This is a genomic window from Halanaerobium sp. ST460_2HS_T2, from assembly GCF_003337665.1.
Lineage (GTDB): Bacteria > Bacillota > Halanaerobiia > Halanaerobiales > Halanaerobiaceae > Halanaerobium > Halanaerobium kushneri.
Genome location: NZ_QPJF01000001.1, coordinates 78,431 through 136,101, shown reverse-complemented (window position 1 = coordinate 136,101; position 57,671 = coordinate 78,431). Strand labels below are relative to the sequence as shown.

The window sequence follows — 57,671 nt, the reverse complement described above, 5'->3', positions numbered from 1 at the left end:
TGCAAATGAAGAATTAGGAACTAATATTGAGTATGTAGAAAACGTTCAGGCAAGTGATTTTGAGTCAACAATGAGAAATTACGCACAGCGAGGTTATGACCTTATTTTAGCTGCCGGTACTCAATTTGATGAAGCTGCTCAGAGAATTTCTGAGAGCTATCCAGAGACAACTTTTACAGTTGTGAATGGAGTAATTGCTCAAGAACCCAATTTAAAGCCGGTAATGCCGAAAGAGTATGAAGCAAGTTTTCTGGCCGGTATAATAGCAGGTCATGTTACAGAAACTAATAAGCTAGGTTTAGTTGGTGGTTTTCCAAATAGACAGATGATCAAACTTTTAAATACCTATGTTTGGGGAGCAAGAACTGTTAATGAAGATGTAGAAAGTATTAGATCCTATGCTAATAGCTGGAGTGATGTTTCTTTAGGAAATCAGATGGCTAATTCAATGATAGATGATCAGGCAGATGTTTTATTCTTCTATGCCAACGAAGTGGGTCTGGGTGCAATTCAGGCTGCAGATGAAAGAGGAGCTAAGTTTATTGGTTTTGCTTCTAATCAGAACGATGTAGCCCCCGGTACGGTACAGGCCAGTGTCTATCTCAACTTTGAAGGCCTTTATGTCTGGATAGTTGAAAACTTTATGTCAGGAGAACTGGAGCCGATCGTAAACGAAGTTGGTGTTAATCAGGGAATTGTAGAAGTTGTTTATAGTGATCAGATTGGTGAAGAAGTTAAAGCAGATGTAGAGAAGGCAACTGAGGCAATAAGAAATGGTGATGTTTTAGATTACTTCTCACTATCACCAGAAGCGCTTGATAAATAATTTAAATTTCAATTAGAGATATTAATCTGGATCGGTTTAGGGGGTCTATTAGGCCTCCTAAATCTTGTTATAGTAAAAAATTCAAAAATGGAGGATTTTTTATGCAGAAAAGAAAAAAAGCATTTGTCGAAATGAAAAATATTAAAAAGGTCTTTCCAGGAGTAATTGCAAATGATAATATATCTCTAAAAATAAATAATGGTGAAGTTGTTTCTCTACTCGGCGAAAATGGGGCAGGAAAAACTACACTGATGAAAATTTTGTATGGAATGCATCAGGCGGATGCAGGTACTATCATTGTAGAAGATAGAGAAGTTAAAATAAATTCTCCTCACAGGGCAAGAGAATTGGGCATTGGAATGATTCATCAGCATTTTACTTTAGTACCTGTTAATACGGTAGTAGAAAATATTATGCTTCCCCTAAAAGGGAAATATCAGCCTGAAAATATGAAGAAGCAGATTAATAATATAGGTAAAAAATATGGCTTGAATGTTGACCCTGAAGCTTTAATTAGTGATTTGCCTGTTGGTTTTCAGCAGCGGGTTGAAATTATTAAGGCTTTAATTGGGAATTCTAAGTTACTGATTATGGATGAACCAACAGCTGTTTTAACACCACAGGAAACAGAAAGACTATTTGATTTTATTAGGGAATATAAGTCCGAAGGTAATTCAGTTATCTTTATAACTCATAAATTAAATGAAGTAATGGAAATTTCGGATAGAATAGTTGTTTTACGAGATGGGAAAAAGATAGGAAGCATTTCTAAAAATGAGGCAGATAAAAAAAGATTAACTAAAATGATGATCGGAAGAGATTTTGATTTTGGTATTGAAAAAATAAAATCTCAAACGGGAGAGAAAATATTAGAAATAGAAAATATTTTCCTAAGCAGTGAAAAAAGAGGACAAATCTTAAATGGACTTTCTCTGACTATTAAAGCTGGTGAGATATTTGGTGTTGCTGGAGTAAGTGGTAATGGTCAGGAAGAACTGGCTGAAGCTGTAGCAGGGTTAAAAAAAATTGATCAGGGAGATATACTATTAGATGGAAAATCAATTAAAAATTGTTCGGTTCAGCAAATAATTAATAGGGGAGTTGGTTATATTCCTGCAGACCGGCATCGAGTTGGTCTTGTACTTGATATGGATCTGGAGGAAAACTTAATACTTAAAAGCACCTATAACAGAGATTATTATAAGTATTTACTTTTTAACAAAGAAAGATTGGCAGAAAATGCTGAAAGCAAAATAAAAGATTTCGATATAAAAACAGCTTCTACAAAATCTTCAGTTAGATCACTGTCTGGGGGTAATCAGCAGAAGGCAATCATTGCCCGGGAAGTTTCTGTTGGCAAAAAATTATTAATTGCCTCCCAACCAACCCGTGGTCTTGATTTTGGGGCAGCTGATTATGTAAAAAAAACACTAGAATCGGAAAAAAGAAATGGCAAAGCAATTCTGCTTTTTTCTAACGAATTATCCGAAATCATGGAACTTTCTGATCGAATTGGAGTAATTTACGAAGGGAAAATCATGGAAACTTTTGCCAGAGAAGATGCCCAAATTGATAAAATTGGGCTCTTGATGACTGGAGTAAGAGGTGAAAAAAGTGGAGACTAAATCACAAAATCTAAAAGATAAAATAATAATTAATTTAAATGAAAATGTATTTTTAATAATTAGTACTTTTTTTTCTATATTTTTAGGGCTTGTGGTCAGCGGTTTATTGATGTTACTAATGGATCATAATCCGATTACAGCCTATAAACAGATAATTGAGTTTGCTTTTATTGATTCTTATAATATCGCAAATATTTTCGCTAAGGCAACTCCTTTAATTCTAACCGCTCTTGCTTTTGGCTTTGCTTTTCAGGCAAAATTATTTAATATTGGTGCTCAGGGACAGTTTTATATTGGCAGTATTGCAGCAGTATTTATTTCTTTAAAGTTTGGGTGGTTGCCCTCCTTTTTTGTTATAAGCTTCAGTCTACTTTTAAGCCTGCTGGCAGGAGGATTATGGGCCTCAGTTATTGGATATTTTAAAGCGAAATTTAATGCGAATGAGTTTTTGGTCAGTATGATGTCAACATATGTTGCTATTGCAGTAATGGATTTTCTGGTTAGAGGTCCGCTGCAGGAGAGTAAAGGAGAATATCCTCAGACTAATGTGATAGCTGATTCTGCAAAAATTCCGGCAGTGATTTCCCGGACTCAATTTCATTATGGTTTTTTTATTTCTATTTTTGTGGTCTTCGTGATCTATATTTTATTATGGCATACCCGACTTGGTTTTCAAATTAGAGCGGTTGGTCAAAATAGAGATGCTGCCAAATATGCCGGTTTTAGTGAAAAGAAAATTTTTGTTATTGTATTTATGATTTGTGGCGCTTTAGCTGGATTAGCTGGATTTATGCAGGTAAATGGAATTAATCATATGGTAATTCAGGGTTTTGAACCCAATATTGGGGCTACAGGTATTGGAGTTGCTATTCTTGGTAATGCAAATCCCTTTGGTATTGTACTGGCAGCTCTGCTCTTTTCGACTATGGAAGTTGGCGGTTTAATGCTTACTCAAACCAGTACTCTACCCTCAAGTATAATAGGAATCACTCAGGGGCTGGTAGTAATTTTTGTTGTGATTTCTTATTTTATTAATCATAAGTTTAAAGTGTTTAGAGCAAAGAAAAAACTTATGAAAGGGGATGAGGATTAAGATGGCAATAATATTATTATTATCAAGAGCATTACAGATGAGTACTCCCCTGATTTTAGGATCTATAGCAGAGGTTTATTCTGAAAAAACCGGTGTTATGAATATTGCAATTGAAGGGGTGTTTTTGATCGGCGCCTGGGCTGGTTTTGTAGGAGCTTTTACTACAGAAAATATTGTGATAGGTTTTCTTACTGCTCTTCTGGCAGGAATGATAGTGGGTTTAGTCTATGGTTTTATTACAATTATTTTAAAGCAGCACCAGATTGTTACCGGTGTGGCCTTAAATATCCTGCTGGCAGCTCTGGCCGTTTATTTATATCGGGTAATTTTTGGAGTAAGAGTGACTCCTTTAAAAATTAAGCCTTTAAGCCGGCTGGCTCTGCCTTTACTTTCGGATATTCCGGTTGTAGGAGAGATTTTATTTAATCAAAATGTTATGACTTATATTGTTCTGCTCTTTGTCCCGCTTGCCTATTATGTTTTATATAAGACAAGAATAGGTCTAATTATTCGTTCCACAGGAGCAAATCCAGAAGCAGTAGATGCGGCCGGAATAAAAGTAGAAAAAGTTAGATATTTAACAATTATTGTAAGCAGTGGTTTCGCTGCTTTAGCCGGATCATTCTACACACTTGCTTTTTTAGGTATGTTTTCACAGGATATAATTGGCGGTAGAGGCTGGATTGCTTTTGCTATTTGTTTTTTAGGTAACTGGCATCCAGTAGGCGCACTTCTTGGGGCTTTAGCCTTTGGTCTGGCAGATGGTTTATCAGTATTTTTTCAGACAGCCAGTGTAAAAATAATTCCTAACGAGTTTATAATTGCTCTTCCATATATTTTAACTATTGCTGCAACAGTAGCCAGAAAGAGTTTTAGTGTTCCCGAATATTTAGGGGTTCCCTATGTTAAAGAAGAAAATTAATAAAATAAAAGATTAAGCTGTTTTGCCTGCAGATATTCTGCAGGTTCTTCTTTTAAAGCAGGAATTATTATAATTATCAAGAAAGATAATGATAGCACTAAATAAAATATTGGTTTATGAAAGGTGATTTTGAATGTCAGAATTAAAGAGATTTGGAGTTTCAATAGAAGAAAATTTGCTCCAGAAATTTGATCAGTTAAATGAAGGTATATATAATAATCGCTCTGAAGCAATTAGAGATTTAATTAGGAATAAAATAATTGCAGAGGAAAATACAAAAAAAGATGCAGATGTTGTAGGTACAATCACTCTGATTTATGATCATCATCAAACCGGTTTGACCGACAGGATGAATCAACTTCAGCATGATTATCACTGTCTTTTTAAGACAAATCTGCATCTGCATCTAGATAGAAATTACTGCCTGGAAGTTATAGTTGTTGAGGGTCTGCAAAGTAAGTTAAGGAAAATAAGTTCTAAGTTAATTGCCTTAAAGGGTGTTAAACACGGTAAATTAACTGTAACTAAAATTGAGGGAATGGAAAATTGATTTAGCTTTCTGTTTTTGTCCCGAAGGCATTAATCATTTTAAATAATATAATTATTATTGAAACTCCTGCAGTAATCACTACTGCCATATTGGAGTTCTCATAACCAAGCTGGGCTCCAATAATTCCAGTTAAGGCCCAGATAAAAACTAGAGCAAAAGGAATATTTTTATATTTATCTAGAATTTTGACTGCGATAAATAATCCGATCAGGATTCCTATAATTGCTGCAATGCTTAAAAAATTAGCTGGCCAGTTATCATTAAAATAGACTAATAAAGCCATAAAATTAGCTATGGAAGCAATAGTTACCCAGGCAGTATAGATACTGAAAGGCAGTTTTAAACCAAGATATTCAGCCCTTTGATATTGCTGATGCTGATGCAGTCTTTTAAATATTTTAAACAGAGAAAATGGAAGAAGTAAAATTATAATCATTGATAGTGGAATCTGTTTGTGATGCCAGAGATAAAGCCAGCTCATATTGGCCAGTGATGCGATAATAAAGTAAGGACCTGTTGAAAAATTTTTGTTTATTTCACTCTGGCCCAGAAATTGATAAATAATAAAAATAATTAGCAGAGTGTAAATTACCCCCCAGATAGAAAATGTAAATCCCGCTGGTGTAAATGGATTTTGATATAAGGCAGAAACTTCACCACTTGTAACCCCATTAATTGGCAAATAATTTGCCAGAAAGTTAACAAATATAGTCAGCAGTAAGAATACTAAATTAACTATTTTAAGACCGATCTTATTTTTCGCCATTAACTCACCCCTTTAAATTTTTGTTCAGATTTTTAATTTAGATTTTAATATTGGATGACAGTTGGGATTCTATATTCTGTTGCCAATAACATCTATATTTTATATTTCTTTTTAACTTTATTAAGTCCTGCAAAGTTATAATCATATCAGTACATTATCATGCTAAAGAACAAAAGAAAAAATATTGAAAAAATTTACACAAAGCCCTTGCAAAATAATTTTAAAGTAGTATAATGAACTTGAACCGACAGAGAGTGAGTAGCTGAGTTTACTATTAGGTCGGTGGTTTATATTACTTGGAACAAAGTAGATGTGCAGCGAGTATGTTCCCTCAACAAAATTATTAAGGGGGGCATTACTAATGAGAACTATTTTTAAGCACAAGCGCGCTCACAAGGATCACAAGGAACAAATCAATGTTAACACTAAGTCTGACACAGAGGCACATGTTAAACTAAAAGATAGCGCCTTGATGGATTACTACATGATGGGTGGCTATTAAAATCAAAAAGAAAGAATTAAGACCCGGGGCTTTTTGCCCCGGTTTTTATGTGTTTTAGTCAGAAAAAAATTTCATACAATTTTTGAAATAATTGAGTTAATTGTTTGACTTTTAAAAATACTCCTGTTATAATTATTTTGGAAGCGGTTCCAAATTTATTTTTTTATGGTTTTGGAAGTGGTTCCAATAAAACAAAATTTTAAGGGGGATTTATTAAATGAAATCTTTTCGTTCAATTGTTTCAGTTTGTTTAGCTTTATTTATGATTTTAGGTCTTAGTGCAGTTGGTTTTGCTCAGGAAGTGGAATTAGAGTTTTTTCAGAATAAGAGAGAAGCTGTTGAAACTTTTGACAAATTAATTGAAAAATTTGAAGCAGAGAATCCAAATATTGATATTAAACAAAATCATGTGCCAGAAGCAGAAACAGTTTTAAAATCAAGATTGGCTAAAAATAATATACCCGATATTATGGGCCTGGGAGGTAATTTTACTTATGGTCAAATCGCTGACGCCGGAATACTAAAGAATTTTGATCAGGCTTCATATTTAAGTAATACTCAAACAGCCTATCAGGAAATGCTTCAGGATTTACATGAAGGAAGCACTAACTACGGTGTTCCTTATACAGCAAATGCAAATACTGTTTTATATAATAAAGATAAGTTTGAAGAACTTGGTTTAGATATTCCACAGACATGGGACGAATTTATCCAGACAGCAGAAACTATTCAGGAAAATGGTGGAACTCCTTTTTATTTAACATTTAAAGATGCCTGGACTATTATGGTTCCCTGGAATTCTTTAGCTGCCAATTTACATGGAGAAAACTTTATTGAACAGCGCTTAGAAAATGAAACTACTTTTGAAGACAGGTATCAAAAGGTGGCTGAAAGAATTTATAAGCTTTTAGATTATGGTCAGAATGATATTTTTGGTTATGGTTACAGCCAGGGGAATCAGGCATTTGCCAATGGAGAATCATTTATGTATATCCAGGGTGTTTGGGCAATTAATCCGATATTGGAATCAAATCCTGATTTAAATCTGGGAGCATTTGCTTTACCAGCAGTTAATGAAGCAGATGAAAATATGCTGGTCTCTGGTGTAGATACAGTATTAACTATGAACAAAAACACTGACCATCCAGAAGCAGCAGAAAAGTTTATTAAATTCTTATTGGAAGAAGAAAATGCTCAATTCTATATTGATGAACAGATGACTTTCTCTGCAGTAGAAAATGTATTTCAGGAAGACCCCACAGTTGTTGATTTAAAGACATATTTTGAAAGTGGAAATATTGCGCCTTTCCCTGATCATTACTATCCATCTGGAATGCAGGTTCCTAACTTAATTCAAGGTTTCCTACACGAAGGTGATGTGGAAGAATTCTTAAATACTCTTGATTCAGAATGGAATAAGGTACAGTCCAGATAAGAAGTTAAAGTCTTTAATATAGGAGTTCTTCTCAAAATGAGGAGGACTCCTTAATTATAGAAGGAGGAGAAAGTAATGAAAAAAACTTCATCCGTATTTTACTGGATGACAATACCGGCATTTATCTTATTTTTTGTTTTTCATACTCTTCCGGCACTACAGGGGATATTTTATAGTTTTACAGATTACATAGGATTTGGAGACTATGCTTTTGTTGGATTTAGAAATTTTATTAATCTGTTGAATGATGGAAGAGCTTTTGATGCTTATATTTTCACATTTAAATTTGCTATTGTATCAACAATTATAGTAAATATACTGAGTTTATTAATTGCTTTAGGCTTAAATGCAAAAATTAAGTTTAAAGATACTTTTAGAGCAATTTATTTTGTTCCATATATGTTGAGTATATTAGTTGTTGGTTATATTTTTAATCATATTTTTACATTTATAGTTCCAGAAATTGGCCGCAACCTGGGGATAGATATTTTAAGCAAAAACATTTTAGGTAATATGGATTTAGCCTGGGTTGGAGTAGTTATTCTTGCTGTCTGGAATTCCAGTGGCTTTAATACTCTGTTATATCTATCTGGCTTACAAACAGTTCCAGATGAATTATATGAGGTAGCTAAAATAGATGGTGCAGGTAAATGGGATCAGTTTAAGCATATTACATTTCCGTTGATTGCTCCTTTTTTCACCATTAATATTGTTATTTCTATGCGCGGGTTTTTAATGGTTTTTGACCATATTATGGCTTTAACTCAGGGAGGACCTGGACGGGCAACAGAATCGATAACATTACTTATTTATAATGGTGGTTTTATGGGTGGAGAATTTGCCTATCAAACTGCAAATGCAGTTGTCTTTTTAATTGTAGTTTTATCTATTTCTTTATTCCAGATCAAAGTACTGCAGAAACGTGAGGTGGATTACTAATGAAAGAGAAAACAAATTGGTGGGCGACAGGTTTACTTCTTTTAGGATCATTTATTATAATAATTCCACTCTATATGGCTTTAATAGTTTCACTAAAAAACCCACAGCAGCTGGCAGAATCGATACTGGCCGTACCGGATACTTTTCAATTTCGTAATTATCTAGAAGCAATTAAACTGACTAATTATTTTCAGAGTTTAAAAAACAGTGCTTATGTTACTATTCCAACGGTGGCAATTGTATTGGTTGTTAATTCAATGGTTTCTTATGCTATAGCAAGAAATATGCATAAAAAATATTTTAAATTTCTATATTTCTATTTTATTAGTGCAATGTTTATACCATTTCCTTTAATTATGCTGCCTTTAGTTAAAGAAATGGCAATGATTAGCCTTGATAATCTTCATGGTCTTATATTATTATATATAGTATATGCCCTACCCTTAAATGTTTTTATTTATGTAGGTTATATAAAAACTCTACCAAAAAGTATAGAAGAAGCGGCTATAATAGATGGTGCAAATGTCTGGCAGATTTTTTGGAGGATTATATTTCCTGTACTTAAACCAATTAATGCCACAGTGGCAATTTTAACTGCTTTAAAGGCCTGGAATGACTTCTTATTACCATTATTGATGATTAGTGATCGTTCCAGTATGACATTACCCTTAGTTCAACATGTTTTTCAATCACAGTTTAGTACAGATTATAGTTTAGCTTTTGCTTCTTATATACTTGCATTACTCCCTATGCTATTGGTTTATATTATTGCACAAAAGAAAATAATCAGTGGAGTTATGAGGGGATCAGTGAAAGGATAATTAATAGTATGGCTAAAGATAAGGTTAATATTTATGATGTAGCAAAAAAAGCTGGAGTTGGGATTGGAACAGTTTCAAGAGTTCTTAATAACAGTCAAAAAGTTAAAGAAGAAACTAGAGATAAAGTCCTGGAAGTAATGAAAGAACTAAATTATCGTCCTAATAAGTTAGCACAGAATCTGGCAAGCCAAACTGCCAATGCGATTGCAGTTATTGTACCAACTTTTATTGATCATTATTTTGTCGAAGTATTAAAAGGAATTCAGGATGCTTTGGAGGAAGAAAAAATTGATTTAATATTATACAAGATTGATAAAGATGAAAAAATGATGGATAAGATTATGGATATAGTGCAGAGTAAAAAGGTAGATGGTATTGCAGCTGTGACAATGGATATTTCAAAGCACGATTATAAAGCATTATTAAAAGAGGATGTACCGGTAGTACTTGCAGATGAAAACACATCTGACTTTCATTCAATCTATTTGGATGATATTAAGGGTGCTGAAATGGCAATTAATTATCTGCTAAATTTGGGACATAAAAAGATTGCTTTTATAGATGGTTTAAAAGAAAGTCAGCATGGAAGTGATCGTCTTAAAGGTGTAAAAAAAGCTCTTGGATCAAAAAACCTGCAGCTGGCTTCTGAACTTTTAAAATTTGGAGATTTTCATACTGAAGACGGCTATCAATCAATGCAGGAGATCCTTTCCCTTCCGGAAGAAAAATGGCCGACAGCAGTTTTTGCCGCTTCTGACAATCAGGCAATCGGTGTCCTGCAGGCTATGGAAGAAAAAAAGCTCAAGGCTCCAGATGATATTGCAGTAGTCGGTTATGATAATATAGAATTGGCTAAATATCTAAAGATCACAACAATCTGGCAGCCCATGTATCAGTTAGGACACCTGACTATTGAAGTGCTGCTTAAAGCAATTAATGGAGAAATAGAAGGTAAATTCAGTAAAGAGTTAGAATTAAAATTACTGAAACGAGAAACTGCTTAAAATAATAACTTTTTTCTGATATGATATTATTTATAAATATAAAATAAATTGAAGAAAAGGTGTTTTTATGGATCACAAGAAGAAAAAATATTTATTAATTGCTTTAATTTATGTTGCTTTTATTTCCCTTGGCTTACCAGATGGGCTGCTCGGGGTTGCCTGGCCCGAGATGAGGGACAGTTTTTCTCTTCCCCTTGATGCGCTGGGGATAATCTTAATTGGTTCAACTACAGGTTATCTGCTTTCCAGTTTTTTTAATGGATTTTTTATGCGTAAAATTGGTGTGGCAGTTCTGCTTGCTTTAAGCTGTCTGGCTACAGCCTTAGCCTTAATAGGTTATACTCTTGTTCCTGTCTGGTGGCTTTTACCGCTGCTTGCTGTTCTGGCAGGCCTTGGGGCAGGAGCAATTGATGCCGGATTAAATACATATGTAGAAAAAAATTTTAATGAAGGTTTAATGCAGTGGCTGCATGCCAGCTTTGGAGTTGGAGTTACAATCGGACCAATAATTATGTCTTCGGCTATCAAATATTTTGACAGCTGGAGGGTTGGTTATTTGATTGTCGGTTCAGCCCAGATATTGCTGGCCCTGACCTTTGCCCTGACTCTGTCACTCTGGCAGGATCCAAAAAAGGCGAGTAAAGCAGCAGAGCAAAGTAATAAAAAACGTGGTAAAAATAAGCAGCAGGAGATAAAGATGTTTGAGACTCTCAAATATTTTCCGGCTCTTTTAAGTGTGTTATTATTTTTTATTTATACTGGAATTGAACTAACTCTCGGGCACTGGACTTTCACCCTTTTTACTGAATCAAGGGGAATAAGGACTTCAATAGCAGGTATTTGGGTAAGTGTCTACTGGGGTTCTTTTACAGTTGGTAGAATTCTGGCTGGGTTTTTAGCCTATAAGTTTTTGAGCAGGAAAATTGCCAAAAATGCAGCTTTTTTAGGCCTTTTTGGAAGTGCTTTAATAGCTATAAATTTAAGCAAGTGGTTGTCTCTGCTCGGTTTAGCTTTAACCGGAATTGCTATTGCTCCAATTTTTCCGGCTTTAATATCCAGCACTTCTTACAGAGTTGGGAAAGGACACACTGTCAATACAATTGGGATGCAGATCTCAGCTGCCGGCCTTGGAGGAGCTTTACTGCCTGGATTAGCAGGTGTGCTGGCAAATAATATTTCGCTGGAGATAATTCCAGTTTTTATAATCATATTATTTATTACATTTTTACTAATTAATAATCTGATTACTAAGCTTAGTAGTCAGGCTGCTAAAAATGCAGCATAATTAATATATATTAATGACAATGGAGGTATAACAATGAATAAAAAATGGTGGAAAGAAGCGGTAGTTTATCAGATTTATCCCCGCAGTTTTAAAGACAGCAACGGTGATGGAATTGGAGATTTAAGAGGAATTATAGAAAAAATAGATTATTTAGATGAACTTGGAGTAGATGCAGTCTGGTTAAATCCGGTTTATCAGTCCCCCAATGATGACAATGGTTATGATATTAGTGATTATAAAGCTATTATGGATGAGTTTGGGACAATGGAAGATTTAGAGGAATTGATGGTTTTACTGCACGAGCGAGACATTAAATTGATTATGGATCTGGTGATCAATCACAGTTCTGATGAACATCAGTGGTTTGAAGAATCCCGCAAAAGCAAAGATAATCCCTATCGTGATTATTATATCTGGAAAGACGGCAAAAATGATGGACCTCCCAATAACTGGAAGGCATTTTTTGGCGGCTCTGCCTGGAAGTATGATGAAAATACTGATCAATATTATCTGCATCTTTTCTCACCCAAACAACCAGATTTAAACTGGGAGAATCCTGAAGTTCGAAATGATCTTTATGAGATGATTAACTGGTGGCTTGAAAAAGGTATAGATGGCTTTAGACTTGATGTAATTAATTTAATTTCTAAAGATCAGCGTTTTCCTGACGGTGAGCAGGATGGACTTGCAGGACACGAATATTTTGCCAATGGTCCTCGAGTGCATGAATTTATCCAGGAGATGGCCGAGGAAACATATAATAATTATGATGCAATGACAGTGGGTGAAACTCCTTTTGTGGATAAAGATGAAGCACTAAAATTTGTCAAAGAAGAAAGAAAAGAATTCTCAATGGTAATTCCCTTTGAGCATCTTGAATTTGACCGCAAAGAGGGCTGGGAGAAGATAACTGAATGGGATCTAAAAGAGCTCAAGGATTTAATGAGTGAGTGGCAGTATAAGCTGCAGGAAAATAACGGCTGGACCAGTCTCTATTTCTGCAACCATGATCAGCCCAGAATCGTCTCTCGTTATGGAGATGATGGCAAGTATCGAAAAGAGTCAGCTAAGCTTCTGGGAACAATGCTGCACACCCTAAGAGGAACTCCGTTTATCTATCAGGGTGAAGAAATTGGGATGACAAATATTAGTTTTGAATCCTTAGATGATTTTGATGATATTGAAACTCGTGGTTATATTAAGGATGTTCAGGAAAAGGGAGAGTTGAGTGAAGAAGAAATTTTAGAAATTGCTAATTACCGAACCAGAGATAATGCCCGCACACCGATGCACTGGGATGGCAGTAAATATGCTGGTTTTTCTGAGGCTGAGCCGTGGTTGAAAATGAACAAAAACTATCCTGAGATCAATGTAAAAGAAGATTTGGCATCTGAGGATTCAGTTTTTGAATATTATAAGCAGATGATTGCTCTGCGCAAAGAATATTCAGTTTTTGCCTACGGTAAATATGATATTTTACTTGAAGAAGATCAGGATATTTATGCCTATCAGAGGTTGGGAGAAGATAATAATCTGCTTGTGCTTTTAAACTTCAGTGAAAATGAAGTGGACTATGATTTGAGTTCTGAAGTAGAAATTGAAAAAGCAGAATTGATCTTAAATAATTATCAAAATGAAGCTGATTTTAAAGTTCAGGCCAGTTTAAGACCTTATGAAGCGAGAGTTTATCTCTATTAATAAACAAAATAAGGAAACCAAAGTTAATTTTGCTTGACTTTAAAATCAAATAGATATATCATTAATGTAAGAATAGTCGCACAACTCCGAGTGTATTTAAGCTAAGATGAATAGTTATGCTTAATACACCGATAGGGTTTAGAGGGAAACCTTTGGGCCTCCCGGAATGGAAAGGAGTGATCGATTTGGATTGCATTAATTTTAATCCGCCCTAAAACTTCCGGTAATGCTGCCGGGAGTTATTTTTTTGAGCATATTTTTAGTTTTTCGAGCTTATGATTAGATTTAACCAGAAAAAAATATATGTAAATCAAAATAGGGGGATTACTATGTCAATTAAGAAAATTTTATTATCATTATTAATATTAATGCTGATTTTTAGCTCAGCTGCGGCTGCTCAGGAAGTTTTAACAATGGCCACTACAACAAGTACCGAGAATTCAGGTCTGCTGGATGAGTTAATTCCACCATTTGAAGAAAAATTTGATGTGCGGGTTGATGTCGTAGCAGTTGGAACCGGTGCAGCTATAGAGCTCGGCCGTAATGGGGATGCAGATATTATTTTTGTCCATGCACGAGAAGCAGAAGATGAATTTGTAGCCAGCGGCTATGGAGTTAACAGAAGAGATGTAATGTATAATGACTTTGTCATTTTAGGGCCACCATCAGATCCAGCAGATATTAAAGAGACAGAAACTGCAGTTGAGGCTTTTCAGAAAATTAAAGAGGAAGAAGCAGAATTTGTTTCTCGTGGTGATGATTCAGGCACTAATAAGAAAGAACTATCTATCTGGGATAGTGCTGAGATAGCTCCAGAAGGCAGCTGGTATTTAGAAAGCGGTCAGGGAATGGGACCCAGTATTAATATGGCCAATGAGCGTCAGGCATACATTTTAGCTGACAGAGGAACATATTTAGCTTACAGTGGGGATGTTGAACTGGAAATTGTAAATAGTGGAGCTCCTGAGCTCTTTAATCCTTATGGAATCATTCCAATTAATCCCGCCTATCATACACATGTAAACTACCAGCTGGCAATGGCCTTTACCGGCTATGTAACTTCTCAGCAGGGGCAGCAGATAATTGATAATTATATGCAGTATGATGAACAGTTATTTTACCCTTCCGCAATTAAAGCAGAAGATTTAGAAGAGTAAAAATAAATTTAAAAAACTCAGCTGGCTACAGTTCTAATCTGCAGCTGGCTAATCTAATTTTGATATTCAGGAGGAAAAATGTGGACTATTATACTGATGCAATAATCAGAGCTCTACAGCTAATAATCAACCTTGATCCAGAAGTTATCCAGGTAGTTACAACTTCACTTAAAATTTCTATCTCATCAACTTTAATAGCTTCAATTATTTCTATTCCACTGGCAATTTTAATTGCCCGGAATAAATTTAAAAGCAAGAAATTTATTAATATTATTTTAAACACATTGCTCAGCTTGCCCACAGTTGTGATCGGTATTTTTGTTTACTCACTTATATCACGCAGAGGAGTTTTAGGAGAGCTGGATCTGCTTTTTACACCAATTGGAATTATAATGGGGCAGGTAATACTGATCATACCTTTAATAACTGCTCTGATTAGAAATGTTATATTTTCAATGGATGAAAAACTTTACAAAACAGCAACTTCAATGGGGGCCAGCCGCAGCCAGAAGTTTAAGCTTTTAATTTTAGAAGCTAGATATGGAATTATTGGTGCTGTGATTGCTGGATTTGGTAGAGTTTTAGGAGAGATTGGAGTTTCCATGATGCTGGGTGGAAATATAAAAGGAGTTACCAGAACTATAACAACTGCTATGTCTCTGGAAACAAATAAAGGCCGCTTTGCTTTTGCCCTGGCATTAGGAATTATTCTCTTATCGCTTTCATTTTTAATTAATTTTGTTACTTATTTTCTGCAGGAGGGAAAAAATTATGCCAGAAGATAAAATTATTGAAGTTAAAAAGATTAAAAAGGTCTGCAGGGATAAGACTATTTTAGATATCGATCAGTTTTCAGTTTTAAAAAATAAGTTTAATTTTATTATTGGCGGTAATGGCAGTGGTAAAACTTCTCTTTTAAATATTTTAAGTCTGGTTGACCAGGATTATCAGGGAGAACTTTTCTATAAAGGCCGGTTAGTAAAAAAAGATCAGCAGAATTTAGAACTCAGGCGCAAACTTTCTGTAATCTGGCAGGATCCTTATCTTTACCGCGGTAATGTTTTTTATAATATTGCATTACCTTTAAAACTAAGAGATATTGATCAGGAAATAATCAACAAAAAAGTAAAAGAGATAGCATCCAGACTTGAAATAACTGACCTGCTGGAACAGTCAGCTCATACTCTTTCTGGAGGAGAAAGACAAAAAACTTCAATTGCTAGAGCTTTGATTTCAGATCCCGAGATTTTATTTGTAGATGAAGCAACTACAAATTTAGATGAAGAAAGCATTCAATTTTTTAATTCTCATTTTGCTGATCTGGTGACCGATGAGATGACTGTGGTGATGGTCAGTCATGACAGGAGGCAGATTAAACAGCTTGCAGACCAGATAACTTTACTTAAAGCTGGAGAAGTAGAAATAACTAAAGCTATAAATAATTTCAATTTTGAATTATTTGGTGCAGGAATCGAATCCCCAATAGCAGAATTAGTATAGTATAGAGGTGAAGAAAATGAAAAAAATCCTATTAAAAAATGCCAAGGTTGTTGATGATAAAGGTATCAGAAAGTCAGATTTAGTTATTGAGGGAGAAAAAATTGCTGCTGAAGAAAAGCGTGGTTTTTTTGAAGCAGATGAACAAAAAGGAGAATTTAAAGTAATTGATCTTGCTGGTAAATATCTATTTCCGGGGATTATAGATGCCCATACCCACTATTCACTCCACTCTCGAGGGACTGTAACTGCAGATGATTTTTATCAGGGTAGTATTGCTGCAGCAGCCGGAGGAGTAACAACTGTTATTGACTATATTGATTTTCCAGAAGATGGAAACTTCAAAAAATCAGTTGCTGAAAGAAAAAAGGAAGCTCAGGATTCAATTATAGATTATAATTTTCATCAGGTAGTTCAGAAATTCAACTCTAAAATTTCAGAGAATTTAGCCGATTTAAAGGAACTGGGTCTGGCAAGTATTAAGCTTTTTACTACCTATAAAGATGTTGGTTATATGATAGAAAGGGATAAATGGTCTGAATTATTTAAACGCTTAAAAGAGATTGAAATTTTACCCCAGGTACATGCTGAAGATGATGATTTAATCCAGGATTTAAAAGCCGCCTACAGCAAAAGAAATTTAATAGAGCCCAGATACCATCCTTCCATTAGACCTGCAGCTGCGGAAGCACTAGCAGTTAAAGATATGGGGGAAGAGGCTCTGAAAGCTGATATTCCACTCTATATTGTTCATCTGTCTTCTGCAGAAGGACTGGAAGCTGTTAGAGAATTAAGAGCAGTGAAAGCTCAAATTTATGCAGAAACAACTCCTCATTATTTAATGCTTGATAATTCATATTTAACCCGTGAGGATGCCCAGCTATTTTTAATGACACCACCACTGAGAAATAAATATGATAACCAAATTCTATGGGAGGGCATCAGTCAGAGTGAGTTTCAGGTTGTAGCAACTGATCACTGTGCTTTTAATAAAGAAAAAAAAATGCAGTCAGATTCCAGCCTGGAAATTTTGCCGGGAATACCGGGAACCGAAACTTTATTGTCCTTGATTTACAGTTCAGGAGTTAGAAATAATCGAATTACAATTAGAGAAATGGTAGAGCTGCTTTCGATTAATCCAGCTAAAATATTCGGACTCTACCCAGAAAAAGGTTCGCTTGAGCCGGGAACTGATGCAGATCTAACAGTTTTTGATCCAAATGTAGAGAAAAAATTAACTGCAGAAAACTTACATTCTGCAGCTGAATACAGTCCTTATCAGGATTTTACAGTTAAGGGATATCCGGTTATGACATTTAGACGCGGTGAGCTGATTTTTGATAATAAACTGCGGGCAGAAAAGGGAAGCGGTAGATTTATTTTTGCCCACAGCTCAAGTCTTCTGTAGTACCATTTTTATCGAGGCGCTGCTGATTCATTTTTACTGATAATTTGCAGAGGCCTTCGTTAATTAACTGTTCTTCCAACAAAATATCTTCCGGGACTTTTAAGGGCACTTCAGTAAAATCCCAGATAGCTTTAATTCCGGCCGCTGCCAGGCGGTCGGTTATTTTTTGTGCTGCAGCTCCAGGAACAGTTAAGGCTGCTACATCAACTTTATTATTCTGCAGGAAATTTTCTAAGTTATTAACACTCTGGATTTCGATATCATTGATTACCAGCCCAATTAACTTTGGATTTTTATCAAAGATAGAAATTAGTTTATAACCTCTTTCAGTGTAACCTTTGTTATAAGCTAAGGCCTGGCCGAGGTGTCCGGCTCCAATAATAATTATCTTCTTTTTATAGTTAAAGCCCATAATAATACTTATCTGCTGAAAAAGACAGTAGACATCATAACCATAACTTTTACGACCAAAAGTTCCAAAATAACTTAGATCTTTACGAATCAAAGAGCTGCTAAAACCTGTTAACTCGGCCAATTCTTCCGAAGAAATATATTCTTTGGTTGAACTCTGCAAATTTTTCAGATGCTGATAATATACCGGTAGACGGCTGATTATTATATCTGGTATTTTATTTAATTCTTTTCCCATAATTTAACCTCCAGTACTATTGTTAAAAAAATAACATTCTCTAATTTTATTTTATCTTAATTGAGAACTTTTTTCAACAATCATTAGCATATTTTTCCTAAAAATGATTGCAAAAAGCAGTTGGTTTTCGAGGCAGGATATATTTGCTTTTTGAAGAATTAATAAATAAAGAGTTTATGTTAGAATTTTCTTAACTAATGATTTTAAAATAATAATTTTGCAGCAGAAGGAGTGAAAAAAATGGATAAATATAAAATTCCTATTTCAAACTTAGATTTTAATTTTAAGGCAGAAGAACTCGATTTTGAAACAACAGAAGAACTTTCTGCAATTGATGAAGAAATAATTGGTCAAAATAGAGCAGCTGATTCGCTCGATTTTGGAATGAGAGTTAATAAGAGCGGCTATAATATTTTTATGGCTGGAGAATCTGGAACCGGAAAATCAACATATGCTGAGAATATGGCCGAAGAAAAATCAGCCAAAATGGAGCAGCCGAAGGATATTTTATATGTCTTTAATTTTTCTGAGCCCGAAAAACCAAGAGTGATGAGGGTACCTGCTGGAATGGGCAATGATTTAAAAACTGATATGGAAAAAATAGTCGAAGAACTGCAGGAAGAAATCCCCCGTGCATTTGAAGGAGAGGAGTATGAGGCTGAAAGGAAAGAAATTTTAAATGAGTATCAGCCTAAATCCAATAAAGTAATGCAGGAGTTTGAAGATTCCGCTCGAGAAAGAGGGTTTATGCTGCAGAATACCTCGCAGGGTCTGGTGCCTGTACCAATTGATGAGGATGGAGAACCAATCTCGCGCGAAGATTTTCAAGAGATGGATGATGAGAAAAAAGACGAAATCAGAAATAAAAGTCAAAAAATCCAGAATGAAATTTCTCAGATAATGAGGGAGATTCGTTCGATTAAGGAAGAGGCACAGGATGAACTGGCAGCTTTAGAAAAAAAGATAGGTATTTCTGTTGTTCAGCCAATAATCTGTCACCTGCAGGATAAATATGAAGACTGTGAGGAAATAGTTAATTATTTAGAAGAAGTTCAGGAGGATATAGTAGATAATATCGACCGCTTCCGCAGTAATGATGAGGATCAGCAAAATCCGTTTCTGGCAATGCAGCAGGATGATGACGGCAGCTTCTTTATCCGCTATCAGATCAATATTTTTGTTAATAACAGTAAAACTGAAGGAGCCCCAGTGATTTATGAGAAAAACCCCACTTATTATAACCTATTTGGTAAGATTGAGGGTAAAAGCCAGTTTGGAACTATTACCACTAATTTTACAATGATCAGAAGTGGTTCACTGCACCGGGCAAATGGAGGGTTTTTAATTGTCCATGCCAAAGATCTGCTGACAAATCCCTTCTGCTGGGATACTCTCAAGCGGGCTTTAATTAATCAGGAGATCACAGTTGAAAACATTGGGGAACAGTACCGAAGTGTACCAATAATTACTTTAAAGCCGGAAGCAGTTGAGCTTGACCTAAAAATTATTATGATCGGTTCTCCCTATATTTATTATTTACTATATAATTATGATGATGAATTTTCTGAGCTCTTTAAAATTAAAGCAGATTTTGATATTGAAATGGAGAGAAACAAAAAGAATATAGCAAAATTTGCTGACTTTATTTCTTCAGTGATCAATAGAGATGAGCTTAAAGAATTCAGTGCAGAGGCAGTTGCAGCAATGATTGATTTCAGCTCTCGTCTGACAGGTGATCGCGAAAAACTTTCAACTAAATTCAATGAAATTATAGAGATTTTAGTAGAAGCAGATGTCTGGTCAGATAGTTTTGGTGAAGAAATTGTCAGTGCCAGCTCTGTCAAAAAAGCAATTGATGAAAAGGAGAGGCGCTCCAATCTGCTGGAAGAAAAAATTCAGGAGCAGATTGATCGAGATCACCTTCTGCTGGATGTTAGCGGTAGTGAAATTGGTCAAATTAATGGGCTTTCGGTTTATCAGGCCGGTAATTACAGTTTTGGTCGTCCAGCCCGAATCACAGCCCGCAGTTATCTTGGTAAAGAAGGAGTTATTAATATTGAGCGGGAGGCCAAGATGAGTGGTCGGATTCACAGCAAAGGTGTTATGATTTTAACCGGTTATTTAGGAGGTAAATACGCCCAGGATTCCCCACTCAGCCTTACAGCTTCGATTGCCTTTGAGCAGAGTTATGGTGGAGTTGACGGTGATAGTGCAACCTGTGCTGAAGTAGTCGCTCTGCTTTCTTCCCTGGCTGGAATTCCAGTTCGGCAGGACATAGCAATTACAGGTTCAATGAATCAAAAAGGAGTTGTTCAGCCAATAGGTGGAGTCAACGAAAAGATTGAAGGTTTCTTTAAAGTCTGTCAGGCTAAAGGACTTACTGGTGAGCAGGGAGTGATAATTCCCCAGCGAAATCTGGATAACTTAATGCTGAATCAGGAAGTGGTTGAAGCAGTAGATCAGGGTAAATTCAACCTTTACAGTATAGATGATATTGATCAGGCCCTGGAGATTATGCTCGCTAAAGAGGCGGATCAAATCCACAGTGCTGTAAAAGAAAAATTAGAAGAATATGCTGAGCTGGAAGCAGAAAATTATGGAGAGCTAGAAGAAGATGAAGAAGAAAATAATGCAGAAAATAATAGCGATGAAGATTAAATAAATTAGTCCAGCAATTTATCTGAATAAAAAATGTTGTTGATTTTCTTTAAATAATATTTAAAATCAGATAGATTGTAGTTAGAGGTGAAAATAATGAGAAAAATAATTAAAAATGCAAATATAATTTTAGAAGATAGAATAATTAATAATGGTTCATTAATTTTTTCGGAAGCAGAGGCTGAAATTGAAAAAGTGGCTGCCTATAATCTAAGTGAGGAAGCTGAAATGGAGGTTATAGATGCCCGGGGTGGTTATCTTGCTCCGGGAATGATCGATACCCATATCCATGGTGGTGGAGGTTTTGATACCATGGATGCTTCGACTGAGGCCTTAAATAAAATCAGTAAAGTTCTGGCCTCTCATGGGGTAACTTCTTTTCTGCCGACAACTATGACAATGGCCAGAGATAAAATTCAGGCTGCTCTGCAAAATATTCGTCAGGCTAAAAAAGAGGGCACAGATGGTGCTCGGGTTCTGGGAACTCATGTTGAAGGACCATTTATTAGTCCTGATTATATTGGCGCCCAGAACAGTGAAAATTTAATTAAGCCAGAGCTTGAACTTTTAAGAGACTTTTATGATGTAGTAGAAATTGTAACTATGGCTCCTGAAGTTGAGGGAGCACTGGCGCTAATTGAAGAACTTAACGAGCATAAAATTACTGCTTCTGCCGGTCATTCTGCCGCAACTTACGAAGAATTTCAGCAGGCTTATCAGGCAGGAATGGATCACTTTACCCACTTATATAATGCGATGACCGGTCTGCACCACCGCAAACCGGGTCTGGTTGGAGCTGCCTTTGATTCGGAAGCTACAGTAGAATTAATTGTTGATTTGATCCATCACCATCAGGCTGTCGATCGGTTTACCATTCAGGCCAAGGGTGTCGACAGAGTAATTTTAGTTTCCGATGGAATGGAGGCAACCGGCTTAGAAGAGGGCGAATATGAGTTGGGCGGCCAAAAAGTAATTGTCAAAGATGGGGCTGCCAGACTTGAATCCGGTGTTTTAGCAGGCAGTGTTTTAACTCTTGATCAGGCAGTAAGAAACTTACTTGAAGTTACAGATCTAACAGTTCCAGAAATCTTCAGAATGGTAACTTTAAATCCGGTTGAAAAATTAAATTTAGCCCATAAGTTGGGCAGACTTAAGTCCGGTTATCAGGCTGATCTGGTGCTTTTTGATCAGAATTTTAAAGTTCAGAAGACCTTTGTTAAGGGAAAAGAAATAAGGCAATAAATTTAAGAATTATATAGATTGAGAGAGCTAATTGCCTTTAATCTGTTTTTAAAACTGAAATTTACTCTTTTACATTTTTGACCTTCCCTGACTTTGGGCATATAATATAAGTAGATAATAAAAGTGAAAAAATAATATCAATTTAAATTCGGAGGTGGTTTTATGTTTGATTTAGTACCATTTAGAAACCGCAGTCGGAGAGATGTTGCTGAAAGAGAAGAAGATCCTTTCAACAGCCTGGTTTCCGGTTTCTTTGATGATGTTATGGATTTTGCCGGACGCAGTTTTAGAGCTGATATTAAAGAAAGTGATGACGAATACACTATTGAAGCTGAAATGCCAGGCATGAACAAAGAAGATATCAATCTGGAAATTAATGATGATTATCTAACAATTTCTGCTGAGCACAAAGAAGAAAAAGAAGAAAAGAAAGAAAATTATATTCGTCGTGAGAGAAGAGCTGGCAGATATAGCCGCAGTTTCTATCTCGAAAATGTAAATCAGGATGATATTAAGGCAGAATATGAAGAAGGTATTTTAAAGGTTCATCTGCCTAAAGAAGAAAAAACTCCTGTTAAAAAGCGTACAATTGATATTGAATAAATTTTTAAGAAGATCTAAATTACCCGACCTGATGGTCGGGTTTATTTTTTATCTGAAGTTAATTAATTGAAGAATTTATAATTGTGAAGTATAATATAGTTATAGTTTAGTAATAACTATTATAATTTAAATACTAAAATAAACAATTGAGGAAAAAGTTAATTAAAATTTTAGGAGGAAGAATTTTGAATTATCCACAGCTTGATATTTATTTAAAGCAGATAGAGGAAAATGCAAAAAAACTTCAGAGAGATTTAGCAGCTGATGAGATTAAGTTAACAGCTGTTGTTAAAGGCTTTGCTGGAGACTTGAATATATTTAAAGCCTACCAAAGGGCTGGAATTAAGAGTATAGCTGACTCACGTATTGAAAATATTATAAAGTTTAGAAAGGCAGGATTTCAGGATGAGATTTTAATGCTCAGAATTCCAATGCTTTCTGAAATTGAAGAAATTGTTCCTTATATTGATGCTTCTCTCGTAACAGAGTTAAAAACGGCAGAATTATTTTCAAAAAAAGCAGCGGCAGCTGGCAAAGAGATAGATTTAATTATAATGGTAGATATAGGTGATAGAAGAGAGGGGATTCTGGCTGAAAATTTAAGCGAACTGGCCAGGACTATCGAATCTCTGGCAGCAGTTAATTTAAAGGGGATCGGTACCAACCTGGGCTGTTTTGCAGGCATTATTCCTGATAAGAATAACACTGAGAAATTAATTAAGATCAAAAAAGGCCTTGAAGAAGAACTGGGCAGAGAACTTGATATTTTATCAGCCGGTAATACAGCAACTCTCAGACTGCTGGCAGATGAAAAGTTGGCCTCTGAAATAACAAATCTCAGAGTTGGAGAGGCTATTTTGCTGGGTACAGATATTATTAATGAGAGCCTGATTACAGGTCTTAATCATTATAATTTTAGGCTGCAGGCAGAAATTGTTGAGCTGCAGGAAAAGCCCTCCAATCCTGAGGGGGAAATGGCTTTTGGTGGAGCAGGTAGAGGCCAGATTATTGAAGATAAAGGCTTAAGGAAAAGAGCAATTCTGGCAGTTGGAAAACAGGATATTGACTATCACGGCCTTTATCCGGAACTGGAAGGCTTAGAAGTGCTTGGAGCCAGCAGTGATCATCTAATAACAGATATTACTGATACCGATGAAAAGCTGGAAGTTGGCGATATTTTAACTTTCAAAACCAATTACAGTGCTATGCTGAGGGCGATGACTTCTCATTATGTAACAAAAAATTATATAGAATAGAGCTGGAGGGGTATTTTTGGATTTTTATTTAATAATTCTTTTCTTGTTTACAGGAATAATGCTTGGGTTCTGGCTGGAAAAAGAAAATATCTTTGTAAAATTTGCTGATTTAATTACGAAAGTGGGACTGGTGATTTTACTGCTGGCAATGGGAGCCAGCCTGGGCAGCAATGATCAGATCGTATTACAGCTGGGTGAAATTGGGCTTCAGGCTTTTGTTTTTGCAGCTGTTAGCATTATTTTTAGTCTGCTGGCAGTAATTATTTTTGTTAGATTTTTTAATTTAAACAATTTACTTTTAAGTGCTGATCCTGAGACCGAGTCTGAGTTCGAAGATCAGAGTGCTGACAATACAATGACAGTTTTAATTTTTGGCTCAGTTGTTACGGGCATTTTAGCTGGCTATTTTTTACTCAGTGGAGTTGGTCAGGCTTGGCTTGATCCGCTGACAAATTATTCGCTGGCTGTACTACTTTTTGGAGTTGGCATTGATATTGGAGCCAGCCGGGAAGTTCTTGCTGATTTAAAATTGATGGGCTGGAAGCTGCTTGTGATTCCAGTTTTAATTGCTCTTGGTTCACTGGTTGGAGCAGTAATCAGCGGTTATCTTTTTGGCTTTGCGGCCGGGGAGTCAGCAGCAGTTGGAGCCGGTTTTGGCTGGTACAGCCTGTCTGGAGTTTTAATTTCTAAATTACACAGTGCAGAGTTGGGATCACTTGCTTTTTTGAGCAATGTTTTTCGAGAACTTTTAACAGTTATGATTCTGCCCTTAGTAGTTAGATATTTTGGCAGTCTGGCAGCAGTTGCCCCTGGAGGAGCAACTACGATGGATGTAACCTTACCACTGGTTAAAGAATCAGGTGGAGAGGCGGTTGTGATTCCAGCGTTTGTTAGTGGGGCTGTGCTTTCAACCCTGGTACCGATCTTGGTTCCTTTATTTTTAAATATTTAAGCTGGAGTTTATATTTTTAATAAATTTCTTTAGAATTTGACAGTAAAGAGATATATTTTAATCAATTGAGATTAGAAAGGGATGAGTTTTATGAATAAAAAAGAAGAAAGCCTTAAAGAAATGAATCAGGCTCTGAGAGCATTAATTGAGCCCGAAGGAGACTGGCTGGCAAATATGGCAAATAGTTCAGCTCTGTTATTTGATCAGATGGATGATCTAAACTGGGCAGGTTTTTATATCTGGAAAAAAGATCAGCTTGTCTTAGGACCTTTTCAGGGTAAAACTGCCTGTGTCAGAATTGATGAAGATAAAGGCGTTTGTGGTACAGCCTATTCGCAGCGAAAGATTATGCTGGTTGATGATGTTCATGAATTTCCCGGTCATATTGCCTGTGATCCGAATTCCCGTTCTGAAATTGTACTGCCGGTAATTGTGGGGGGAGAAGTTATAGCTGTTTTAGACTTAGACAGTCCTAAAAAAGCTCGCTTTGATGAGTTTGACCGCAAATATTTAAAAGAATTTGTTGAAATTTTAGTAGATGAAACTAATTTTCTACCACTGATGGAGAAATTTTAATTAGAGAAAAGTTTTATTTTAAATTCTAGGAGGTATATTCTTGTTTAAAGATAAAGAAGTTTTTCTTTTCGATCTGGATGGAACTCTTTTAAATATTGAAGTTGATGAGTTTTTAAAATATTATTTTGGTGCTCTTTCGGAAAAATTTAGTGATTTATGTGACAGTAAAGAAGAGTTTATAGGACTTTTGACTGCTTCTACAGAAAAAATGATTAGAAATGATGGTTCCAGGTCCAACCAGGAAGCATTTATGGATGATTTTATGGAAAAGCTGAATGTAGAAGAAGAGGATGAAGCTCAAAAAATCAAGGGGCGTTTTGATAATTTTTATCAAACAGATTTTAGGGAGCTTGCTAAGTATTTTAAGTTGGATAAAGAGACTCCAGCTGAAATAATTAAATATTTAAAATCAAAGGGCAAGAAACTGGTACTGGCCACAAATCCTCTTTTTCCGGTTGAAGCAGTGGAAGCGAGGCTGGAATGGGTTAATATTGATCCCACTGATTTTGCCCTGATAACAAATTATGAAAATATGAGTTATGCCAAGCCCAATCCGGAATATTATCAAGAAATATTAGAAAAAATCGAAGAGAGTCCTGATAACTGCCTGATGATTGGTAATGATTTAAAGGAAGATGCCGTTGCCTCCAGACTGGGAATTGAAACTATGATTGTAGAAGATAAGCTGATTGAGCGGGAAGACAGCAGCTTTGACATTGCCTGGCAGGGAACTTTAAAGGAGTTAAAAGAATTAATTAAAAAAGAAATATAATATTGATAAATAAAACTCCAGTCGGGACTTAAGCCCAACTGGAGTTTTTGAATACCAAGTTACTATTTTTCAACTGTGACATCTTCTGCAGCAGTAAGCTGATATTCCTGATCATAAACTTTTATTTTTAATTCTTCTCCCGTTTCGAGAGAGAAACCTGCTTTTTTCTGATCAACTTCAACTTTAATTCTGCGGCCTCTAAACATGATCATAAACTCAAAACCATCCCAGGCTTCCGGTAAAAATGGTCTAAACTGAACCTGACCATCTTTAACTTCAAATCCAGCAAAACCTTTAACAATTGACATCCAGGTTCCGGCCATACTGGTAATGTGGAGGCCGTCATCTGTATCAGTATTGTAATTATCAAGGTCCAGGCGGGCTGTTCTTAGATATAACTGATAGGCCTTTTCTTCCCGTTCTAAATCTGCTGCCAGAATTGAATAGATACAGGGAGAAAGTGAAGATTCGTGGACTGTCCGCGGTTCGTAAAAGTCATAGTGGCGGGCAATACTTTCCTGATCAAAATCCTCTTTAAAGTAATAGACACCCTGCATTACATCTGCCTGTTTGATATAGGGTGAGCGCAGAATCTTATCCCAGGACCAGTTTTTATGCAGTGGAATATCTTTGTCGTCAAGATCAGAGACTAATTTCTGTTCTTTATCAAGATAACCGTCCTGCTGAGCATAAATATCAAAGTCTTCCAGATAGGGATAATACATTTTTTCTGTCATATCCTGCCATAGCTCCAGCTCAGAATCTTCAATTCCCAGTTCGGAAATCCATTCCTGATATTTATCCGGATCATTTTCTTTTATTTTTTCTAAGTTTTCCAGAGTATATTTTAGAGTCCAGACAGCAATTCGGTTGGTATACCAGTTATTACTAACATTGTTTTCATATTCATTTGGGCCGGTTACCCCTAAAATCATATATTTTTCTTTGCGGGGGTTAAAGTGAGCCCGGTCAGCCCAGAAGCGAGAAATTTGTGCCAGAACAGGGATTCCATATTCTTTTATATAATTATCATCACCTGTATAATCGACATAATCCTTAATTGCATGAGCAATAGCTCCATTGCGGTGGATTTCCTCAAAGGTGATTTCCCATTCATTGTGGCATTCCTCACCATTAATTGTAACCATCGGATACAGAGCACCCTCCAGACCTAATTTATCTGCGTTTTCTACAGCTTTTTCTAAGTGGCGGTATCTGTAGAGCAGTAAATTACGGCCAACCTCTTCACTGTGGGTTGAGAGATAGAAGGGAAGACAGTAAGCTTCAGTATCCCAGTAGGTTAAACCACCGTATTTTTCACCGGTAAATCCTTTTGGCCCAATATTGAGGCGGGGATCATGTCCGGTATAGGTCTGGTTTAGATGAAAGATGTTAAAGCGGATTCCCTGTTGGGCCTCTGGATCTCCCTCAATTTTAATATCACTTTCCTGCCAGATTCTGTCCCAGGCTTCTTTATGCTCAGAAAATAGCTCATCAAAACCCCGGATAGCAGCTTCAGACACCTTATTTTTAGCTTTTTTACTGACCTGATCATCCTTATAATCGCGGCTGGTGCAGACAGCAATATATTTATTTAACTCGATTTTTTCTCCTGCTTCTGCTTTAAGTGTGATTTTATTACCAACATAATTTTCTTTTCCAGGACCAGTCAGCAACTCAACCTCACGTTTATTTTTATTTAAATCCCACTCCATCGCTGCAGCCACAACAAAGTCAGATTTTCTGGTTTTCATAGTTAGACTTGCTTTGCCTTTACTATTTTCTTTTCCTAAACCTTCCCAGAAAAACTCATCATAGTTGGCATCCTCATTTTTGACATCGCCATCAAGATTGGGGATCATCACAATCTTAGATTTTTTATCCAGAGGACGAAGAGAGTATTTAACAGCTGCAATTTCTTTATTTTTCTGGTCTAAAAAGCGCTGCTCAACAATTTCAACCCTATTATCTTCAAGCTCTACAGTAAAAGAGCGCTCAAGATAGGCTTCTTTCATATTTAAAACTCTTTTAAAATCGCTAAATTCTACCCTGTTTAAGTCAATTTCCTGTCCATCTATTCTTAAATCTATTGCAATAAAATTAGTTGCATTTGCTATTTTAGCAAAATACTCCGGGTAGCCATTTTTCCACCAGCCAACAATTGTTTTATCAGGATAGTAAACTCCAGCAATATATGTACCCTGCAGGCTGTCACCACTGTAGCTTTCGGCAAAATTGCCGCGAAGTCCCATATGGCCATTACCCAGACTCATTACACTTTCAGTAACTCTGTTATATTCTTTATCAAAACCATTTTCAATAACTTTCCATTCATCAACTTCAAAATATTTTTTCATAACTTCCACCTGCCTTTCAGCTAAATTATATCAGAAAAGAGAGTTTATTGAAAGTGCTTCCAATTTCTTAAAATTTGATTTCTGCTTTTAATTTATAGCTGAATATTATATGATATAAATAACTAATAATAATTACTGAAAATATTGGGGTAAAATAATTGAAAGAGGTGATTAGGTGGACCCAGTTATTTTAGCTTTTTTATTGACACTTTTTGCAGGCCTGGCAACAGGGATCGGTAGTATTTTAGCCTTTTTTAGCAAGAGGAGAAATGCTTCGTTTTTATCTATTTCTTTGGGCTTTTCAGCAGGGGTGATGATTTATGTTTCCTTTGTTGAAATATTTTTTAAAGCAGAGGAATCTTTAGTTGCCTATTATGGACCAGAAAAAGGTCAGTGGGTGACAGTCCTTTCATTTTTCGTAGGAATTTTGATAATTGCTTTAATTGATAAGTTAGTACCTGAATATGAAAATCCACATGAGCCTCGTTCGGATACAGATCTTTCACATTTAAAAGCTAATGATTTTGAAGATCATGAGAATTTAGAAAGAATGGGTGCTTTTTCAGCCCTGGCAATAGCTATACACAACTTTCCTGAGGGGCTGGCAACTTTTGCAGCTGCTTTAAGTGATCCGGCTTTAGGTATTTCTATTGCAATAGCAATTGCTATTCACAATATTCCAGAGGGTATATCTGTTTCTGTGCCGATATATTATGCAACCGGGAGTAAAAAGAAGGCTTTATTTTATTCATTTGTTTCCGGTCTGGCAGAGCCTTTTGGTGCCTTAATCGGATATTTTTTACTCCGCTCATTTTTTAATGATATGGTATTTGGATTTCTTTTTGGTACAGTAGCAGGAATTATGGTCTATATTTCTATCGATGAGCTTTTACCTACTTCCAGGAAATATGGTAAAGAACATCAGGAGATTTATGGTTTTATAGCTGGCATGGGAGTAATGGCTGTCAGCTTATTGTTATTTTAAAAGTAAGATTAATTTTATTAAAATAAATAGAATATGATTATTGGAGTTGATATTATGTTTTTAGATTTTTTAGTTACTCTATCACCAATAACTCAGGCTCTGCTTGCAACACTATTCACCTGGTTTGTGACTGCTCTGGGGGCTGGTATTGTTTTCTTTTTTACTGATGTGGACCGAAGACTTCTTGATGCTATGCTTGGTTTTGCTGCAGGTGTAATGATTGCAGCCAGCTTCTGGTCTCTACTGGCTCCTGCAATAGAAATTTCCGAAAATCTGGGAGTCGCAGGCTGGATTCCGGCGGTGATTGGATTTTTAATGGGAGGAATATTTCTGCGTCTGGTTGACATGGTTCTGCCGCATCTTCATCCTGCACTTGCCAAAAGTGAACCTGAAGGCATTAAAACAAAATGGCAGAGAAGTATTCTACTTGTGCTGGCAGTTACATTACATAATTTTCCGGAAGGCTTAGCTGTAGGAGTTGCTTTTGGTGCAGCAGCAGTTAATATTTCTTCTGCATCTATTGCCGGAGCAGTTGCACTGGCAGTTGGTATTGGTCTGCAGAACTTTCCTGAAGGGGCTGCAGTTTCAATTCCTTTAAAAAGAGAAGGGCTTTCTGCAAAAAGGAGTTTTCTTTACGGTCAGTCTTCAGGTATTGTAGAACCTATTGCTGGAGTTATGGGTGCGGCTGGAGTTTATTATATGCGACCAATTCTGCCATATGCATTAGCTTTTGCAGCGGGAGCAATGATCTTTGTTGTTGGGGAAGAATTGATTCCAGAAGCTAACTCAGAAGGAAATAGTCATTTAGCAACAACGGGATTGATGCTTGGTTTTGCAGTCATGATGTTTTTAGATGTTTCGCTCGGGTAGTAAATTATTTTTTGTTGATAATCAGCATTTTAATTAAGCCGCTCAAGAATTATTTTCTTGACTTATTTAAAAAATTCAGTTATACTTAAAAAAATTAGAGATTAGAAGAGCCCAGATTAGTAGAGAAGAGTTAGAGATGAGATTAGCAGAGCCAATATTGCACTTAATGGGCCAGATTTATATCTATTTTATATAAATTTGGCTTTTTTGTTTTAGTTAAGAAGTGATTTTAAGTTTGCACTTTAAATCACGACTAAAGCGGAATTTAGGTATTTTAATACCCAAAAATCTCTTACTAATAACTACGGTCAGGCTTTAACCAAGCTCTGGCCGTTTTTTGCATTTGTGGGCGAAAATTAGAGAAGTAAGAGGAGGAAATTTATGCAGACTAAAGCTGAATTTTTGGACCTAACAGCAGAATATAATCTAATTCCAATTTATGAGGAGTTTATAGCAGATACGGAAACCCCAATTTCGCTTTATAAAAAATTAGCTCTAAACCAGGACTACAGCTATCTTTTGGAAAGTACAGAAAATGACCGCTTTTCATTTATCGGACTAAAACCGGCAGCAGTTTTAAAAAATGAAGAGGATTATCTGGAAATAATAGAAGCTGGCGAAAGCAGAAAAATTAAAGACCAGGAGATTATTCCTTATCTTCAGGATTATCTCAATCAACTTGAGGTCTATGAAGATGAGAAGCTGCCGCCATTTTCCGGAGGCTTTGTTGGCTATTTTAATTATGAGATGATCGAAAAATGGGAAGATATCTATCACCTGGAAGCAGATAAAGAATTAAAAAAAGACAATACACCTTTGAGTATGCTGGTAATGACTAAAATCATTATTGCCTATGATCATCTACACAATACGGTTAAAATTATCAACAATTTAAAAATAGATGCGGATTTAAGCAGGCAGAAGAAAGAAGAAATTTTTCAGGAAGCAAAAAAAGAGATTAATCAGGTAAGAAAAAAAATCGAAAACACTGAATCAAAATTAAAACCGGCAGTAGCCAACTCTAATCCCAAAGATTCTAAAAAACTAAAGTCGAATACTGAAAAGGGAGAGTTTAAAAAGATGGTGGAAAAGGCAAAAGAACATATCAGAGCCGGAGATATATTTCAGATTGTTCTCTCTCAGAAATTCTCGATAGAAAATGATCTGCCGCCATTTAAAATTTACCGGGCTTTAAGATCGATAAACCCCTCACCCTATTCTTTTTACTTGAATTTCCCGGAAATAAGAATTATCGGCTCCTCACCTGAGGTGCTGGTAAGGGTAAGAGATCAAAGGGTTCTGACTCGACCGCTGGCAGGGACCAGACCCAGGGGCAGAGACAGCAGAGAAGATCAGGAATTAAAAATTGATTTACTAAGTGATGAAAAGGAAAAGGCAGAACACACAATGCTGCTGGATTTAGGCCGTAATGACTTAAGTCGAATTGCAGCCAGAGGAAGTGTTGAAGTAACAGAACTGATGGAGGTTGAGTTTTATTCCAAGGTAATGCATATTGTCTCTCAGGTGGAGGCTGATTTAAGAGAGGGGTTTGACAGTCTGGATGTACTGAAAGCAGTTTTTCCTGCTGGAACAGTTTCTGGTGCTCCGAAGATTAAAGCAGTTGAGTTAATTGACAGGCTGGAAAAAGAAGCACGGGGAGTTTATGCAGGTACTGTTGCCTATTTGAGTTTTAACGGGAATCTAGACAGCTGTATTACTATCAGAACCTTTTCGCTGGTTGACGGCAGACTTAACTTACAGGTTGGAGCGGGAATAGTTGCCGATTCAGATCCGATTAAAGAATATCAGGAGACACTGAACAAGGGCCGTGCCTTATTTGATGCCCTGGAAGTGGTAAGAGAGGATGGTATCCGTGATTTTAGTAATTGATAATTATGATTCCTTTACCTATAATTTGGTCCATTTGCTGGAAGAATTTGATGAAGTTAAAGTGCTGAGAAATGATAAGCTGACTGTGGCTGAGATAGCGATTATGGCACCTGATAAAATTATAATTTCTCCCGGACCGGGCAGACCTGATGATGCAGGGATTTCTAAAGAAGTTATAGAATGTTTTAAGGACAAAATTGATATTCTGGGAGTTTGCCTCGGTCATCAGTGTATTGGAGAGGTTTTTGGTTCTCAGGTTGTAGCAGCTGACCGAATTGTGCACGGCAAAGTTTCAGCAATTAAAAAGTTAAAAGAGGATGGGCTTTTTAACGGAGTTGAAGATGGTTTTCTGGCAACCCGCTATCATTCTCTGATAGTAGATAAAAAAAGTTTGAGTTCTAAACTTGAAGTGCTGGCAGAAACTGAAGAAGGAGAAATTATGGCTTTAAAGCATAAGAATTATCCGGTTTATGGTGTCCAGTTTCATCCTGAATCAATTCTAACTGATGCCGGGCGGGATTTAATTAAAAATTTTCTTGAATTAAATTGACAGTTTATTAGTGAAAGTGATTTAATAGAATAATTTTGAAAAAATTGAGCTGAGCTGAGATAAATATAATTAGAGGAGGAGAGAAGATGTTTAATAAACATTTAGATAAAGTAGTGAGCAGAGAGAACCTAACATTGAGTGAGATGGAAGAGGCAATGACGATGGTGATGGAAGGAAAGACTACTGACAGTCAGCTGGCTGGCTTTTTAGTAGGTTTAAGGATGAAAGGTGAAACTATAGATGAGATTACAGGAGCAGCCAGTGTGATGCGGAATAAAGCTGCTGCAGTCAAAACAGAAAGTAAAGATTTAATCGACAGCTGTGGAACCGGAGGAGATGAGAAGGGAACCTTCAATATTTCTACAACTACTGCAATTGTAATGGCAGCAGGAGGCTTAAAGGTAGCCAAACATGGTAACCGCTCAGTATCTTCAAAAAGTGGTAGTGCGGATCTGCTGGAAGCACTGGGAGTAAAAATTGATTTATCACCAGCAGAGGCAGGTAATTGTCTGGATCAGGTTGGGATTTCATTTTTATTCGCCCCTCATTTTCACCAGGCAATGAAATATGCAATCGGACCGCGAAAAGAGCTGGGTTTAAGAACAATCTTTAACATTCTGGGACCCCTGACCAATCCGGCACAGGCTGACTATCAGGTGCTGGGAGTTTATAAGGAAGAATTAGTTATGCCGCTGGCCCATGTTCTCAAAAATCTAGGTTTAAAATCAGCAATGGTTGTTCACGGTGCTGGAGGGGTAGATGAGCTGTCACTGGCTGGAGAAAATAAAACAGCCTATTTAAAAGATGGTGTTGTTAAGGAATTCAATTTCAGTCCGACCGAGGCAGGACTGAAAAAAGCAGCAATCCAGGAGATCTTAGGGGGAAGTCCGGAAGAAAATAAAGAGATTACTTTAAATATACTAAAGGGTAAAAAGGGACCCAAAAGAGACGTGATTCTTTTAAACTCTGCTGCAGCATTTCTGGTTGAAGGTAAAGTTAAAGATTTAGAGGAAGGTGTAAAACTGGCAGCAGAACTGATAGACAGCGGTCAGGCCATGCAGAAACTGGAAGAACTTATCAACTGCAGCAATTCATTTGCTAATAGTTCCGGGGCGGTGTAGTAATGATTTTAGATAAAATTATTTTAGAGAAGAAAAAAGAAGTTTCGGAACTAAAAAAACCGCGGCATTCTTTAAAAAAGAAGCTGGCCCGGAAAGGGATCTCTCTGCTGGCAGAAATCAAAAAAGCTTCTCCCAGCAAGGGACTGATTCAGCCTGATTTCAATCCAGAAGCCCAACTTAAATCTTATCAGCAGGCAGGAGCAGCAGGGATTTCAATTTTAACAGATCAGAATTTTTTTCAGGGGAGTAATGAAATTCTAAAGGAAATGCGGCAGCTGACAGACCTACCAATATTACGGAAGGAATTTATTATCGATCCACTGCAACTTTATGAAAGTTTTTTTATTGGGGCTGATGTGGTACTCTTAATAGCTGCTGTACTAAGTGATGAGAGGCTGCGAGAGCTTTTAGCATTATCCAGAGAGCTTAAAATGGAGGCGATTGTTGAGGTTCATAATCGCGATGAGCTGGAAAGAGTGATTAATACTGAGGCAGAAATTATTGGAATCAATAATCGGGATTTAAATGATTTTAGTGTTGATCTAAAGACAACAGCAGAGCTGGCAGCTGAATTAGAAAAAATTAATCTGAGGAATGACTATTACCTGATTGCAGAAAGTGGGATTAAAACAAAAGCTGACATAGATTATTTAAAAGAAGTTGGTGTTGACGGAGTTCTAATTGGTGAGACCCTGATGAGGGCAGAAGATCCAACTGCTAAGGTTAAGGAACTGGGATTGATTGACTAAAATATTAATTAGTAATCATTTAAATATAGAGGTGATTTGGTGTTAGAAAATAGAACGATGATTAAAGTTTGTGGAATGACACGCAGCAGAGATATTAAATTTGCAGTAAATATTGGAGTTGATGCAGTTGGTTTTATCCTTGCTGAAAGTTCAAGACAGGTTAGTCTGGACCGGGTTAGAGAACTGACAGCAAAAATGCCGCCTTTTATAAATAGAGTTGCGGTTGTTGTCAATCCAACTAAAAGCGAGGTAGAAGAGATTACAAATAGCGGTTTATTTGACTATATTCAATTTCACGGTAGTGAGGAAGTAGAGTTAATTAGCAGTACTACCTTAAAAAGTATCAAAGCAATTTCAATAGCTGGAGAAGAGGATTTAAAAGAAATTGAAAAGTACAAAAAAACAGCAGACTTTCTGCTTTTTGACACTAAAATTGGAAATCAGACCGGAGGAACGGGCAGAAGTTTTGACTGGTCTTTAATCAGAGATTTAGAAATACCATATATTCTCGCCGGGGGACTGGGAAATGAAAATATAAATGAGGCATTACAAAGGCTTAATCCAGCTGCAGTAGACATAAATAGCAGGATTGAAAACGAGCCGGGCAAAAAAAATCACAGGTTGTTAAAGGAAACGGTAGAAAAAATCAAAAATTTCAAACCCAGAACTGAGGCAAAGTTAAAGCTGAAGTCGAAACAGTAATTGAACTTTAAATTATTTTACTGATATATTTTTAAAATTTGAAAGGAGTAGAGAAGATGAGCAGAGGATATTTTGAAGAATTTGGGGGACGTTTTGTTCCAGAAACCTTAATGCCGGCTTTAGATGAGCTGGAAGATGTTTATTTAGAGATGAAAGAAGATCCAGATTTTATTAATGAGTTAAAGTCACTGCTGGCTGATTACAGCGGCAGACCGACTTCCTTATATTATGCTGAGCAGTTAACCAGACACTACGGGGGAGCAAAAATTTATCTAAAGCGGGAGGATTTAAACCACACCGGAGCCCATAAAATCAATAATACTTTAGGGCAGATTCTGCTGGCTAAAAAGATGGGTAAAAAGAGAATAATCGCAGAGACCGGTGCCGGCCAGCACGGGGTGGCAACAGCTACAGTGGCAGCCCGCTTTAATTTGGACTGTGAAATTTATATGGGAGCAGAAGATATTGAGAGGCAGGCTTTAAATGTTTATAAGATGGAGATGCTGGGGGCAGAAGTTATTCCGGTAACCAGCGGCACCCAGACTTTAAAAGATGCTACTAATGAGGCAATTCGCGACTGGGTAACTAATGTCGAAGATACTCACTACATCATTGGTTCTGTTGTTGGTCCTCATCCCTACCCGGAGATGGTGCGTGACTTTCAGCGAATTATTGGAGATGAAGCAAAAAAGCAGATTAAAGAAAAGGAAGGGCGGCTGCCGGATTATATTTTAGCCTGTGTTGGCGGCGGCAGTAATGCAATGGGTATTTTTTATCCCTTTGTTGAAGATCAGGAAGTAAATTTAATTGGAATTGAAGCCTCCGGTAAGGGAATTGAGAGTGGTGAGCATGCAGCAACTCTATCAGTCGGCCGAGTCGGAGTTCTACACGGCAGCAAGTCTTATCTGCTCCAGGATGATGATGGTCAGGTTATACCAGCCTATTCTATTTCTGCAGGGCTTGACTACCCGGGAGTGGGACCTGAACACAGCTACTTAAAATCAATAAAGCGAGTAGACTATCAGTCAGCAACTGATCTGGAAGCTGTAGCAGCTTTCAAGCTTTTAAGTGAAAAAGAAGGAATTATCCCGGCTCTGGAGAGTTCTCATGCCCTCTCTTATTTAGAAAAACTTGCTCCTAAACTGGGGGAAGATCAGATAATTGTGGTTAACCTTTCCGGCCGGGGCGATAAGGATATAAATAACTTTAAGAAGATCAGGGAGGCAGAAAAAGATGAATAAAATTTCAGCACAATTTAAGGATAAAAAACCTTTAGTAACCTATATCAGTGGTGGTGATCCCAGTCTGGAGCTGACGGAAAAACTGATTTACAGGCTGCAGGCAGAGGGTGTTGATATTATTGAGCTTGGAATACCTTTTTCCGATCCGCTGGCTGATGGCCCGGTGATTCAGGAAGCTTCTCAGAGAGCTCTAAAAGGTGGAACAACTTTAAAAAAGCTGATTGCAAAGATTAATCAGATTCAGGATAAGGTTGAGGTGCCGCTGGTTTTAATGGGTTATTATAATTCAGTTTTAAATTATGGAGAAGAAAAATTTGCCCGAGAACTTGCTGAAGCAGGAATTTCCGGAGTGATTATTCCTGATCTGCCGGTAGATGAAAAAGCTGAGTTATCTAAATATCTGGCCGAATATGGAGTTTCCCAAATTATGCTGGTAACTCCCAATACTTCTGAAAAGCGGCTTGAAGAAATCACAGCTAAAAGTTCTGGTTTTCTCTACTGTGTGGCTCATCTTGGGACTACCGGTGATGACCAGCAGGGAGTTTATCCTGAACTGGAAAGCTATCTGGAACGGGTTCGCAAAACAGCAGGTGAACTGCCGCTGGGCCTGGGTTTTGGTATTGATGGCCCGGAAAAGGTAAAACAGATAATTAATTATCCGGATGGAATAATTATCGGCAGTGCTTTGATTAAAGCTATTCAAGCTGGAAATACAGAAGCAGAAATGCTTGCTAATGCCGGTGATTTTGTAAGCTCTATCAAAAAAGCAATAAATGAAGAGATCTAGTTAAGCAGGCAGTAAATTAAAATTTATATAGATTTTTCTCGATAAACCCTCCTTAAAAGGCCAGAATTGATTCTGGCCTTTTTTGCTGTTTTGAGATAATCATAATGTTTTAGGCAGGAAAATTAAAAGTTAAAGCTAATTATAAAAACGATAGCTAAAAAAGATTTATAATTTAAGAAGCGGGGTAGCAAAATGAAAACTCTAATTATTTACTGGTCTAAGACAGGTTTTGTCAAAAAATATGCTGAATGGTTGACTGAAGAGCTGAAAGCAGATATTATCCCAGGTAAAGAAGTAACAAAAGCTAAACTGAAAGAATATGACGCTTATATTTTTGGCGGCAGCCTTTATGCTGTAGGAATCAATGGTGCAGATTTTATAAAAAAGAATATTAAAGAACTGGAAGGTAAAAAGACAGCTGTCTTTGCCACAGGTGCTTCTTCAGCAACAGAAGAAGTTATAGAAGAAGTGAAAAATAAAAATTTTACTGAGGAAGAGCAAAGTTACTTTAAGTTTTTCTATCTGCGGGGAGGATTTGATTACAGCAAATTAGGATTTAAGGATAAAGTTCTGATGGGAACAATGAAGTGGAAATTAAATAGTAAAAAGAAAAAGGGTGAAGAACTGACCGAAGAAGAAAAAGGCTTACTTGCTGCTTATGAGAAGCCGGTTGATTTTACAGATAAAGATAATATAAAGGAAATTGTGGAGTATTTTAAATAAAATATTTATTAAGAGAGCCTAATGCTGAAAAGCACTAGGCTCTCTTAAAGGAATTCGATATCATTAGATTACAGCAAACCCTACTTTTGCGAAGATTTAACCCATCCATTATCAGATAAATCTTTAAAGTTTTCATTTGCTTCTCTTATAGAAATACATCCATTACGAAAATAAATTTTATATAAAAAGATTTTTCGTTTATCATTGAAATTCTCAACATATTTTTGAACTAAAGGTTTATATACTTCATTAAAATTGTCTCCTAAAATTATGCCACATAAACTAGAGGTTATATTAATAAATTCAAGTTCATCTTTAGGATCATGTACTATAATTCGGTGTTCATTCTCATCTTTATAATCTTTATGCTTTGTAAAAAATAATTCCTTTTTCCTTTCCTTTATAAATTTATCAACATAATTTTCACCAAATTCTTCTACTTTTTCAGGTTTTATCTCTAATTTCTTTTGATTAAATAATGGCAAACTTTTATATTTAATCTCATCAGATTCCCAATAATCATTTTTTTTATTTATACCATTCTTGATTTCTTCCTCTAATTTTTTTAAGTCAAAAGCTAAACAAACCCCCTTTTGATCTTCTCCATATTGAGACCACATTCTTAATTTAGAACAACCTAAACCCTCAATAATTTTTTGATCTTTATAATTATAATCTTCATTTTGATTAAATTTAACACTATTTTTACAAAAAGAAATAAATTTTGTTTCTTCCCTAACTTTTCTAGAAATTTTCGGGTATAATTTCACAGTTTTTTTTATTATTTTTTTATCACTAAAACTAAAGTAGCCCCAATCATTATATTCTGCTGGATCATTAGTTTTACTGATAGATGATAATTTTAAATTTTTATTATTAAGTATATATTCTAAAGCAGTTTTTGAATTAGTATAATGATATATTATATTTGGTTTGTTCAATTTTTTAATAATATTTTTGTTAAATTTCAATATTTAACCCCCTAAAAAATTCATAAAACATAGATTTTTAGCAAAAAACATGTTATTAAATTTAAATATAATTATTAATTCTATTTAGATATTTCAATGATCATTAGACAAATCTCTTTAAATTATTTGATTATTTATCTTATATTTATTTAAACGATTACGCAAACGATTAAATTAATTTTGTAAAATGTTTGACAATTAAGAAATGTTAGTGTATAATCTATTTAAACGATTACGCAAACGATTAAATAGATTTATTTTTAGATCTAAAAATATTTAAAGGTGGAGTGATTATATGGAAGATTTTATGAAAAATCTTAAAGAAAGAGTGGATAAAAAAATAATAGAAATTTTTTCTGCTGGTTATGAAGCTCATTATATGCTGAAAAAGGTTTTAAAAGATGACACTTTATTTGTAGATAATAAAGATATTATTGATGTTATTTTTATAGAAAGAGAAGAAGTTAGTGGAGATAGTGATTCCTCCTCTAAACCATATGAACCAGCCAAAGTAATTATTGCAACTACATATGGAATTCTCTTTTTAGAAGAGGGATTTAATGAAATAAATGATAATTTACTTGGTTATAGATTGAAGAAGACTTATTATAATAAAATTGATAGTGTAGAATTAGATATCTGTCTTTTAACTGGTAGTTTTAGGGTTTACAGTGGTGGCAATGTAAGTTCTGAAATTGAATTTTCCACAACAAAATACTTCAAAGAATTTGAGGAATTCATGAGTATTATTCATGAAAATATTATGGAAAATAATATATAGAATTTTTTGACTCAAATATTTATTAATAACTATTTAAAGGAGGTGAGTTACCAATTAAATAGGGTTAATAACCATTAAATGATTTTTGTTGTATATTAAGGGAAGAGGATTCAAAAAATCAAAATTTAAAACTATTAAAAATGGAGGAATTTTTAATGAAAAATTTCAAATCAGTATTTGTGTTAACTGCAGTGTTGTTTGCTTTAGTTTCACTTACAGGTATGGCTTCAGCTCAGGAATTTAGTGTTGGTATGACAGTTCAGGATTTAAGTAATCAAATTTGGGCAGCTACTGCCACTGAACTGGAAGAATTAGTGGAAGCAGATGGTGGAGAATTTACAGCTGTAGATTGTAAAAGTAATGCAGCTCAGCAGGTAAGTCAGATTGAAAACTTTATTGCTAGTGGTGTAGATGTAATGATTGTTCATCCAGCTGAAAAGAATGCTGTTGAAGAACCCTTAAAAAGAGCAATGGAACAGGGGATTAAGGTATACAGCTGGGATGAAAAACTTGAAAATTCCGACATGAATTGGGTAATTGATAATTATGAACTTGGTAGAATGATTGGTAGACATGCTGCTGAGTGGATTAATGAAAAATTAGGGGGCGAAACTCAAGTAGGTGTACTTACTTATCCTCAGATTCAGATTTTAAAGCAAAGAGGAGATGGAATTGTTGATGCAATTAATGAATATGCTCCAGATGCAGAAATAGTTGCTAAGTCAAGTGCTATTAACCCTGTTGAAGGTATTGCAAAAACAGAAACATTCTTACAACAATATCCTGATATGAAGGTTATTGCTGCTATTGGGGGCGGTGGAGCTGTTGGAGCTAATGAAGCTGTAAAAGCTGCTGGAAAATTAACTGATGATTTTGGTATCTTTGCTGCTGATGCAACTGACCAGGAGTTAGAAGCAATGGTTAATAATGAAGCAAACAGAATGTCTGTTCTAATTACTGGAGATGCTGAAAAAATGGCAAGTGTAATTTATGGTTATATTCAAAAGTTGCTTAATGACGAAGAAGTACCTCAAAATGTTTATAGAGAGTTAATTCCTGTAACACAGGAAAATGTAGATCAGTATTATAATGGTCAAGAATAATTAAATTTTCAAAAAATAAGACGGCTCTATTAATAGAGTCGTCTTTATAAATAGTAGAGGGGAGCTAGATTTATGGAAGATAATATTATACTCCAATTGAGAAATATAACTAAAACATATCCTGGCGTAACAGCGCTTGATAATGTTTCTTTAGATGTCAAAAAAGGGGAAGTTCATGCTCTAGTGGGAGAGAATGGAGCAGGGAAATCCACTTTAATTAAAACCTGTACTGGAGCAATTTCGCCAAATAAAGGTGAGATTGTTGTTGAAGAGAAAGAGTTTTCTGAAATGACTCCAAAATTATCTGAAGAAAGTGGGATCTCAGTTATTTATCAGGAGTTCAACTTAGTAGGAGAATTAAGTGTAGCTGAAAATATTTTTCTTGGTAATGCTATCAGAAATGGAGTAGTTATTGATAGAAAAAGAATGGTAGAAGAATCTCAAAAAATTTTTGATCAACTAAATATAGATATAAATCCAAAAACTTTGGTAAAAAATCTTACAGTAGGATATCAGCAAATTGTTGAAATAGCCAAAGCTTTATCAAAAAATGCAAAGATATTAATTATGGATGAGCCATCAGCACCCTTGACTAAATCAGAGTTAAAACATTTATTCGAGATGGTAGATAAACTTAAAAAACAAGGTGTTACTATTATATATATATCTCATAGATTAGATGAGGTATTTAGATTAGGTGATAGAGTTACAGTTATCAGAGATGGAGAAAAAATTAAAACATTAAATACTGATGAAACTAATGTTGATGAGCTTATTACTTTAATGGTTGGTAGAGAATTGAAAGAAACTTTTCCTCCAAGGGAAAGTAATATACAGGATGATATATTACTTGAAGTTAATCATTTAACAGGTAATGGAGTTTATGATTGTTCCTTTAATGTCAAAAAAGGGGAAGTATTAGGTTTTGGAGGTTTGATTGGTGCAGGTAGAACTGAATTAGCAGAATTAATCTTTGGATATGCTAACATAGAAAAAGGTGAAATTATTTATAAAGGTAAAAAAATTCTCCCTAAAAGTCCTAGAGAAGCAATTGATTATGGGATTGCATTATTACCTGAAGACAGAAAGCAACAAGGAGCTTTATTAGATATTGATGTAAAAGGTAATATTTCCATGGCTATTTTAAAGAAAATATCTTCATATTCTGTAGTTAATAAGAAAAAAGAAAAGGAAATTTCTAGTGATTACAGAAAAAAAATAAATATAAAAACACCTAGTCTGGAACAAACAGTTAAAAACCTAAGTGGAGGTAATCAACAAAAGGTTGTTATAGCAAAATGGTTGGCTGTAAACCCTGATTTAATTATTTTAGATGAACCTACTCGTGGAATAGATGTAGGGGCAAAATTTGAAATTTATAAATTAATCAATCAGTTGGTAGAAGAAGGTAAAACTATTATTCTTATTTCCTCAGAGATGGAAGAATTGATTGGTATGTCAGATAGAATAATGGTACTTGCTGAAGGTGAAATAACAGGAATGTTAGAAAAAGAAGAATTTAGTCAGGAGAAGATTTTGAATTATGCTTCAAAAACTGAAAGAGAGAGTGATTAGGATGGATCTAGCTCAAGTTAGAAAATACGGAATTTATATAGCTCTTATAGTATTGGTATTATTTTTTAGTATTTCTACTGATGCATTTTTAAACCCTGGAAATTTGATTAATATAGCACGTCAAATTTCTATGTTAGGTATTGCTTCGGTTGGAATGGCTTTTGTCTTATTATTAGGTGGTATTGATTTATCAATTGGTTCTCAAATTAGTTTAGTAAATATAATAGGTGCCTGGTTAATGGCTAAAGCAGGCTTGAATCCTGTTTTTGCTGTACTTCTTTCTTTAACTGTGAGTACATCGATAGGTTTTATGAATGGTTGGATTATCGCAAATATTAAAATGCCTCCTTTAATTGTAACTTTAGCAAGTCTAACAATTTTGGAAGGATTGGCTTTCATAATTTCGGGTGGTGTTCCAATTTTTGGATTTCCAGAATCATTCTCTGTAATAGGACAGGGTTATGTAGGATTTGTCCCGGTCCCAGTAATTATAATGATTGTTATAATGGCCGTAGGTGCCTTTATATTAAACAAAACATATTTTGGAAGATATTTTTACGCTGTTGGTGGTAATGAGGAAGCCTCAGAACTTTCTGGTATCAATGTTAAAAAAGTAAAATATCTTGTATATACATTATCAGGTTTATTTGCCGGTATTGCAGGTATAGTTATGCTTTCCAGAACTAATTCAGGTCAGGCTATTGCTGGTAAAGGTTTTGAACTCGATGTATTAACTGCTGTTGTGCTTGGAGGAGTAAGTATAACTGGTGGTTATGGTAAAATTAATAATGTTGTTGCTGGTGTCTTGATTATGGGAGTTTTAAGTAATGGTATGGTACTAATGAACATCAACACATATTATCAGTTGGTTATTAAAGGGCTGGTATTAATGTTTGCTGTTGGATTTGATAGTTACCAAAGATTTGTAGTAGCTAGTGATTAAAGCAAGTTAATAATTTAAACTTTATTTAAATTTATAAGCTTATAATTTTATAAGAAAATTTTGAAATGGAAGTGAATAAAATGAAAGCAAGAATGGAAGATGTAGCAAAAAAAGCTGGTGTTTCTACAGCTACAGTTTCGCATGTAATTAATGAAACAAGATTTGTAGCTGAAGATACGAAAAACAAAGTGATTGAAGCTATGAAATTGTTAGACTATCATCCGAATTCTGCTGCCAGATTATTAAGGAGTAAAGAGTCAAAAATTATTGGCTTTTTAGTCCCTGACATAAGTAACACATTTTTTACAAGAATTGCACGAGAAATAGAAGTGATTTTAAGTAAAAAAGGATATAATCTAATTGTTAGTAATTCTGATGAAAGAATTGAAAAAGAAAAAGAACAGTTAAAAATTTATCAATCTCAATTAATCGACGGTTTAATTATGGCACCATCCGCAAATGATCACAGCTATTTGGAGGAGAAATCTGAAGATTATCCCATAGTATTTATTGATAGAAAACCTGATGGCTTTAATCAAGGTGATTGCGTACTTGTAGATAACGAAAAAGGGTCCTATCAGGCAATTGAACATTTAATTAAAAAAAGTCATAAAAAAATTGGAATTATTACTGGTCTCCCTGGCTTAACAACCTCAACAGAAAGATTAAATGGTTACAAAAAGGCCTTAACTAATTATAATATTGAAGTAGATGAAAATTTAATTAAAATTGGGGATTCTAAATTCGATAGTGGTTATGAATTAACTGAGGAATTAATAAACTCAACAGATATTACTGCACTTTTTGTAACAAACAATTTAATGACTGTTGGAGCAATGAACTTCCTTAAAGAAAAAAATATTAAAATTCCTGAAGAAATTGCTATTATTGGTTATGACAATTATGAGTGGGCTACGATTACTGATCCACCTCTATCTGTGGTAAAACAACCGATTAATGAAATTGGAATCAAAGCTGCTGAATTAATTTTAAATCGTATTTCTGAAAAAAAGAATAATTTTGAAGATGTTAGACTTGAAAATGAACTAATTATCCGTTCATCTTGCTGATATTAAATAAAGATATTAAAAATAAATTTATAAAAGGATGTGTATTAGATGGAAGGGAAAATGAAAGTTGCTGTAATGGAAGGCATTGGAGAAATGGGGTTTGTCGAAAGAGATATTCCAACTCCTGATAAAGACGAAGTTCTTATTAAACTTGAATATGTAGGGATTTGTGGATCTGACATGCATTATTATGAACATGGTGCAATTGGAGATTATGTTGTAGAGCCACCATTTGTTTTAGGACATGAGCCTGGTGGAGTAGTTGTGGAAGTTGGTGAAGATGTAACTCACTTAGAAGTTGGTGATAAAGTAGCTTTGGAACCAGGGAAAACTTGTGGAGAATGTGAGTTCTGTAAAAGAGGAGATTATAATTTATGTCCAGATGTTGAGTTTTTTGCTACACCACCAATAGATGGTGTTTTTCAGGAATATGTAGCACATGAAGCTGATTTAGCTTTTAAGTTACCTGATAATGTTAGCACTTTAGAGGGAGCCTTAATGGAACCTCTTGCTGTTGGATTTCATGCTGCCTTTCAGGGAGATGCAAAAATAGGTCAAACCGCTGTAGTAATGGGGGCTGGTTGTATTGGCTTAGTAACCATGATGGCCTTAAAAGCTATGGGATTAAAAGAAGTATATGTAGTTGATATTTTAGAAAAAAGGTTGGAAAAAGCTTTAGAATTAGGTGCAACTGGAGTTATTAATGGTAAAGAAGAAGATGCTGTAGCAAAAGTTAAAGAAATTACTGGTGGTAAAGGCTGTGATTTAGCGATTGAAACAGCTGGGACTGAAATAACTACTAGACAGTGTATTGAAATGACCAAAAAAGGTTCAAATATTGTTCTGGTAGGTTATAGTAATTCAGGAGAAATGACTCTACCAATGAGTTTGGTTCTGGATAAAGAATTAACATTTAAGACAGTGTTTAGATATAAACATAAGTATCCAATTGCTATTGATGCAGTAGCGTCTGGCAAAGTAGATTTAAAGGGTGTTGTAACCGATATCTTTGAGCTTGACGATGTTCAAAAAGCTATGGACTATAGTGTTAATAATAAGCAGGATGTCGTTAAAGCAGTTATAAAAATTGGTGATTAAATAATATTGATAAAATTAAAGGTTTACCAATAATATTTAAATGTTATTGGTAAACCATTTTCAATAATTAAGGGGGTAAATTTATGTTAAGAGATTTAGTTTCAGGAATTCAACATGTAGGAATACCAACAATTAATATTGATAGAACAGTTGATTTTTATCAAGGTTTAGGTTTTGATTTGGCTTTTAGTACAACTGATGATTCTGGAAATCTTGATGTTGCTTTTTTAAAGTTAAAAAATTTAGTTATAGAAACATATCAGGAGGGTACAGAATTATCTCAAACGGGATCTATTAATCATATTGCAATAGATGTAAATGATGTAGAGGAAGTATTTAAAAAACTAATGGAAAAGAATTATGATATTTTAGATAAAGAGATTAATTTTTTGCCTTTCTGGCAAAATGGAGTTAAATTTTTTACTATTAAAGGACCAAATAATGAACAAATTGAGTTTTCAGAAATGCTTTAAGTTGAAAAAATTGTTAATCAGATTTGGGAAGGAGATTTTCAATGCAGGGAGTAATAACTTTAGGAGAAGCTTTAATTGACTTTACACCATTAGATGATCAGAACATGGATTTTCGTAAAAACCCTGGAGGAGCTCCAGCAAATGTTGCTGTTGCTTTAAGCAGATTGGGGATAGATGTTAGTTTTATCGGTAAGGTTGGAGATGATGTTTTAGGTAACTTTTTAGCAAAAAAATTACAGACAGAAAAGGTTAATATTGATAATTTGATTTTAACTGAGGAAGCAAAAACAGCAATTACTTTTGTTACTCTAGATGAAGATGGAGACAGGAGCTTTGATTTTTACATAGATCCAAGTGCTGATCGATTTTTGAGAGCAGATGAGATTGACAGCAAATTATTTGAAAAAAATAAGATCTATCATTTTGGTTCTATTTCTTTAATTGATGAACCAGCAAGATCTGCAACAAAAAAGGGGATAGAGCTGGCACATAAAAATGAAATGATGGTATCTTATGATCCTAATTTAAGGGAAATGCTCTGGGATTCTCTTGCTGAAGCAAAAGAAATGATTTTATCTGTTATGAATCAGATTGACATTTTAAAAGTTTCAGAAGAAGAGCTTGAATTTTTGACAGGGGAAAAAGATATTAAAAAAGGAGCAGAGGAGTTAAAAGCTGAATATGATATTCCAGTAATATTCATTACCTGCGGCAGTAAAGGTTCATATTATTTTAAAGATCAGCTTGGTTTTGTAGAGGCCTTTAAGGTAGATGCAGCAGATACAACTGGAGCTGGAGATGCTTTTATGTCTGGAGTTTTATACAATTTTAATAAGGTAAATTTAACCCTTACAGAAATTGATAATAAGTTTTTAGAGAAAACTTTAAAATTTGCCAATTATTCAGGTTCGCTGGCAGCATCAGTAAGTGGTGCAATGGCTGCATTACCTACATTAGCAGAAGTACAGGAATTAGAACTATAAAATTACCTAAAATAGGAGTAATAATAATGATTAAAGGAATTATTTTTGATATGGATGGTCTTATGTTTGATACAGAGAAACTTTCTAAAACGATATGGAAGAATATAGGGGAAGAAAAAGGATATAATTTTGATGAGGATTTATTTGATCAGCTTATTGGCACAGATATAAATACTACAAAAAATATTTTTAAAGATAAATTTGGGTCTGATTTTTCTTATGATAAAATGAGAAAAAGAAAATGTAAAATTATGGCTAAAAAAATAGAGAAAGAAGGCGTGCCTATAAAAAAAGGATTAAATGAGACTATTAAATATTTGAAAGAAAATGATTATAGAATTGCAGTTGCTTCATCCAGTTCTAAAGAAACTATTGAATTTTATCTTAGATCAGTTAATTTAAATAGAGAAATTGATTTTATAATTGGAGGAGATGAAGTAAAAGAAAGCAAACCCAATCCAGAAATTTTTAATAAATGTTGTGAAAAAATGAACATAAATAAAAAAGAAATTTTAATTCTAGAAGATTCAATTAATGGAATCTTAGCTGCTGATAAAGCTAATATGAATGTAGTATTAATTGAGGACATAGTTAGTGTACCAAAAAAAGTGAAAAAACTAACTTATAAAGAATTAAATCACCTGGCTGAACTCCCCCTATTATTAGAAAAAATAAATAATTAGATAGAACTTAGGTTTTTCAATATGAAAAATATTTGACAGGTTTATTCTAAAAGATAGTAATATTTCATTTATAACATAGAAGAGAAAATTTAAAATAAATTGAACTTTGTTTTTGTTTTTTTCAAAAAAATTCATTATAGATTTCGATTTTATTTTAAATTTTAATCAGAGGTGATATATTTGATAGAGAAAAAAATAAAAATTAAAAATAATAATTTTTTACGAGCTCATTATGTTGCTGAATTTGTCAATAAATCTATTAGTTATAAATCTAACATTACTATTGCTTTTGATAAAAAAGAAGTAAATGCAAAAAACATTATAGAAGTTATGAACTTAAGATTAGATATAGATAATAAGATTGAGATAAAGGCTAGTGGTGAAGATGAAAAAACGGCAGTTATAGAATTAAAAGCGTTTGTTAATGATGAAACTAAAACTACTAATAATTAATAATATGATGTTTAGAAAAAGAAAATACTTTAATAATAAAATTAGTGCCTAAAGAGTCCAAATATTATTTACTTAATTATATTTTTGCACAACTCAAATTGAAATCTAATACAACACAATATTAATTGAAGTTAATTAAATAAAAGCACTGACATTCCCTCTATTTAGGGGTTAGTTAGTGCTTTTATATATTTATAATAATATTAATAAAACATAATGGTTCTATATTTATTATTTAATAATCTTCAATAGATAAAATAAAGATAGTTAACTGCTTTTATATTAACTTTTTCTTCTGTAAAAAGTCGATTTACTAATGTCCAATTCATTCATAGCTTCGCCAGCAGTCATTTCTTCTTGGTCGTAATCTTGATCATAATAATATTCAAAATCATCTACTTTAATTTTTGGCCTACCGAAATTAACTCCATTTTCTTTTGCTTTCTTAATTTCTTCTCTCTGTCGTTGCCTAATTTTCTTTCTTTCCTTTTCAGCTATATATGATAGCAATTCTAGAATAATATTAGAGATCAATTCTTCAATTCCAGCTTTCAAAAGAGCATCTTTTTGTCGGGCGGGATTTTGTTCTTTACTAGAAACCGATAATGAATTAAATAGAAGGATTAAAAAGTTAAATGTAGAAAATAATAATATGAGGTTTTTATAATAGATGGAGGGATATAAATGCAAAACATAAAAATGGACAAAAGTATTTTTGATAATTTCTACTGGCTGAACAAACCGGAAAAATATTATTGTGAAAATGCACTGGTGATTGAAACTGAGCCGAAAACAGATTTCTGGCAAAGAACTCACTATGGTTTTAGAAGAGATGATGGGCATGCTCTGCTGACTGACTTAAAAGAGGACTTTTCCTTTGCTGCTAAATTTAAATTTGAGCCTCAAAATAAATATGATCAGTGTGGTATAATGCTCAGACTGGACAGGGAAAATTGGATTAAAATTTCTACAGAATATGAAAATCAGGAAATCAGCCGACTTGGTTCGGTGGTTACAAATTTGGGTTATTCCGACTGGGCCACAGAAGATATTAGTTCAGAAATTAATGCAGTCTGGTACAGGGTCAGCAGAAGAGGTGAAGACTTTTTAATTGAAAATTCCTTTGATGGCAGAAAGTGGTCGCAGATGCGGATTGCCCACCTGCATCAGGATTTTGATGAAATTCAGGTTGGAGTTTATGCCTGCAGTCCAAAAAAGAGCAGCTTTAGAGCAATAATTGAAGAAATAACTATTGATGATAATCACTGGGAAAAAATAAATTGTATAATTAAATGCACGGTTTGATTTAGAAAAAAATAGACACATACCTGTACCTTTTGTATAATGTTAATAGCGACAAAAACATTAGGAGGTACAGAATATGTGTCAAGATAATTGTAACACAGAACGAAGCAAAGGTGAACACCTGACTTATAAAGATCGTGTAAAAATAGAGCATTTATATAATCAACAGGATAAAAACTTTGCAGAAATAGGAAGAGAATTAAATTGTGATAGAACAACTGTGAGCCGAGAAGTAAAAAAAGGAACTATTGAAATAAGAGATTATGAATGGAGAATTATAGAGGTATACTCACCTGAAAAGGGGCAAGAAGTCTATGATCACAATGCAACAGGCAAAGGCCCCAATTTAAAGATTGGTACAAATGATGAGCTTGCTAAATTTATTGAAAAAAGAATTAAAGCTCATAAATCACCTGCAGCAGTAGCTCAAAATATAAGAGAATCAGATGAGTTTGATATGGAATTACACTGGAAAACAATCTATAATTATATAGATAAAGAAATCTTAGATTTAGATAGAGATGATCTGCCTCATGGTAACTATAAGACAGAAAAAGACAGGCCAAAAGAAAGTGCAAGTACCACCAGACGCAAGGAAGGTCGGACAATTAGAGATAGACCTGAAGAGGCAGATACTAGAGAAGAATTTGGACACTGGGAGATGGATTTGGTAGAAGGAATAAAAGAAAAAGGAGAACCTTTTTTGCTGGTCTTAACAGAAAGACAGACCAGAGAGGAAATCATAGAGAAAATACCTAACAAAAAAGCAGAATCAGTAATAAAAGGACTGGATAGAATAGAAAGACGATTTGGGGTAGTTAATTTTAGAGAGACTTTCAAAACGATAACCACAGACAATGGATCAGAATTTGCAGATTATGAGGGGATAGAAGAATCGTTTACAGGCAGCAGTATCCCCAGAACCAGCCAGTATTACTGTGATGCCTACTGCAGCTGGCAGAGGGGCTCAAATGAGGTAGCTAACAGGTTTATTCGAAGATTCTTACCTAAAGGCACAAGTTTCAAAGGGATCAAGAGAACCCTGGTAAAAAAGATTCAGGAATTCATAAATACTTATCCCAGAAAAATGTTTGACTACGGTAACTCAGATGAATTATTCAGAGAAAAACTAAGTTTTAGCATCTAGAAATACTGAAGGTACAGGTAATTTCAAAGAAATCAAAAAAATCGTGCATTACATGTTGCAATTCACCAATCACTGGGAAAAAGAATAATTATTTGACTTTTTAAATTGCATGTAATATAATTTTGAAAACTTAATCTAAAAGTGAAGAAGGAATAGAGTAAATTGAGGAAGCTTTTACAGAGAATCCTGCTGCTGAGAAGGGATACTGCAGATTCAATTGAAAATGGTTCTGGAGCTGTGTATCAAATCTAAAAGGTAGTAGATTACACCGGGAGCACCCGTTATAGTGCCGGAGTATAAACATTTAATGTCGTACTCTTTGAGGCTGATGCCGTAAGGTGATCGGCAAAACTGAGGTGGTACCACGTGAATTCAACTCTCGTCCTCTAGTATTTTACTAGGGGGTGGGAGTTTTTTGTTTTAATATCAGAAAAAAGTAAAGTTAATTTGAGTTTTATAGATCACAAACATTCAAAATTGAAAGGGGTATTAAAATGACTATATTTATTGGTGGTGCCTGGCCCTATACCAATGGTTCTCTGCATTTAGGCCACCTAGCAAGTTTGCTGCCTGGTGATATTTTAGCCAGATATTATAGATTAAAAGGAGAACAGGTGCTCTATGTTTCCGGAAGTGACTGTCATGGAACACCTATAGCTTTGAGAGCAAAAGAGGAAAATGTTGAGGCGAAAGAAATTGCAGATAATTATCACAGAGAGTTTAAAGATTCATTTGAAAAACTGGGTTTTACTTATGACCTATATATGAGAACTGATGATTCTTTTCATCATCAAAAAGTAAAAGAATTTTTTAATGAACTCTATCAGAATGAATATATTTACGAAAAGAAAGTTGAACAGCTTTACTGCTCAGAATGTGATCAGTATTTAGCTGACCGCTATGTTCTTGGCAGGTGTCCGGAATGTGGAGAGCCCACAAGAGGTGATCAGTGTGAAAGCTGTTCAGCAATGATCGAAGCAGCTGAATTAAAGGATAAAAAATGTAAAATTTGTGGGAGCGGAGCAGAGGTTAAAGAAACTGAGCATTTTTACCTGGCTTTATCAGAACTTGAATCCAAAATTGAAAAAGTGCTGCAGAAGAGAGATGTCTGGCGTGATAATGCAGTTAAATTAACTGAAAAATACCTGGCAGAGGGTTTAAAAGATAGAGCTGTCAGCCGTAATCTGGACTGGGGAATTAAAGTTCCACTTAAAAATTACAGCCAGAAAAAAATCTATGTCTGGGTAGAGGCTGTACTCGGCTATCTAACAGCCAGTCAAAAATGGGCTTTAGAAAATAATGCTGACTGGAAAGAATTCTGGCAGGAGGAAAGTAAATCTTATTATATTCACGGCAAAGATAATATACCCTTCCATACAATAATTCTGCCTTCACTGCTGGCTGCTCAGGGTAATCTTAACTTACCACAAAATATAGTTTCCAGTGAATATTTAACTATTGAAGGCCGAAAATTATCGACCAGTAAAAACTGGGCAGTTTGGGTTAAGGATTATCTAAAAAATTATAATCCTGATTCTATCCGTTATTACCTGACAGTTAATGGACCTGAAAAAAGAGACAGCAACTTTTCCTGGGAGGAGTTTATCAATAATCATAATGGGGAACTGCTGGCCGCTTTTGGTAATTTTGTTAATCGAACTTTAGTCTTTATTGAGAAATATTTTGCCGGTAAAATACCGGACGCAGAAATTGACCCGGTGATAGCTGATAAATTAAAAAGTATTTACAGCAAAACTGGAGAAAGAATTGAAAATACAGAGTTTAAAGAGGCGCTGGAAAATATATTTAGTCTGATCAGAGATTTAAATAAGTACTTTGATCAAAAAGAACCCTGGCTTAGCCGGAAAGATAATCAGGTTAAGTGCAGAGAAACAATTTACAGCTGTACAGCAGCAATTGCTAACTTAAGAAATCTACTGCAACCCTTTTTACCTTTTAGTACAGTAAAGGTCACTGAGATTTTAAATCTGGAAGCAGCCGATTGGAATTATTTGAAACTAAAAGCAGGTAGAGAAATAAATGAGTCAGAAATATTATTTGAGAGAATTGATAAAAAGCAGATTGAAATTGAAAGAGAAAAGTTAAAAGCTAAATCAAAAGCAAAAGTTGATTGAAATAAAGGTAAAAAATAAGATAAGTCTAATATAGTTAATAAGAAAATAAATGTGAGGTGAGCTTTAATGAAAGTTAATTTAGTCATTTTGATTTTAGTTTTACTTTTATTTATCTCTCTTGGTGTTCAAGCAGCTTCGGAAGCAGAAGTTTTAAAAGATATTTTCAGAAAAGAATCAGCAAGCCTGGAATCTCTTTTTGCAGATTCTTTTCTAGAACAGGTTTCTCTAACTCAGATTGAAGCAATTGTTAATCAGTATGGAAGTGCACTTGGTGCTGTTCAAGCAGCAGAAAAAACTGAAAATGGCTACAGTCTGCAGTTTGAAAAAGGAACAGCCCCGGCTCAAATAACTTTAAATGAAGAAGGGAAGATTATTGGGCTCTGGTTTGGGAACTACAGTCTGGCTGAAGATAACTTAGATACTATTTTAGCAGAACTAAAGGAACTTCCAGGTGAGCTATCAGTTTCAGTAATTAAAAATAATCAAGTAAAAGTTCTTTCATATAATGAACAAAAATTGATGGCAGTTGGTTCTACTTTTAAATTACATGTTCTGAAAAAATTATATGAAGAAATTGAAGATAGCGACAAAAGCTGGAGTGATATTGTAGAGTTAGGAGCTGAAAATAGATCTCTTCCATCCGGAATATTACAGAGCTGGTCTCTTGGTACACCGCTGACTTTGAGAAGTTTAAGTAATTTAATGATCTCTCAGAGTGATAATACAGCCACAGATCACTTAATAGATTTTCTGGGGAGAGAAAATCTGGAAGATGGACTGAAAGATATAAATATTCCTTTTTTAAAGACCAGAGAATTTTTTATGCTTAAATTTTCTGATGACGATCAGTTAAGAGAAAGATATTTAAATTCAAATTTAAGTGAGAAGAGGAAAATCTTAAGCGAGCTTTCCAGTCGGGAGCTTAATAATATTAAAGTAGGAGATAAACCTATTTTGATTGAAGAGCTGGAATGGTATTTCAGCACTGAAGAGTTGGCTGAGATGATTTATGAGTTAAAAGATGCACCGGAAATAAAGATAAATCCGGGGCTGGTTGATCAGAAAAATTATTATTTAGCAGGATATAAAGGTGGCTCAGAGCCGGGAGTTCTGCAGTTTACACATCTGCTTCAGAAAAGAGAAGAATCAGATATTTATGCTATTTCGGTAACAATTAATAACAGAGAGCAAGCAGTTGATGGACAGAAAGCAGCTCAATTAACCTCCAGGTTGATTTCGGCAGTAGTTGGACCTTAAAGTAGAATTATTTTAATAAAGGGGCAGAAAAGATGAAGAAAAAAGTTATTCTGGTTCACGGTTATTTTAAAACTGAAAAAGATATGTTTGTTTTAAAAACTGAATTAGAGAAAAGGAGTTTTGAAGTAGTTATAATCAATCTGCCTCTAACATTTAAAAAATTAAAATCAGTCCTGCCTTTTTTCAAAAGAGAAGTAGAAAAAATCATTGCAGAATCTGAAGCAGAAGCAAAAATAAATTTTGTCGGTCACAGTACCGGAGGACTTTTAATTAGAAGATTTTTAGCAGTCACTGAAGATAAAGATATTCATTTTCAGGAAGAAACTGCTGATCTTGTGACTGAGTTCCTTGAATCTGGGAGCTTTAATGGAGGCGATAAAAATGGAGTCTAAGATTGCTGAACTAAAAAAGGGAAAGATGGAATATACTCTGCGGGGAGAAGGACCTGTGATTTCAAATCTGCACGGCGGTCACTCTAACTGTCAGGAGAGTTTTGGTTATCAGCCGCTCTTAAATTCCGGTTACAGTATTTTAACCCCTTCCCGTCCGGGCTATAGCAGAACAGATGTTGAAGCAGGCAGGACTGCAGCTGAAACAGCAGCTTCTCTAGTTGAACTTTTAGATTACTTAAAAATAGGTGAAGTTTATCTGATTGGTGTTTCTGCAGGAGGACCAACTGCAATTTATCTGACCGCTAATTATCCGGCAAGGGTTAAAAAATTAGTTTTAGAATCAGCCGCTTCCAAAGCCTGGCTGACAAAAAATGATCTGGATTATAAAGTTGGGAAAATTATTTTCAGCCCCAAACTGCAGCATTTAGTCTGGTCGATTCTGCGTCAGATCGCCAATAACTTTCCTAATTTTTTAGCAAAAATATTTTTACCTCAGTTCTCAACTCTTTCGAAAAAAGAAATTTTAAATCAAATGGACAGCTCTGATATAAAAGAATTAGTTAAAATGATAAACCGCTATGCTTCAGATAATGGTTTCATTTATGATCTGGAGCATCAGACAGAAAAGGAAGTACTGCAGAAAATAGAAGTCCCTACTTTAGTTATGCACAGTAAATATGATAAGTCAGTTTCTTTTGAACATGCAGAATATGCGGTAGCAAATATTAAAGGATCAGAAATATATGCTGATGATTTCTGGGGCCATTTAATCTGGATCGGCAGCAGCAGCGAAAAAAGAAATAGAAAGCTGCTTGAATTTTTAGACTAATATTATTCAATTGACATCTTTTCTTAAGATGATATAGTTTATTGCAGAAACTATATTAGACAGGGAGAGATTATTATTTATGAATTTAAATTTAAAGAAAGAAAAGGAACCAATTAAGACTAATTTTTATTATGGATGGATAGTTTTAATAATGGCTGCTCTGGCCTATTTTTTTAGTGGTCCGGGACAGACTTATTCCATTTCCATATTTATTGATCACTACATAGAAAACTTTGGCTGGAGCCGCTCACTGGTTTCAACCCTTTACTCTGCAGGGACCTTAGTTTCCGGCCTGATTTTAACTTTTATGGGAAAAAATATTGATAAGTTTGGCCACCGCAAAATGATTGTGATTATTTCAATTTCTCTCGGACTGGCAGCAGTCTGGATGAGTTTTGTTTCTACGCCGGTAATGCTTCTAATCGGATTTTTTCTAATGAGATTTTTTGGTCAGGGCTCACTTGGCTTGTGGCCGCAGACTCTGGTGCCGCACTGGTTTAGATCAAAAAGAGGACTGGCAATGAGTATTATGGGAATCGGGGGAGTTATTGGTGCTGCTGTTATTCCACCTCTAAATAACTATTTGATTAACACCCTTGGTCTGAGTAATGCCTGGCGCTTCTGGACTCTGGCCTTATTTTTAATTATGGCACCTCTGGGCTGGTTTTTTGTCCGCAACCGACCGGAAAATATCGGCTTAAAAATAGATGGTCTTGAGGAAGAGGAAGAAGACAGGGTCAGTGAAAAATTTGCACCTCAGGTACATATCAGTAATGATCCCTGGACATTAAAACAGGCAATGAAGACCAAAGAATTCTGGATGTTAATTTTTATTATTGTTGTACCCTCCATGGTTAATACAGGTATGACCTTCCATATGGTATCAATTATTGGCGAAAAGAATTTTAATGCAGCTTTTGCTGCCTACATTTTAAGTATTACTTCAGTAGTCAAATTTCCTCTTACATTTTTAGGGGGGTATTTTTTAGATCGATTTAAGGCCAGTATAATTAAAGCTCTTAATTTTGTGCTGCTGGTGGCAGCAGTATTTTTGCTGATCAAAGCTGACAGTAGGAGTGCCTTTTTAATTTATGCGGTGGTTCACGGCTCCTTTATGGCCTTTGATGGAGTCAGCACTTCAGTTATTCTGCCAAATTATTTTGGTAAAAAGCACCTGGGTAGTATCAGGGGGTTCTTTTCTACGGCAATGGTTATTGGTTCAGCTTTAGGACCACTACCTTTTGGGCTGGCCTTTGATCATTTTAATGGTTATCGAGAAATTTTATTAATGGTTTTAATTTTACCACTGGCTTCTGTGATTATTTCTTATCTGGCTACACCGCCGGAATACAGACATTAACTTACTATTATATAAGATAGAAAAATAGAGAATTAAAGAGAAAAACTAAATAATTTTAAAATAATTCAAGTTAATCCTTGACAGGGGTATATCAGAATGCTATACTATGGGAGATGGAGAAAAAAACAAGTTCGATTTCCATCGTTATTAATTAGGAGGAATTTATTTAATGATTTACACAGGAACAGTTAAGTGGTTTGATGGGAAAAAAGGATTTGGATTTATTGAAAGAGAAGACGGAGACGACGTGTTCGCACACTTCTCAGCTATTGAAGAAGAAGGTTTCAAAAACCTAGACGAAGGTCAGGAAGTAGAATTTGAAATCGTAGAAGGCGATCGCGGCCCACAAGCTGCTAATATCGTTAAATTATAAAGCATAAATAGTTTTATGAATTTAAGGCTCTGTTCATTTAATTGGACAGAGCTTTTCTAAACTATTAACTTTATTTACCGGATTCAAAAATAGGATTTAAAATTGTAATTTAGAATACAAAAAGTGTTTGAGCGGCTAAATACCGGTCTATAAAAGAGAAATTTAGAGATATTCAAATGTAATTTAAAATAAAGGTTGACAGAAGCATCTAAGGATGCTACACTGTAGTAGATGGAGAAAAAACAAGTTCGATTTCCATCGTTATTAATTAGGAGGAATTTATTTAATGATTTACACAGGAACAGTTAAGTGGTTTGATGGGAAAAAGGGTTTTGGATTTATTGAAAGAGAAGACGGAGACGACGTGTTCGCACACTTCTCAGCTATTGAAGAAGAAGGTTTCAAAAACCTTGAAGAAGGTCAGGAAGTAGAATTTGAAATCGTAGAAGGCGATCGCGGCCCACAAGCTGCTAATATCGTTAAATTATAAAGCATAAATAGTTTTATGAATTTAAGGCTCTGTTCATTC

57 protein-coding genes, 1 riboswitch and 1 other annotated feature (1 of these 59 cut by a window edge) are annotated in these 57,671 nt (G+C 35.0%); of the genes, 52 read left to right on the top strand and 5 right to left on the bottom strand.

The window, feature by feature from the left end; translation table 11 throughout:
* From DFR80_RS00640 to nikR, 5 genes are all read left to right on the top strand, one after another.
* Positions 1–826: the 3' portion of a BMP family protein gene (locus DFR80_RS00640; protein WP_076545503.1), read on the top strand. It extends 170 nt beyond the left edge of the window; the window shows 826 of its 996 coding nt (coding positions 171–996); its start codon lies off the left edge, out of view; its stop codon occupies positions 824–826.
* 101 nt (positions 827–927) lie between these two features.
* Positions 928–2,451, top strand: a complete 1,524-nt coding sequence (locus DFR80_RS00635; RefSeq protein WP_076545504.1) for an ABC transporter ATP-binding protein — start codon at positions 928–930, stop codon at positions 2,449–2,451.
* Positions 2,441–3,544, top strand: coding sequence for an ABC transporter permease (locus tag DFR80_RS00630; RefSeq protein ID WP_199505742.1), 1,104 nt, complete (start codon positions 2,441–2,443; stop codon positions 3,542–3,544). The genes DFR80_RS00635 and DFR80_RS00630 overlap by 11 nt, the downstream gene beginning before the upstream one ends.
* 1 nt (position 3,545) lies before the next feature.
* Positions 3,546–4,466 (top strand): ABC transporter permease, encoded by a 921-nt coding sequence (locus tag DFR80_RS00625; protein WP_076545505.1) that lies wholly within the window; start codon positions 3,546–3,548, stop codon positions 4,464–4,466.
* A 133-nt stretch (positions 4,467–4,599) separates the two neighbouring features.
* Positions 4,600–5,016 carry a nickel-responsive transcriptional regulator NikR gene (nikR, locus tag DFR80_RS00620; RefSeq protein ID WP_076545506.1) on the top strand — a complete coding sequence of 139 codons (417 nt, stop codon included), beginning with the start codon at positions 4,600–4,602 and terminating at the stop codon, positions 5,014–5,016.
* Between the two features lies 1 nt (position 5,017).
* On the opposite strand, the gene DFR80_RS00615 is transcribed toward nikR, so the two are convergent.
* Positions 5,018–5,782, bottom strand: a complete 765-nt coding sequence (locus DFR80_RS00615) for a tryptophan-rich sensory protein (protein ID WP_076545507.1) — start codon at positions 5,780–5,782, stop codon at positions 5,018–5,020.
* Between the two features lie 361 nt (positions 5,783–6,143).
* On the opposite strand from DFR80_RS00615, the gene DFR80_RS15165 reads away from it, so the two are divergent.
* The 11 genes from DFR80_RS15165 (at position 6,144) to hydA (ending at position 17,528) form a co-directional block, all read left to right on the top strand.
* Positions 6,144–6,284 (top strand): hypothetical protein, encoded by a 141-nt coding sequence (locus DFR80_RS15165; protein ID WP_158537662.1) that lies wholly within the window; start codon positions 6,144–6,146, stop codon positions 6,282–6,284.
* A gap of 217 nt (positions 6,285–6,501) precedes the next feature.
* The gene (locus DFR80_RS00610) at positions 6,502–7,719 is read left to right on the top strand and encodes an ABC transporter substrate-binding protein (RefSeq protein WP_233493639.1); all 1,218 of its coding nucleotides are present in this window, start codon (positions 6,502–6,504) and stop codon (positions 7,717–7,719) included.
* Between the two features lie 75 nt (positions 7,720–7,794).
* Positions 7,795–8,658: a carbohydrate ABC transporter permease gene (locus tag DFR80_RS00605; protein ID WP_114488910.1), complete on the top strand. Its 864-nt coding sequence runs from the start codon at positions 7,795–7,797 to the stop codon at positions 8,656–8,658.
* A complete protein-coding gene (locus DFR80_RS00600; RefSeq protein ID WP_108140711.1) occupies positions 8,658–9,479 on the top strand; it encodes a carbohydrate ABC transporter permease in 822 nt (273 codons plus the stop codon). Before DFR80_RS00605 ends, DFR80_RS00600 begins: the two co-directional genes overlap by 1 nt.
* 8 nt (positions 9,480–9,487) lie before the next feature.
* Positions 9,488–10,483: a LacI family DNA-binding transcriptional regulator gene (locus DFR80_RS00595; protein WP_108140709.1), complete on the top strand. Its 996-nt coding sequence runs from the start codon at positions 9,488–9,490 to the stop codon at positions 10,481–10,483.
* 67 nt (positions 10,484–10,550) lie between these two features.
* Entirely contained in the window at positions 10,551–11,768 is a 1,218-nt protein-coding gene (locus tag DFR80_RS00590; protein WP_108140707.1) for an MFS transporter, read from the top strand.
* A 33-nt stretch (positions 11,769–11,801) separates the two neighbouring features.
* Positions 11,802–13,466 carry an alpha-glucosidase gene (locus tag DFR80_RS00585; protein WP_108140705.1) on the top strand — a complete coding sequence of 555 codons (1,665 nt, stop codon included), beginning with the start codon at positions 11,802–11,804 and terminating at the stop codon, positions 13,464–13,466.
* 72 nt (positions 13,467–13,538) lie between these two features.
* A riboswitch (molybdenum cofactor riboswitch) is annotated at positions 13,539–13,659 on the top strand.
* A 136-nt stretch (positions 13,660–13,795) separates the two neighbouring features.
* Complete coding sequence (locus tag DFR80_RS00580; protein WP_114488909.1) at positions 13,796–14,623, top strand: substrate-binding domain-containing protein; 828 nt, start codon at positions 13,796–13,798, stop codon at positions 14,621–14,623.
* Positions 14,624–14,703: 80 nt separating this feature from the next.
* On the top strand, positions 14,704–15,408 hold the full coding sequence (locus tag DFR80_RS00575) for an ABC transporter permease (protein WP_108140701.1): 705 nt from the start codon (positions 14,704–14,706) through the stop codon (positions 15,406–15,408).
* Entirely contained in the window at positions 15,395–16,123 is a 729-nt protein-coding gene (locus tag DFR80_RS00570) for an ABC transporter ATP-binding protein (RefSeq protein ID WP_108140699.1), read from the top strand. Before DFR80_RS00575 ends, DFR80_RS00570 begins: the two co-directional genes overlap by 14 nt.
* A 16-nt stretch (positions 16,124–16,139) precedes the next feature.
* On the top strand, positions 16,140–17,528 hold the full coding sequence (hydA, locus tag DFR80_RS00565; protein WP_108140697.1) for a dihydropyrimidinase: 1,389 nt from the start codon (positions 16,140–16,142) through the stop codon (positions 17,526–17,528).
* Here hydA and DFR80_RS00560 read toward each other — a convergent pair.
* Positions 17,497–18,177, bottom strand: a complete 681-nt coding sequence (locus tag DFR80_RS00560) for a redox-sensing transcriptional repressor Rex (RefSeq protein ID WP_114488908.1) — start codon at positions 18,175–18,177, stop codon at positions 17,497–17,499. The genes hydA and DFR80_RS00560 overlap by 32 nt on opposite strands.
* Positions 18,178–18,417: 240 nt before the next feature.
* On the opposite strand from DFR80_RS00560, the gene DFR80_RS00555 reads away from it, so the two are divergent.
* The 7 genes from DFR80_RS00555 (at position 18,418) to DFR80_RS00525 (ending at position 26,236) form a co-directional block, all read left to right on the top strand.
* A complete protein-coding gene (locus DFR80_RS00555; protein WP_114488907.1) occupies positions 18,418–20,835 on the top strand; it encodes a Lon protease family protein in 2,418 nt (805 codons plus the stop codon).
* Positions 20,836–20,931: 96 nt separating this feature from the next.
* Positions 20,932–22,077, top strand: coding sequence for an N-acetylglucosamine-6-phosphate deacetylase (gene nagA / locus DFR80_RS00550; RefSeq protein WP_114488906.1), 1,146 nt, complete (start codon positions 20,932–20,934; stop codon positions 22,075–22,077).
* A 162-nt stretch (positions 22,078–22,239) separates the two neighbouring features.
* The gene (locus DFR80_RS00545; RefSeq protein ID WP_108140688.1) at positions 22,240–22,680 is read left to right on the top strand and encodes an Hsp20/alpha crystallin family protein; all 441 of its coding nucleotides are present in this window, start codon (positions 22,240–22,242) and stop codon (positions 22,678–22,680) included.
* A gap of 185 nt (positions 22,681–22,865) precedes the next feature.
* The gene (locus DFR80_RS00540) at positions 22,866–23,936 is read left to right on the top strand and encodes an alanine/ornithine racemase family PLP-dependent enzyme (protein WP_114488905.1); all 1,071 of its coding nucleotides are present in this window, start codon (positions 22,866–22,868) and stop codon (positions 23,934–23,936) included.
* A gap of 16 nt (positions 23,937–23,952) precedes the next feature.
* Positions 23,953–24,888 carry a lysine exporter LysO family protein gene (locus DFR80_RS15235; protein WP_181248181.1) on the top strand — a complete coding sequence of 312 codons (936 nt, stop codon included), beginning with the start codon at positions 23,953–23,955 and terminating at the stop codon, positions 24,886–24,888.
* Between the two features lie 90 nt (positions 24,889–24,978).
* A complete protein-coding gene (locus DFR80_RS00530) occupies positions 24,979–25,464 on the top strand; it encodes a GAF domain-containing protein (protein WP_114488904.1) in 486 nt (161 codons plus the stop codon).
* A gap of 40 nt (positions 25,465–25,504) precedes the next feature.
* Complete coding sequence (locus tag DFR80_RS00525) at positions 25,505–26,236, top strand: HAD family hydrolase (RefSeq protein WP_114488903.1); 732 nt, start codon at positions 25,505–25,507, stop codon at positions 26,234–26,236.
* Between the two features lie 62 nt (positions 26,237–26,298).
* Here the strand turns inward: DFR80_RS00525 and DFR80_RS00520 are convergent, their stop codons facing one another.
* Entirely contained in the window at positions 26,299–28,593 is a 2,295-nt protein-coding gene (locus tag DFR80_RS00520; protein ID WP_114488902.1) for a family 65 glycosyl hydrolase domain-containing protein, read from the bottom strand.
* Positions 28,594–28,768: 175 nt separating this feature from the next.
* On the opposite strand from DFR80_RS00520, the gene zupT reads away from it, so the two are divergent.
* From zupT to DFR80_RS00470, 10 genes are all read left to right on the top strand, one after another.
* Positions 28,769–29,578, top strand: a complete 810-nt coding sequence (gene zupT / locus DFR80_RS00515; protein WP_114488901.1) for a zinc transporter ZupT — start codon at positions 28,769–28,771, stop codon at positions 29,576–29,578.
* 54 nt (positions 29,579–29,632) lie between these two features.
* On the top strand, positions 29,633–30,448 hold the full coding sequence (locus DFR80_RS00510; protein WP_114488900.1) for a ZIP family metal transporter: 816 nt from the start codon (positions 29,633–29,635) through the stop codon (positions 30,446–30,448).
* 381 nt (positions 30,449–30,829) lie between these two features.
* Positions 30,830–32,338, top strand: a complete 1,509-nt coding sequence (trpE, locus tag DFR80_RS00505) for an anthranilate synthase component I (protein ID WP_114488899.1) — start codon at positions 30,830–30,832, stop codon at positions 32,336–32,338.
* On the top strand, positions 32,322–32,888 hold the full coding sequence (locus DFR80_RS00500; RefSeq protein ID WP_114488898.1) for an aminodeoxychorismate/anthranilate synthase component II: 567 nt from the start codon (positions 32,322–32,324) through the stop codon (positions 32,886–32,888). The genes trpE and DFR80_RS00500 overlap by 17 nt, the downstream gene beginning before the upstream one ends.
* Positions 32,889–32,974: 86 nt before the next feature.
* A complete protein-coding gene (gene trpD / locus DFR80_RS00495; protein ID WP_114488897.1) occupies positions 32,975–34,009 on the top strand; it encodes an anthranilate phosphoribosyltransferase in 1,035 nt (344 codons plus the stop codon).
* 2 nt (positions 34,010–34,011) lie between these two features.
* Positions 34,012–34,758, top strand: coding sequence for an indole-3-glycerol phosphate synthase TrpC (trpC, locus tag DFR80_RS00490; RefSeq protein WP_114488896.1), 747 nt, complete (start codon positions 34,012–34,014; stop codon positions 34,756–34,758).
* A 39-nt stretch (positions 34,759–34,797) separates the two neighbouring features.
* Positions 34,798–35,460, top strand: a complete 663-nt coding sequence (locus DFR80_RS00485) for a phosphoribosylanthranilate isomerase (RefSeq protein ID WP_114488895.1) — start codon at positions 34,798–34,800, stop codon at positions 35,458–35,460.
* Between the two features lie 56 nt (positions 35,461–35,516).
* Complete coding sequence (gene trpB, locus DFR80_RS00480) at positions 35,517–36,701, top strand: tryptophan synthase subunit beta (RefSeq protein WP_114488894.1); 1,185 nt, start codon at positions 35,517–35,519, stop codon at positions 36,699–36,701.
* A complete protein-coding gene (gene trpA / locus DFR80_RS00475; RefSeq protein WP_114488893.1) occupies positions 36,694–37,488 on the top strand; it encodes a tryptophan synthase subunit alpha in 795 nt (264 codons plus the stop codon). The genes trpB and trpA overlap by 8 nt, the downstream gene beginning before the upstream one ends.
* Positions 37,489–37,680: 192 nt before the next feature.
* Positions 37,681–38,211, top strand: a complete 531-nt coding sequence (locus DFR80_RS00470; protein ID WP_114488892.1) for a flavodoxin domain-containing protein — start codon at positions 37,681–37,683, stop codon at positions 38,209–38,211.
* An 80-nt stretch (positions 38,212–38,291) separates the two neighbouring features.
* Here DFR80_RS00470 and DFR80_RS00465 read toward each other — a convergent pair whose 3' ends face one another.
* Positions 38,292–39,182 carry a DUF2971 domain-containing protein gene (locus DFR80_RS00465; protein ID WP_114488891.1) on the bottom strand — a complete coding sequence of 297 codons (891 nt, stop codon included), beginning with the start codon at positions 39,180–39,182 and terminating at the stop codon, positions 38,292–38,294.
* Between the two features lie 295 nt (positions 39,183–39,477).
* Between DFR80_RS00465 and DFR80_RS00460 the strand changes: the two genes are divergently transcribed.
* The 10 genes from DFR80_RS00460 to DFR80_RS00415 all read left to right on the top strand — a co-directional run bounded on the left by DFR80_RS00460 (position 39,478) and on the right by DFR80_RS00415 (position 48,344).
* Entirely contained in the window at positions 39,478–39,963 is a 486-nt protein-coding gene (locus DFR80_RS00460; RefSeq protein WP_114488890.1) for a hypothetical protein, read from the top strand.
* A 155-nt stretch (positions 39,964–40,118) separates the two neighbouring features.
* Positions 40,119–41,066 (top strand): sugar ABC transporter substrate-binding protein, encoded by a 948-nt coding sequence (locus DFR80_RS00455; RefSeq protein ID WP_199505741.1) that lies wholly within the window; start codon positions 40,119–40,121, stop codon positions 41,064–41,066.
* 72 nt (positions 41,067–41,138) lie between these two features.
* Positions 41,139–42,641 carry a sugar ABC transporter ATP-binding protein gene (locus DFR80_RS00450; protein WP_114488888.1) on the top strand — a complete coding sequence of 501 codons (1,503 nt, stop codon included), beginning with the start codon at positions 41,139–41,141 and terminating at the stop codon, positions 42,639–42,641.
* Between the two features lies 1 nt (position 42,642).
* The gene (locus tag DFR80_RS00445) at positions 42,643–43,584 is read left to right on the top strand and encodes an ABC transporter permease (protein ID WP_199505740.1); all 942 of its coding nucleotides are present in this window, start codon (positions 42,643–42,645) and stop codon (positions 43,582–43,584) included.
* 80 nt (positions 43,585–43,664) lie between these two features.
* Positions 43,665–44,654: a LacI family DNA-binding transcriptional regulator gene (locus DFR80_RS00440; protein ID WP_114488887.1), complete on the top strand. Its 990-nt coding sequence runs from the start codon at positions 43,665–43,667 to the stop codon at positions 44,652–44,654.
* Positions 44,655–44,702: 48 nt separating this feature from the next.
* On the top strand, positions 44,703–45,752 hold the full coding sequence (locus DFR80_RS00435; RefSeq protein WP_114488886.1) for an NAD(P)-dependent alcohol dehydrogenase: 1,050 nt from the start codon (positions 44,703–44,705) through the stop codon (positions 45,750–45,752).
* Between the two features lie 83 nt (positions 45,753–45,835).
* Entirely contained in the window at positions 45,836–46,225 is a 390-nt protein-coding gene (locus DFR80_RS00430) for a VOC family protein (protein WP_114488885.1), read from the top strand.
* Between the two features lie 41 nt (positions 46,226–46,266).
* A complete protein-coding gene (locus DFR80_RS00425) occupies positions 46,267–47,208 on the top strand; it encodes a carbohydrate kinase (protein ID WP_114488884.1) in 942 nt (313 codons plus the stop codon).
* A gap of 26 nt (positions 47,209–47,234) precedes the next feature.
* Positions 47,235–47,891, top strand: coding sequence for an HAD family phosphatase (locus DFR80_RS00420; RefSeq protein WP_114488883.1), 657 nt, complete (start codon positions 47,235–47,237; stop codon positions 47,889–47,891).
* Positions 47,892–48,071: 180 nt separating this feature from the next.
* Positions 48,072–48,344 carry an HPr family phosphocarrier protein gene (locus DFR80_RS00415; protein ID WP_114488882.1) on the top strand — a complete coding sequence of 91 codons (273 nt, stop codon included), beginning with the start codon at positions 48,072–48,074 and terminating at the stop codon, positions 48,342–48,344.
* Between the two features lie 282 nt (positions 48,345–48,626).
* On the opposite strand, the gene DFR80_RS00410 is transcribed toward DFR80_RS00415, so the two are convergent.
* Positions 48,627–48,854, bottom strand: a complete 228-nt coding sequence (locus tag DFR80_RS00410; protein WP_199505739.1) for a recombinase family protein — start codon at positions 48,852–48,854, stop codon at positions 48,627–48,629.
* Positions 48,855–49,028: 174 nt separating this feature from the next.
* On the opposite strand from DFR80_RS00410, the gene DFR80_RS00405 reads away from it, so the two are divergent.
* The 9 genes from DFR80_RS00405 (at position 49,029) to DFR80_RS00365 (ending at position 57,632) form a co-directional block, all read left to right on the top strand.
* Positions 49,029–49,649 carry a DUF1349 domain-containing protein gene (locus DFR80_RS00405; protein ID WP_114488880.1) on the top strand — a complete coding sequence of 207 codons (621 nt, stop codon included), beginning with the start codon at positions 49,029–49,031 and terminating at the stop codon, positions 49,647–49,649.
* Positions 49,650–49,725: 76 nt separating this feature from the next.
* Positions 49,726–50,796 (top strand): IS30 family transposase, encoded by a 1,071-nt coding sequence (locus DFR80_RS00400; RefSeq protein ID WP_114488879.1) that lies wholly within the window; start codon positions 49,726–49,728, stop codon positions 50,794–50,796.
* 135 nt (positions 50,797–50,931) lie between these two features.
* Positions 50,932–51,186: a binding site (T-box leader), on the top strand.
* 104 nt (positions 51,187–51,290) lie between these two features.
* On the top strand, positions 51,291–52,931 hold the full coding sequence (gene metG, locus DFR80_RS00395) for a methionine--tRNA ligase (protein WP_114488878.1): 1,641 nt from the start codon (positions 51,291–51,293) through the stop codon (positions 52,929–52,931).
* Positions 52,932–52,997: 66 nt separating this feature from the next.
* Positions 52,998–54,188 carry a serine hydrolase gene (locus DFR80_RS00390; RefSeq protein ID WP_114488877.1) on the top strand — a complete coding sequence of 397 codons (1,191 nt, stop codon included), beginning with the start codon at positions 52,998–53,000 and terminating at the stop codon, positions 54,186–54,188.
* Between the two features lie 32 nt (positions 54,189–54,220).
* Positions 54,221–54,580, top strand: coding sequence for a triacylglycerol lipase (locus DFR80_RS00385; protein WP_114488876.1), 360 nt, complete (start codon positions 54,221–54,223; stop codon positions 54,578–54,580).
* Positions 54,570–55,409, top strand: a complete 840-nt coding sequence (locus DFR80_RS00380; protein WP_158537661.1) for an alpha/beta fold hydrolase — start codon at positions 54,570–54,572, stop codon at positions 55,407–55,409. The genes DFR80_RS00385 and DFR80_RS00380 overlap by 11 nt, the downstream gene beginning before the upstream one ends.
* Before the next feature lie 79 nt (positions 55,410–55,488).
* Positions 55,489–56,769: an MFS transporter gene (locus DFR80_RS00375; RefSeq protein WP_114488874.1), complete on the top strand. Its 1,281-nt coding sequence runs from the start codon at positions 55,489–55,491 to the stop codon at positions 56,767–56,769.
* Positions 56,770–56,938: 169 nt separating this feature from the next.
* Positions 56,939–57,142 carry a cold shock domain-containing protein gene (locus DFR80_RS00370; protein ID WP_013406635.1) on the top strand — a complete coding sequence of 68 codons (204 nt, stop codon included), beginning with the start codon at positions 56,939–56,941 and terminating at the stop codon, positions 57,140–57,142.
* A gap of 289 nt (positions 57,143–57,431) precedes the next feature.
* Positions 57,432–57,632 (top strand): cold-shock protein, encoded by a 201-nt coding sequence (locus tag DFR80_RS00365; protein WP_208107116.1) that lies wholly within the window; start codon positions 57,432–57,434, stop codon positions 57,630–57,632.
* Positions 57,633–57,671: the final 39 nt, after the last annotated feature.

What these genes read in the sequence shown, in the direction of transcription:
- DFR80_RS00455 (WP_199505741.1), top strand. Translation starts at nt 40,119, where the DNA reads ATGAAAAATTTCAAATCAGTATTTGTGTTAACTGCAGTGTTGTTTGCT.
- DFR80_RS00425 (WP_114488884.1), top strand. Translation starts at nt 46,267, where the DNA reads ATGCAGGGAGTAATAACTTTAGGAGAAGCTTTAATTGACTTTACACCA.
- DFR80_RS00580 (WP_114488909.1), top strand. Translation starts at nt 13,796, where the DNA reads ATGTCAATTAAGAAAATTTTATTATCATTATTAATATTAATGCTGATT.
- DFR80_RS00470 (WP_114488892.1), top strand. Translation starts at nt 37,681, where the DNA reads ATGAAAACTCTAATTATTTACTGGTCTAAGACAGGTTTTGTCAAAAAA.
- DFR80_RS00400 (WP_114488879.1), top strand. Translation starts at nt 49,726, where the DNA reads ATGTGTCAAGATAATTGTAACACAGAACGAAGCAAAGGTGAACACCTG.
- DFR80_RS00435 (WP_114488886.1), top strand. Translation starts at nt 44,703, where the DNA reads ATGGAAGGGAAAATGAAAGTTGCTGTAATGGAAGGCATTGGAGAAATG.
- DFR80_RS00375 (WP_114488874.1), top strand. Translation starts at nt 55,489, where the DNA reads ATGAATTTAAATTTAAAGAAAGAAAAGGAACCAATTAAGACTAATTTT.
- hydA (WP_108140697.1), top strand. Translation starts at nt 16,140, where the DNA reads ATGAAAAAAATCCTATTAAAAAATGCCAAGGTTGTTGATGATAAAGGT.
- DFR80_RS00615 (WP_076545507.1), bottom strand. Translation starts at nt 5,782, where the DNA reads ATGGCGAAAAATAAGATCGGTCTTAAAATAGTTAATTTAGTATTCTTA.
- DFR80_RS15165 (WP_158537662.1), top strand. Translation starts at nt 6,144, where the DNA reads ATGAGAACTATTTTTAAGCACAAGCGCGCTCACAAGGATCACAAGGAA.
- DFR80_RS00555 (WP_114488907.1), top strand. Translation starts at nt 18,418, where the DNA reads ATGGATAAATATAAAATTCCTATTTCAAACTTAGATTTTAATTTTAAG.
- trpA (WP_114488893.1), top strand. Translation starts at nt 36,694, where the DNA reads ATGAATAAAATTTCAGCACAATTTAAGGATAAAAAACCTTTAGTAACC.
- trpC (WP_114488896.1), top strand. Translation starts at nt 34,012, where the DNA reads ATGATTTTAGATAAAATTATTTTAGAGAAGAAAAAAGAAGTTTCGGAA.
- trpE (WP_114488899.1), top strand. Translation starts at nt 30,830, where the DNA reads ATGCAGACTAAAGCTGAATTTTTGGACCTAACAGCAGAATATAATCTA.
- DFR80_RS00385 (WP_114488876.1), top strand. Translation starts at nt 54,221, where the DNA reads ATGAAGAAAAAAGTTATTCTGGTTCACGGTTATTTTAAAACTGAAAAA.
- DFR80_RS00405 (WP_114488880.1), top strand. Translation starts at nt 49,029, where the DNA reads ATGCAAAACATAAAAATGGACAAAAGTATTTTTGATAATTTCTACTGG.
- DFR80_RS00570 (WP_108140699.1), top strand. Translation starts at nt 15,395, where the DNA reads ATGCCAGAAGATAAAATTATTGAAGTTAAAAAGATTAAAAAGGTCTGC.
- DFR80_RS00390 (WP_114488877.1), top strand. Translation starts at nt 52,998, where the DNA reads ATGAAAGTTAATTTAGTCATTTTGATTTTAGTTTTACTTTTATTTATC.
- trpD (WP_114488897.1), top strand. Translation starts at nt 32,975, where the DNA reads ATGTTTAATAAACATTTAGATAAAGTAGTGAGCAGAGAGAACCTAACA.
- DFR80_RS00545 (WP_108140688.1), top strand. Translation starts at nt 22,240, where the DNA reads ATGTTTGATTTAGTACCATTTAGAAACCGCAGTCGGAGAGATGTTGCT.
- DFR80_RS00440 (WP_114488887.1), top strand. Translation starts at nt 43,665, where the DNA reads ATGAAAGCAAGAATGGAAGATGTAGCAAAAAAAGCTGGTGTTTCTACA.
- DFR80_RS00610 (WP_233493639.1), top strand. Translation starts at nt 6,502, where the DNA reads ATGAAATCTTTTCGTTCAATTGTTTCAGTTTGTTTAGCTTTATTTATG.
- DFR80_RS00530 (WP_114488904.1), top strand. Translation starts at nt 24,979, where the DNA reads ATGAATAAAAAAGAAGAAAGCCTTAAAGAAATGAATCAGGCTCTGAGA.
- DFR80_RS00595 (WP_108140709.1), top strand. Translation starts at nt 9,488, where the DNA reads ATGGCTAAAGATAAGGTTAATATTTATGATGTAGCAAAAAAAGCTGGA.
- DFR80_RS00605 (WP_114488910.1), top strand. Translation starts at nt 7,795, where the DNA reads ATGAAAAAAACTTCATCCGTATTTTACTGGATGACAATACCGGCATTT.
- DFR80_RS00460 (WP_114488890.1), top strand. Translation starts at nt 39,478, where the DNA reads ATGGAAGATTTTATGAAAAATCTTAAAGAAAGAGTGGATAAAAAAATA.
- DFR80_RS00370 (WP_013406635.1), top strand. Translation starts at nt 56,939, where the DNA reads ATGATTTACACAGGAACAGTTAAGTGGTTTGATGGGAAAAAAGGATTT.
- DFR80_RS00600 (WP_108140711.1), top strand. Translation starts at nt 8,658, where the DNA reads ATGAAAGAGAAAACAAATTGGTGGGCGACAGGTTTACTTCTTTTAGGA.
- DFR80_RS00520 (WP_114488902.1), bottom strand. Translation starts at nt 28,593, where the DNA reads ATGAAAAAATATTTTGAAGTTGATGAATGGAAAGTTATTGAAAATGGT.
- DFR80_RS00625 (WP_076545505.1), top strand. Translation starts at nt 3,546, where the DNA reads ATGGCAATAATATTATTATTATCAAGAGCATTACAGATGAGTACTCCC.
- nagA (WP_114488906.1), top strand. Translation starts at nt 20,932, where the DNA reads ATGAGAAAAATAATTAAAAATGCAAATATAATTTTAGAAGATAGAATA.
- DFR80_RS00420 (WP_114488883.1), top strand. Translation starts at nt 47,235, where the DNA reads ATGATTAAAGGAATTATTTTTGATATGGATGGTCTTATGTTTGATACA.
- DFR80_RS00560 (WP_114488908.1), bottom strand. Translation starts at nt 18,177, where the DNA reads ATGGGAAAAGAATTAAATAAAATACCAGATATAATAATCAGCCGTCTA.
- DFR80_RS00590 (WP_108140707.1), top strand. Translation starts at nt 10,551, where the DNA reads ATGGATCACAAGAAGAAAAAATATTTATTAATTGCTTTAATTTATGTT.
- DFR80_RS00380 (WP_158537661.1), top strand. Translation starts at nt 54,570, where the DNA reads ATGGAGTCTAAGATTGCTGAACTAAAAAAGGGAAAGATGGAATATACT.
- DFR80_RS00450 (WP_114488888.1), top strand. Translation starts at nt 41,139, where the DNA reads ATGGAAGATAATATTATACTCCAATTGAGAAATATAACTAAAACATAT.
- DFR80_RS00430 (WP_114488885.1), top strand. Translation starts at nt 45,836, where the DNA reads ATGTTAAGAGATTTAGTTTCAGGAATTCAACATGTAGGAATACCAACA.
- DFR80_RS00635 (WP_076545504.1), top strand. Translation starts at nt 928, where the DNA reads ATGCAGAAAAGAAAAAAAGCATTTGTCGAAATGAAAAATATTAAAAAG.
- trpB (WP_114488894.1), top strand. Translation starts at nt 35,517, where the DNA reads ATGAGCAGAGGATATTTTGAAGAATTTGGGGGACGTTTTGTTCCAGAA.
- metG (WP_114488878.1), top strand. Translation starts at nt 51,291, where the DNA reads ATGACTATATTTATTGGTGGTGCCTGGCCCTATACCAATGGTTCTCTG.
- DFR80_RS00445 (WP_199505740.1), top strand. Translation starts at nt 42,643, where the DNA reads ATGGATCTAGCTCAAGTTAGAAAATACGGAATTTATATAGCTCTTATA.
- DFR80_RS00585 (WP_108140705.1), top strand. Translation starts at nt 11,802, where the DNA reads ATGAATAAAAAATGGTGGAAAGAAGCGGTAGTTTATCAGATTTATCCC.
- nikR (WP_076545506.1), top strand. Translation starts at nt 4,600, where the DNA reads ATGTCAGAATTAAAGAGATTTGGAGTTTCAATAGAAGAAAATTTGCTC.
- DFR80_RS00510 (WP_114488900.1), top strand. Translation starts at nt 29,633, where the DNA reads ATGTTTTTAGATTTTTTAGTTACTCTATCACCAATAACTCAGGCTCTG.